The sequence below is a fragment of the Kitasatospora sp. NPDC094019 genome (assembly GCF_044764505.1).
Classification (GTDB): Bacteria; Actinomycetota; Actinomycetes; order Streptomycetales; family Streptomycetaceae; genus Kitasatospora.
Map to the genome: position 1 here is coordinate 1 of NZ_JBIWIF010000033.1, position 46,750 is coordinate 46,750.

General features: G+C 73.4%; 41 protein-coding genes. 28 read left to right on the top strand and 13 right to left on the bottom strand.

From position 1 onward, the window contains the following. Window positions 1-168: 168 nt before the first annotated feature. A complete protein-coding gene (locus ACIQ9P_RS37780; RefSeq protein ID WP_402366609.1) occupies window positions 169-1,326 on the bottom strand; it encodes a serine hydrolase domain-containing protein in 1,158 nt (385 codons plus the stop codon). 448 nt (window positions 1,327-1,774) lie between these two features. On the opposite strand from ACIQ9P_RS37780, the gene ACIQ9P_RS37785 reads away from it, so the two are divergent. The 4 genes from ACIQ9P_RS37785 (at window position 1,775) to ACIQ9P_RS37800 (ending at window position 5,322) form a co-directional block, all read left to right on the top strand. Next, entirely contained in the window at window positions 1,775-2,275 is a 501-nt protein-coding gene (locus ACIQ9P_RS37785; RefSeq protein ID WP_402366612.1) for a hemerythrin domain-containing protein, read from the top strand. Between the two features lie 112 nt (window positions 2,276-2,387). Then, window positions 2,388-3,617 (top strand): cytochrome P450, encoded by a 1,230-nt coding sequence (locus ACIQ9P_RS37790; RefSeq protein WP_402366615.1) that lies wholly within the window; start codon window positions 2,388-2,390, stop codon window positions 3,615-3,617. A 134-nt stretch (window positions 3,618-3,751) separates the two neighbouring features. Continuing rightward, entirely contained in the window at window positions 3,752-4,462 is a 711-nt protein-coding gene (locus tag ACIQ9P_RS37795; RefSeq protein ID WP_402366618.1) for a TetR/AcrR family transcriptional regulator, read from the top strand. 215 nt (window positions 4,463-4,677) lie between these two features. After that, window positions 4,678-5,322 carry a hypothetical protein gene (locus tag ACIQ9P_RS37800; protein ID WP_402366621.1) on the top strand — a complete coding sequence of 215 codons (645 nt, stop codon included), beginning with the start codon at window positions 4,678-4,680 and terminating at the stop codon, window positions 5,320-5,322. Between the two features lie 106 nt (window positions 5,323-5,428). Here the strand turns inward: ACIQ9P_RS37800 and ACIQ9P_RS37805 are convergent, their stop codons facing one another. Beyond that, window positions 5,429-5,794 (bottom strand): DUF1801 domain-containing protein, encoded by a 366-nt coding sequence (locus tag ACIQ9P_RS37805; protein WP_402366624.1) that lies wholly within the window; start codon window positions 5,792-5,794, stop codon window positions 5,429-5,431. A 170-nt stretch (window positions 5,795-5,964) separates the two neighbouring features. Between ACIQ9P_RS37805 and ACIQ9P_RS37810 the strand changes: the two genes are divergently transcribed. Further along, window positions 5,965-6,747, top strand: a complete 783-nt coding sequence (locus ACIQ9P_RS37810; protein WP_402366627.1) for a VOC family protein — start codon at window positions 5,965-5,967, stop codon at window positions 6,745-6,747. Window positions 6,748-6,783: 36 nt separating this feature from the next. Here the strand turns inward: ACIQ9P_RS37810 and ACIQ9P_RS37815 are convergent, their stop codons facing one another. Continuing rightward, a complete protein-coding gene (locus ACIQ9P_RS37815) occupies window positions 6,784-9,636 on the bottom strand; it encodes a hypothetical protein (RefSeq protein ID WP_402366630.1) in 2,853 nt (950 codons plus the stop codon). Window positions 9,637-9,890: 254 nt separating this feature from the next. Between ACIQ9P_RS37815 and ACIQ9P_RS37820 the strand changes: the two genes are divergently transcribed. From ACIQ9P_RS37820 to ACIQ9P_RS37835, 4 genes are all read left to right on the top strand, one after another. Then, window positions 9,891-10,304 carry a VOC family protein gene (locus ACIQ9P_RS37820; RefSeq protein WP_402366633.1) on the top strand — a complete coding sequence of 138 codons (414 nt, stop codon included), beginning with the start codon at window positions 9,891-9,893 and terminating at the stop codon, window positions 10,302-10,304. 70 nt (window positions 10,305-10,374) lie between these two features. Then, window positions 10,375-11,037, top strand: a complete 663-nt coding sequence (locus ACIQ9P_RS37825; RefSeq protein WP_402366636.1) for a hypothetical protein — start codon at window positions 10,375-10,377, stop codon at window positions 11,035-11,037. Between the two features lie 118 nt (window positions 11,038-11,155). Further along, a complete protein-coding gene (locus ACIQ9P_RS37830; protein WP_402366639.1) occupies window positions 11,156-11,623 on the top strand; it encodes a MarR family transcriptional regulator in 468 nt (155 codons plus the stop codon). 36 nt (window positions 11,624-11,659) lie between these two features. Next, window positions 11,660-12,037, top strand: a complete 378-nt coding sequence (locus ACIQ9P_RS37835) for a hypothetical protein (protein ID WP_402366642.1) — start codon at window positions 11,660-11,662, stop codon at window positions 12,035-12,037. 24 nt (window positions 12,038-12,061) lie between these two features. On the opposite strand, the gene ACIQ9P_RS37840 is transcribed toward ACIQ9P_RS37835, so the two are convergent. Further along, window positions 12,062-13,636, bottom strand: a complete 1,575-nt coding sequence (locus tag ACIQ9P_RS37840; RefSeq protein ID WP_402366645.1) for an FAD-dependent monooxygenase — start codon at window positions 13,634-13,636, stop codon at window positions 12,062-12,064. A gap of 97 nt (window positions 13,637-13,733) precedes the next feature. On the opposite strand from ACIQ9P_RS37840, the gene ACIQ9P_RS37845 reads away from it, so the two are divergent. From ACIQ9P_RS37845 to ACIQ9P_RS37865, 5 genes are all read left to right on the top strand, one after another. Then, entirely contained in the window at window positions 13,734-14,369 is a 636-nt protein-coding gene (locus tag ACIQ9P_RS37845) for a TetR family transcriptional regulator (protein ID WP_402366648.1), read from the top strand. Between the two features lie 205 nt (window positions 14,370-14,574). Next, on the top strand, window positions 14,575-16,146 hold the full coding sequence (locus ACIQ9P_RS37850) for a Re/Si-specific NAD(P)(+) transhydrogenase subunit alpha (protein ID WP_402366651.1): 1,572 nt from the start codon (window positions 14,575-14,577) through the stop codon (window positions 16,144-16,146). A gap of 5 nt (window positions 16,147-16,151) precedes the next feature. Further along, window positions 16,152-17,627 carry a Re/Si-specific NAD(P)(+) transhydrogenase subunit beta gene (gene pntB / locus ACIQ9P_RS37855; RefSeq protein ID WP_402366654.1) on the top strand — a complete coding sequence of 492 codons (1,476 nt, stop codon included), beginning with the start codon at window positions 16,152-16,154 and terminating at the stop codon, window positions 17,625-17,627. A gap of 141 nt (window positions 17,628-17,768) precedes the next feature. Then, on the top strand, window positions 17,769-18,188 hold the full coding sequence (locus ACIQ9P_RS37860; RefSeq protein WP_093858586.1) for a YciI family protein: 420 nt from the start codon (window positions 17,769-17,771) through the stop codon (window positions 18,186-18,188). Further along, the gene (locus tag ACIQ9P_RS37865; RefSeq protein ID WP_402366657.1) at window positions 18,161-19,519 is read left to right on the top strand and encodes an RNA polymerase sigma factor; all 1,359 of its coding nucleotides are present in this window, start codon (window positions 18,161-18,163) and stop codon (window positions 19,517-19,519) included. Before ACIQ9P_RS37860 ends, ACIQ9P_RS37865 begins: the two co-directional genes overlap by 28 nt. Before the next feature lie 57 nt (window positions 19,520-19,576). Here ACIQ9P_RS37865 and ACIQ9P_RS37870 read toward each other — a convergent pair whose 3' ends face one another. From ACIQ9P_RS37870 to ACIQ9P_RS37880, 3 genes are all read right to left on the bottom strand, one after another. Then, entirely contained in the window at window positions 19,577-20,284 is a 708-nt protein-coding gene (locus tag ACIQ9P_RS37870) for a DUF3152 domain-containing protein (protein WP_402366660.1), read from the bottom strand. A 195-nt stretch (window positions 20,285-20,479) separates the two neighbouring features. Beyond that, on the bottom strand, window positions 20,480-21,325 hold the full coding sequence (locus tag ACIQ9P_RS37875; protein ID WP_402366663.1) for a DUF4097 family beta strand repeat-containing protein: 846 nt from the start codon (window positions 21,323-21,325) through the stop codon (window positions 20,480-20,482). A gap of 284 nt (window positions 21,326-21,609) precedes the next feature. Further along, a complete protein-coding gene (locus ACIQ9P_RS37880) occupies window positions 21,610-22,377 on the bottom strand; it encodes a class I SAM-dependent methyltransferase (protein WP_402366666.1) in 768 nt (255 codons plus the stop codon). A gap of 237 nt (window positions 22,378-22,614) precedes the next feature. Between ACIQ9P_RS37880 and ACIQ9P_RS37885 the strand changes: the two genes are divergently transcribed. Then, complete coding sequence (locus ACIQ9P_RS37885; RefSeq protein WP_402366669.1) at window positions 22,615-23,973, top strand: (5-formylfuran-3-yl)methyl phosphate synthase; 1,359 nt, start codon at window positions 22,615-22,617, stop codon at window positions 23,971-23,973. Between the two features lie 108 nt (window positions 23,974-24,081). Here ACIQ9P_RS37885 and ACIQ9P_RS37890 read toward each other — a convergent pair whose 3' ends face one another. Together ACIQ9P_RS37890 and ACIQ9P_RS37895 are read right to left on the bottom strand one after the other, a co-directional pair. After that, window positions 24,082-25,107, bottom strand: coding sequence for a substrate-binding domain-containing protein (locus ACIQ9P_RS37890; RefSeq protein WP_402366672.1), 1,026 nt, complete (start codon window positions 25,105-25,107; stop codon window positions 24,082-24,084). A gap of 354 nt (window positions 25,108-25,461) precedes the next feature. Continuing rightward, entirely contained in the window at window positions 25,462-27,462 is a 2,001-nt protein-coding gene (locus ACIQ9P_RS37895; RefSeq protein WP_402366675.1) for a hypothetical protein, read from the bottom strand. Window positions 27,463-28,098: 636 nt separating this feature from the next. Here ACIQ9P_RS37895 and ACIQ9P_RS37900 point away from each other — a divergent pair. From ACIQ9P_RS37900 to ACIQ9P_RS37950, 11 genes are all read left to right on the top strand, one after another. Beyond that, window positions 28,099-29,268 carry a hydroxymethylcytosylglucuronate/cytosylglucuronate synthase gene (locus ACIQ9P_RS37900; RefSeq protein ID WP_402366678.1) on the top strand — a complete coding sequence of 390 codons (1,170 nt, stop codon included), beginning with the start codon at window positions 28,099-28,101 and terminating at the stop codon, window positions 29,266-29,268. A gap of 44 nt (window positions 29,269-29,312) precedes the next feature. Then, window positions 29,313-30,314 carry a cytosylglucuronate decarboxylase gene (gene blsE / locus ACIQ9P_RS37905; protein WP_402366681.1) on the top strand — a complete coding sequence of 334 codons (1,002 nt, stop codon included), beginning with the start codon at window positions 29,313-29,315 and terminating at the stop codon, window positions 30,312-30,314. Then, a complete protein-coding gene (gene blsF / locus ACIQ9P_RS37910; RefSeq protein WP_402366684.1) occupies window positions 30,302-31,213 on the top strand; it encodes a CGA synthase-related protein in 912 nt (303 codons plus the stop codon). The genes blsE and blsF overlap by 13 nt, the downstream gene beginning before the upstream one ends. A gap of 71 nt (window positions 31,214-31,284) precedes the next feature. Then, window positions 31,285-32,457: an arginine 2,3-aminomutase gene (gene blsG, locus ACIQ9P_RS37915; protein ID WP_402366687.1), complete on the top strand. Its 1,173-nt coding sequence runs from the start codon at window positions 31,285-31,287 to the stop codon at window positions 32,455-32,457. Further along, window positions 32,454-33,632: a DegT/DnrJ/EryC1/StrS family aminotransferase gene (locus tag ACIQ9P_RS37920; RefSeq protein WP_402366690.1), complete on the top strand. Its 1,179-nt coding sequence runs from the start codon at window positions 32,454-32,456 to the stop codon at window positions 33,630-33,632. Before blsG ends, ACIQ9P_RS37920 begins: the two co-directional genes overlap by 4 nt. Further along, window positions 33,629-34,927, top strand: a complete 1,299-nt coding sequence (locus ACIQ9P_RS37925) for an ATP-dependent carboxylate-amine ligase (protein WP_402366693.1) — start codon at window positions 33,629-33,631, stop codon at window positions 34,925-34,927. Before ACIQ9P_RS37920 ends, ACIQ9P_RS37925 begins: the two co-directional genes overlap by 4 nt. Before the next feature lie 5 nt (window positions 34,928-34,932). Next, on the top strand, window positions 34,933-36,186 hold the full coding sequence (locus tag ACIQ9P_RS37930) for an MFS transporter (protein ID WP_402366723.1): 1,254 nt from the start codon (window positions 34,933-34,935) through the stop codon (window positions 36,184-36,186). A 178-nt stretch (window positions 36,187-36,364) separates the two neighbouring features. Further along, complete coding sequence (locus tag ACIQ9P_RS37935; RefSeq protein WP_402366695.1) at window positions 36,365-38,254, top strand: hypothetical protein; 1,890 nt, start codon at window positions 36,365-36,367, stop codon at window positions 38,252-38,254. Between the two features lie 130 nt (window positions 38,255-38,384). Next, window positions 38,385-39,023, top strand: a complete 639-nt coding sequence (locus tag ACIQ9P_RS37940) for a class I SAM-dependent methyltransferase (RefSeq protein ID WP_402366698.1) — start codon at window positions 38,385-38,387, stop codon at window positions 39,021-39,023. A gap of 5 nt (window positions 39,024-39,028) precedes the next feature. Then, window positions 39,029-39,529, top strand: a complete 501-nt coding sequence (locus ACIQ9P_RS37945) for a nucleoside 2-deoxyribosyltransferase (RefSeq protein WP_402366701.1) — start codon at window positions 39,029-39,031, stop codon at window positions 39,527-39,529. A gap of 110 nt (window positions 39,530-39,639) precedes the next feature. Beyond that, window positions 39,640-41,025: a M1 family metallopeptidase gene (locus ACIQ9P_RS37950; RefSeq protein WP_402366704.1), complete on the top strand. Its 1,386-nt coding sequence runs from the start codon at window positions 39,640-39,642 to the stop codon at window positions 41,023-41,025. Between the two features lie 146 nt (window positions 41,026-41,171). Here the strand turns inward: ACIQ9P_RS37950 and ACIQ9P_RS37955 are convergent, their stop codons facing one another. Further along, a complete protein-coding gene (locus ACIQ9P_RS37955) occupies window positions 41,172-41,540 on the bottom strand; it encodes a PPC domain-containing protein (protein WP_402366707.1) in 369 nt (122 codons plus the stop codon). Window positions 41,541-41,864: 324 nt separating this feature from the next. Here ACIQ9P_RS37955 and ACIQ9P_RS37960 point away from each other — a divergent pair, with 324 nt between their 5' ends. Further along, window positions 41,865-42,383: a P-loop NTPase fold protein gene (locus tag ACIQ9P_RS37960; RefSeq protein WP_402366709.1), complete on the top strand. Its 519-nt coding sequence runs from the start codon at window positions 41,865-41,867 to the stop codon at window positions 42,381-42,383. Between the two features lie 68 nt (window positions 42,384-42,451). Here ACIQ9P_RS37960 and ACIQ9P_RS37965 read toward each other — a convergent pair whose 3' ends face one another. The 3 genes from ACIQ9P_RS37965 to ACIQ9P_RS37975 all read right to left on the bottom strand — a co-directional run bounded on the left by ACIQ9P_RS37965 (window position 42,452) and on the right by ACIQ9P_RS37975 (window position 45,797). Beyond that, the gene (locus ACIQ9P_RS37965) at window positions 42,452-43,150 is read right to left on the bottom strand and encodes a hypothetical protein (protein WP_402366712.1); all 699 of its coding nucleotides are present in this window, start codon (window positions 43,148-43,150) and stop codon (window positions 42,452-42,454) included. Between the two features lie 86 nt (window positions 43,151-43,236). After that, entirely contained in the window at window positions 43,237-45,381 is a 2,145-nt protein-coding gene (locus ACIQ9P_RS37970; RefSeq protein ID WP_402366715.1) for a hypothetical protein, read from the bottom strand. Next, window positions 45,378-45,797, bottom strand: a complete 420-nt coding sequence (locus tag ACIQ9P_RS37975) for a hypothetical protein (protein ID WP_402366718.1) — start codon at window positions 45,795-45,797, stop codon at window positions 45,378-45,380. The genes ACIQ9P_RS37970 and ACIQ9P_RS37975 overlap by 4 nt, the downstream gene beginning before the upstream one ends. Window positions 45,798-46,326: 529 nt before the next feature. Here ACIQ9P_RS37975 and ACIQ9P_RS37980 point away from each other — a divergent pair. After that, complete coding sequence (locus tag ACIQ9P_RS37980) at window positions 46,327-46,542, top strand: hypothetical protein (RefSeq protein WP_402366720.1); 216 nt, start codon at window positions 46,327-46,329, stop codon at window positions 46,540-46,542. Window positions 46,543-46,750: the final 208 nt, after the last annotated feature.

The window sequence follows — 46,750 nt, forward strand, 5'->3', positions numbered from 1 at the left end:
CGCGGCGGCGCGGGGGGGGGGGCCGCCGCCCCCCCCCCGCCCGCCCCCCCCCCCGGGGGGGGGGGGGGGGGGGGCCCCCCCCCCCCCCCCCCCCCCCCCCCCCCCCCCCCCACCGGGCACCGCCGGGCACCGCCGGGCACCGGCACCCCGACCGCACCCGGGCGGCGCTCAGACCTCGACCGACTCCCCGTCGGCCGCGCCCGCGCCGCCGCAGAAGACGGCCGCGATCAGCGCGCCCAGCGCCCCGGGGAACACCTGCGCCGGGTCCATCTCGGCATCGCCCATGGTCAGACCCGCCGTGAGGGTACGGCCACCGTCCGGAGTGGCGATCATCAGCGCGCCGAACCCGCCCGGGGCGCCACCGTTGTGGTGGACGATGGTGCCGTGCTCGGGGCCCAGGTCCTGCACGAACAGCCCCAGGCCGTAGCCGAGCATCCCGTGCGGCGTGCGCATCTCCTCCAGCAGCGGGGCCGGCAGCAGCCGTCCGCCCAGCAGCGCGGAGAAGAAGGTGTGCAGGTCCCGGGTGGTGGAGACCATGTCGCCGGCGCCGGTCAGCAGCGAGCTGTTCTGCCGGGTCACGTCGACGACCTTCCACTCCTCGCCGTCCTGGTAGCGGGCGTAGCCGTGCGCGTGCGGCTCGGGCAGCTCCGGCGAGCCGCCCGGCACCACGGTGTCCCGCAACCCGAGCGGCTCCAGCACGTGTCGGCGCATCGCCTCGGCGTACGGGAGGCCGCCGACCGCCTCGGCCAGCAGTACGGCCACGGTGTAGTTGGTGTTGGAGTAGTTCTGGCTCGTGCCCGGCTCGAAGCGGGCCGGCTCGGCGAGCGCGAACCGCACCAGCTCCTCCGGCCGGTAGTCGTGGAACCGGTTCTCCACCCAGGGCCCACCGACGGAGGGGAGGCCCGGCACGAAGGTCCCGTCGGCGTCGAGCTCGCCGGTGTAGTTGTAGAGCCCGCTGGTGTGCTGGAGCAGCATCCGCACGGTGATCCGCCCGTCCAGGCCGAGTTCCGGCAGGTGGTCGGCCACCGGGGTGTCCAGCCCGATCGCGCCGTCCGCGACCAGCCGCAGCACCAGCGCCGCGACGAAGGTCTTGGTACTGCTGCCGATCCAGAACCGCCCGTCCACCGGCGGCAGTTCGGTCCCGCCCAGTTCGCTCGTCCCTGCGGCGCCGACCCAGGCGCCCCGCTCGTCGTGCACCCGCATCTGAATGCCGGCGAACCCGGCGTCGACGAACGCCCGCACGGCCGCCGTCAGTTCGGGGCGCTCCGGCCCGGCGGCGGCCGGCGACGGGGTGGACGCGTTCTGGACGGCGGTGTTGACGGACATGGTGGTGCCTCTTCTCACGGGTCGATGCTGCCCGAACGACCGCTCCCGGGTCGTTCGCGTTTCTCTGAACAACTACGAAGCTACATTGCGTTCAGTCTTTGGTCAACGCATGGCATGCAATCAGATCCTGCCAACAAAGGGATCCTGGTCGCTTCATTGCAATGGATGGACGCTCAATGCAACGGTCCATCCATCGGTCGTTGCAATGGCCTGCGATGAACGCACCCGGGGCGGATCAGCGCCGGGCTCGCGGTGACATCCGGCTCCGGCCGCGAGCCCGGACCGGGGCCGGGCCGCCGAACGACCGGAGGACGAGGTTCCCGAGCCGATCGCCGGGCCCGGGACTTGCCACCCCGACGGGTCGCGTGATCGGATCACGGCGGCATCGCGTGCCGGTGACGGGCTGCGTCAGGCATGGAGGTGCGACAACCGAAGGGACGGCCCCAACGTGGCTTCCCAGGACGGCGGCCGCGCGGCCGCCCTCGGCCGGCAGCTCTCGCTGGCACACGACGAACTGCGTCGCCTGATCAACCGCCTCATCCATGACCTCAAGTCCGGTGCGGGACACCGGCCTCCGGACGGCGGGACGCTCGCCGCCCACTGCCTGGCCTTCTGCGGAGCCCTGGAGACCCACCACCGGGGCGAGGACGACGGACTCTTCGCACAGTTGGTGCGCGAGCGGCCGGAGCTCGCGGGGACGGTCGCGAAGCTGGTCGAGGACCACGGCCTGATCTCCTCGCTGCTGACCCGGGTGGCCGAACTCTCCCGGCAGGCCGTCGCCACCGGCGAACAGCTCCCGAGGGAGGCGATCCGGCGCGAACTCGACGGGCTGGCGGCCATCATGGAGTCCCACTTCCGGTACGAGGAGCGGGTGATCGGCGAGGCACTCGACCGGACGGTCCCGGACGGCGACTGGCCCGGTCCGGTCTTCCGCCTCACCCGGACGTGACGGTGGCACCGGGGCGGTGACGCCCGAGGCGGCGCCGCCCTGCCCCGGCCCGGGATCCACCCGGGCCGGGGGCCGTGTCGGGTCCACCGGGGCACCCGGCGAGAATGACCGGGTGACCACAGCTCTGAACCCCGCCGACGCCGCGTTCGCCCGCGACCCCTACCCGTTCTACGCCGGGCTGCGCGCGCAGGGCCCGGCGGCCCGGGTGGCGCTGTCCAACGGCACCTCGGCCTGGCTGGTGACCGGCTACCGCCAGGCGCGCTCGGTGCTGGCCGACCCCCGGTTCTCCAACGTCCCGGCACCGCGGGCCGACCGGGTGGGGCCGGCGGCCGGAGCCCGGTCCGTGCTGGAGCGCCACATGCTCAACACCGACGGCGCCGAGCACCGCCGCCTGCGCCGGCTGGCCTCGGTGGCCTTCACCCCCCGCCGGGTGGACGAGCTCGGCGGGCGGATCGCCCGGCTCACCGACGAGGTGCTCGGCGGACTCGCCGAGCGCCTCGACCGCGAGGGGACCGCCGACCTCGTCGACGACTTCGCCTTCCCGCTGCCGGTCCTGGTGATCGGCGAGATCCTCGGCGTGCCCGAGGAGGACCGGGCGGAGCTGCGCGCCTGGACCTACCGGGTCGGATCCCCGGCCGGCGCCCTCGCCCCCGGCGAGATCGACGCCGCCTGGCAGAGCCTGCACCGGTACTTCACCGGGCTCATCACGGCCAAGCGCGCGCAGCCGGGCCAGGACCTGTTCAGCCTGCTCGCCGCCGACGAGGACGCCGAGGCGCTGGACGACACCGAACTGCTGGCGATGGCGTTCCTGCTGCTCTTCGCCGGCTACGAGACGACGATGAACCTGCTCGCCTCCGCCTCGCTGCTGCTGCTCGGCCACCCCGGCGAGCTGACCGCGGCCCGGCGGGACGGCGAGCCCCGGTGGGGCGCGGTGGTCGAGGAGACGCTGCGCCACGCCAGCCCGCTGGAGGGCACGACCTGGCGGCGTACCCGGGAGGAGGTCGACCTCGGCTCCGGCACGGTCGTCCCGGCGGACTCCTCGGTCCTGGTCGTGCTGGCGGCCGCCAACCGCGATCCGGAGGTCTTCCCCGACCCGGACGCCTTCCGGCCGGGCCGGTTCGCCGCCGGTGACGGCCGCGCCCTGCCGCACGTCGCCTTCGGGCACGGCCCGCACGTCTGCCTCGGCGCCCGACTGGCCCGGCTGGAGGCGGTGATCGCGCTGCCCCGCCTCTTCGACGCCCTGCCGGCGCTGTCCCTCGCCGCCGACCCCGCCGCCCTGCCGTACCGACCGGGCCTCCTGGTGCGCGGGCCCCGCAGCCTCCCGGTCCGCCGGGCCGGGTAGGGCCGGCCGGGGCAGAACGGAACGGAACGGAACGGGCCAGGGTCCGGGCCGGGCCGGGGCCGGGACAAGGCCGACACGCCGGATCCGCGCACACCCCCTCCCTACGTCAATGCCGTTGACATACTCTGGCCGCCATGACCGAACGTGTGGTTCCCGAGCCCGAGCGGAAGCGCCGCCGGCCCACCAAACAGGGCGTGGTGCTGTCCGCCGAACTGATCGTCGACACCGCGCTGCGGCTGGTCGGCCTGCACGGCGCCGAGGCGCTCACCGTCCGGCGGCTCGGGGCCGCGCTCGGGGCCGACCCCAGCGCGGTGTACCGCTACTTCCACAGCACCGACGACCTGCTGATCGCCATCGCGGACGAACTCATCGGCCGCGCGCAGCACGGCTGGCGGCCCACCGGCGACTGGCGGGCCGACCTGCGCGCCATCGGCCTGCGCATCCACACCGCCTACCAGGCCCATCCCCAGGCCGCCCTGCTCGCCGCCCACCGCACCACCGGCCGGGCCAACGAGATCACCGCCGTCGAGAACATCCTGGGCATACTGCGCGACGCCGGCTTCCCCGACCCCGAGGCCGTCCGCATCTACCACGCCTTCGTCGACCAGAGCCTCGGCTTCGCCGTCCTGGACGCCGCCGCCCTCGCCCTGCCCTCGGCCGCCCTCAGCGCCGACTACCAGGTCTGGCAGGCGTCCTACGCCCGCCTCGACGCCACCACCCACCCCCACATCGCGGCCACCGCGCACCTGCTGACCGCCGACATGAACCGCAGCGCCTACCCCCAGGCGCTCGACCTCCTCCTCGACGCCGCCGAGGCGCGACTGAAGGCATCGCGCCAGGAGTGAGCGGAGGCGGCGCGCCGGGCGCCCGGACGGGGTGACCGCTGGAAGACCGGTGGAAGAACATTCGCCGCCACCGCGGACGAGCCCGCCCCGGCCGACCTGCGGCGCGGAACCGCAACGGCCCGCGCGCCTCCGCAGCGGAGACTTCCGGCGGGCGGGCCGGCGTCCGAGGATACGGCGGGATCCCGACGGACCACGCCTGAAGGGCAGTTCACGCCATGCTTCGCCACCTCGCCCGCCTCGGTGCCCGGCTCGCCGGTATCTACGCCTGCCGGATCACCAACTGGCGCCAGATCGGCCCCGGTCTGCCGGACGCCGTCATCCGCCCCTATGTGAGCGGCGACGTCACGGTGGACCGCTACGGCGTGCACGGGTCCGGGCTGGACTCCACCTCGTACTTCCTGGAGAAGATCGACTACGCCCGGGTGATCGGGCAGGACCAGGTGACCGACCACTCCTGCGTCGGCGTCGTCGCCCGGGAGAACCAGGGCACCGACACCGTCCTCCAGGACCCGAACGCCCTCGTGCCGTACTCGGTGGGCCGCTACGTCGGCCAGGCGTACGGCGGCCACACCTCCCCCGGCGACGAGCCCGGTCCGCTCACCCCGCGCGCGATCAACGGCGTCGCCTCCGTCAACACCACGGCGCGGTCCATCAACGCGGCGTTCGCGGCACTCCCGTTCGGCCGGATCGTCTCCAACGTCGTCCGGCAGAGCGAGTGGACCGCGCAGAACGCCCGGGGCGCCGCGCTGCGGAACGTCTTCGGCCCGGCCGGCTGGATCTGCGCGCACACCACGACCACGGTCCGCGACCAGGGATTCCAGCCGCTGCCGGGCTCCGTCTGCGGGACGGTCATCCACTGACCGACCACGGGCGGGCCTCCGCCGCGCTCCGCCTCCGCCCGGCCCGCCTTCCGGTCGTTCTGCGGTCGTTCTCCGGCGCGGGCGGCGGGCCGGGCGGAGCGCGGTGTCAGCAGGCCGCGCCCGGACGGGCCGCCGTGGCGCGCAGGAGGTCGCGCAACAGGGCGAGGTCCACCGCCTGCGGCTCGCGGAAGCGCAGGCACCCCTTGCCCATGTCCTGGGCCGCCAGCCGGTCGGCGAAGATCTCCCGCACGTCGGCGCGCATCAGGTAGAAGGAGATGTACTGCTTCTGGCTGGCGAAGGCGATCTCCGCGACGCCGTTCCGTTCGTACACGGGCATACCGTAGGCCATGACCTCGGTGAAGCCCGCCAGCTCCCGGCGGCACAGCCCGCGGAGCCCGGCCAGTACCTCGCGACGGTCCGCGGGCACCTCGGCCAGGTAGCTCTCGACGTCTTTCGCGGTACTTCGCACCATGATCGGAGGCTATGCCGGTTTCCCCGCCCCGGGCAAGGTCGGCGGTCCGCCCCCGCGGCCGCACGCGCCGCGGCGGACCGGGGTGACCGATCGAGGCGGCGTGTCGAACGCCCGATCGCCGTTCCCGGGGGGAGGGTGACCGGCGGGGGATCCCACGAGGAGGAGCGAGAATGCCCGAAGTCACCACTCCTTACGCGACCGGCACCCCGTGCTGGGTCGACCTGATGGCGAAGGACCAGCAGGCCGCGCTGGACTTCTACCGCGACCTGCTCGGCTGGCAGGGCTCGCCCGGGCCGGCCGAGTTCGGCGGGTACGCGGTCTGCGAGCTCAACGGAAAGGCCGTGGCCGGCATCGGCCCGACGATGAGTCCCGACGGCACGCCGGAACCGCCGACCGTCTGGACGAGTTACCTCGCCAGCACCGACGCCCAGGCCACCCAGGACGCGATCGTCGCGGCCGGCGGCACCCTGCTCGCCCCGGTGATGGACGTCGGCGACCTGGGCCGGATGCTGGTGGCGGCCGACCCGCAGGGCGCGGTGTTCGGCGTCTGGCAGCCGGGCGGGTTCTTCGGCGCCCAGGTGGTCAACGAGGCCGGCGCGCTGACCTGGAACGAGCTCCACACCAGCGACGTGCAGGCCGCCACCGCGTTCTACGGCGCGGCGTTCGGGATCGAGATCGAGCCCCTGGACGGCGCCGACGCGTACTGGGAGCTGCGGGTCGGGGGCCGGGCGGTCGGCGGGGTGACCCTGCTCGCCAACGACCCGCCCGGCACCCCGGCGCACTGGCTGACCTACTTCGCGGTGGACGACGTGGACTCCACGGTGGACGCCCTGGTCAGGAGCGGCGGCACAGTGCTGGCCCCGCCGTTCGACATGATGGCCGGGCGGATGACGGTGGTGGCCGACCCGCAGGGCGCCCCGTTCGCGATGATCAAGCCGCAGCCGCTGGCGTAGGCGGTGGAACCGGCGGTGGCCCCGGAGCGGCCGGGGTCACCGCCGGTCGCCCGCCCGGAGTTCGGTGGCGATCTGCCGCCGGCCGGAGACGACCGCCTCCAGCACCACGGCCGCGCAGACGAGCAGTGCCACGCCGGCCGTCGGCAGCAGCACCGGCAGGACACGGGGCCCCATCCGGTCCGCCACCGGCGCGCCGACCAGCAGCGACAGGTCGAAAGCCGGTCCGAGCAGGGCAATGGACCCGGCCGCGACCACGGCACCGCCGGCCACCGCGGCCAGCGTCCCCGGCACGGTCTCCGCCACGATCAGTGCCAGCCCCTCCCGGGGGCGGAGCCCCATGGTGCGCAGCCGGGCGAGGACCGCCGCGCGGTCGGGCGAGGCCCGCAGCACGGTCAGCAGGACGGCGAGCAGGGCGAACACGACGCCGGCGGCGGCCGCGAACCGGAAGAGCCGGACGGTGGAGCGCTGGAGCGGGTCGGCAGCCAGGGCGGCGGCCGTCTCGCGGGCGGTGCGCACGAGGTAGCCGTCGGGGATGCCGCCGGCCTCCTTGCTCACCTCCCGGGCCTCCTCGCGCAGGAGCCCGGCCAGGCCCGACGCGTCGGCCAGACCGCGGGCCGCGAAGAGCGGGCGCAGCCGGTCGGCGTCGATGTCGCCGACGGCGAACCAGTTGTCAGGCCTGGCGAGTTCGGGCAGCCGGGCGGAGGCCGCCCCGACCGGCAGGACCACGAACTCGCGGACGGCCTCGGGAAGGGCGGGAGTGGCGCTGATGGTGCCGGCGACGGTGGCGAGCAGTTCGCCACCGGGCGTGCGCAGCCGCTGCGGGCCGGGGGTGAGTTGTCCGGCGAGGCCGGGGCTGACCAGGGCGGGCACCGGCGCGTCCGACCGAGCGACGGTGGACGGCGCGGTGCCGGGCGGCGCGGCGTCGGACGGGACGGCGTCGGCCAGGACGGCGGGATCGAACGCGCCGGCGCCGACGGTGCGGGAGATCTCCGCGTACGCCCGGGGCTCGGCGACGACCAGGGTGACCTGTACGGCGAGGCGGCCGACACCGAGGAGGTAGGTCTGCCGCTCGATCCGGACACCGGTCGAGGCGCGGACACCCGGGAGCGCGTCCGCGGCCGTGACGAATTCCGCGGGCAGTGGCGCGTCCTGCGGGACCAGCACCGCGGCGTCGCCGCCGACCGCCGTGCGGGCCGCGCGCAGCCGGGCGCCGTCGACGGTGTCGAGGAGGGTGGCGCCGAAGCCGGCCGTGGTGACGGCGAGCAGCAGGGCGAGCGCCGGCAGAACGGCGGGGCGGTGGCGACCGTCGGAGTCGCGGGCGCCTTGGGCGAGGCCGAGGAAGGCGATCAGGCCGCGGTCGCGCCGGGCGAGGGCGGCGAGCCGGCCGAGGACGGGCGACCGGATCCGGGCGAGCAGCAGACCGCCGCTGAGCGCGACCAGCAGCGGGGCGGTGACCAGCAGTGGATCCGGCCCGCCGGTCGACGGGGCGGCGCCCCGGCGGCGGACCTCGGCGACGGCAGCGCCGGTGACGGCGAGTACGAGGAGTTCGCCGACCACCCGGCGCCGCCCGGATCCCCGGGCGCCATCGGGAGGGCCGCCGGTGCCCGGGGGGCGGGAGAGCAGGGCGGCGGCGCGGACCGGAAGGGCCAGCACGGCGAGCAGCGTCCCGGCCGCCGCGGCGAGGACGGCGGCGGTCCAGCGGGGGGTGGGCAGCAGGGCGAGGGCCAGGGCGGTGGCGGCCCCGGCCGCCGGCAGGACGGTCACCGCGCTCTCGCCCAGCAGGCGCAGCAGGATCGCGGCGCGTGAGCCGCCGCGGGCCCGGAGCAGCCGGAGTTCGGCGACCCGCCGGTCGGCGGCGAGCGCGGCGGCCAGGCAGAGCACCACGGCGGCGACGCCCGCGACGCCGGCGGGACCGATCGCGGCCAGCGGGGCGGTGGCCCGGTGGCGGGCGGCGGCCTCGGCGAGGACCTCGGGCAGCAGGGTGCTCGGGGTGAGGTCGGGCCGTCCGGCCACCTCGGCGGCCAGGACGGCGCCGGAACCGGCCAGGTAGGAGCCGACGCCGGAGCGGAGGGCTGCGAGCCGGTCGGCGCGCAGGGCGTGCGGGTCGACGGGCAGCCGCCAGAAGTCCTCGCCGCCCCCGCCCCAGGCGAGCAGGGCCGGGCGGCTGTCGCCGGCGGCGAATCCGGCGGTCTCCCAGCGGACACCGCCGCCGTCGAGGGTCTTCAGGCAGGCGCGTTCGGGGCAGGGCAGCTCCTGCCAGTAACGGTCGTGGGGATCGTCGGCGCGGTAGAGGCCGACGATCCTGGCCCGGGCCGCGGGGCCGCTGTCGACGGTGTCGCCGACCCGGAGGCCGATGGTGTCGGCGGCCCGCCGGCTGACGGCGATCGGCAGCGGCTCGCCGGGGGCGGCCGGTCCGGGCCAGGCACCGTCGGTCAGGCTCGCGTGTCCGGCGAGCCCCTGGAGGTAGAGCAGGTGGAGTTGCGGGGCCGTGCCGCCGGGGCGGTCGTAGCCGTCGTTGAGCATGGCCCGGTCGGTGAGGGCGCGGGTGCCGTGGTGCTCGCCGTCGCGGGTGAGCGGGACGTCCCCGGTGATCTGTCCGACCAACCGGTCGCGGGCCGAGTCGAGCTCGGCGGCGGGGGTGTCGGGGCGCGGGCGGGCGGTGAGGTGGAGGCTGGTCGCCTTGACGCCGCGGTCCTGGACGAAGGCGGCCAGCGCGCTGTTCGCGCCCCGGTCGGTGGCCCGGGGCAGCGCGGTCACGGTGAGGACGGTGACGAAGGTGAGGACGGCGGTGAGCACGGCGGTCGCGGGCGCCGCGCGCAGCCGGGTGCGCACCCAGGGCGCGGGCCGGTGCTCGTCCCCGCGGCGCCCGCGCCGTTGGTGCGTCAGCATGCTGCCCCTCACCGGCGGGCGCCCCGGAGCGTCCGGCCACCGGTCACCGGCCCTCGATCACCGAATAGCGGACGATGCTGCCAGACGCGTCCGCGGAAGGGAAGGTCCGTTCGGGCAGAACGACGGCCGGGGCGGTGGACCGGGGCGACGGCCGGGGCGACGGGGGCGCGTCGCGCCGGGCGGCGGCCCGGCCCGGCGTTCTCTAGGCTGAGCGAACGGTCTTTCCCCTCGAATTCATAACGAAAGGGACAATCATGCCGTCCATCCTCAACCCGTACATCACCTACAACGGCGACGCCCGGCAGGCCCTGGAGTTCTACCAGCAGGTCTTCGGCGGCGAGCTGAACCTCAACACCTACGGCGACTTCGGCGCCGGGGAGGGCCCGGGCGGCGACCGGATCATGCACGGCATGCTGACCACCGGCGGCGGCATCACCCTGATGGCCGCCGACAACCCGCCCGGCACCGACCAGGCGCCAGGCGGCAACATCTCGGTGAGCCTCAGCGGGGAGGACGAGGCCGAGCTGCGCGGCTACTGGGAGAAGCTCTCCGGCGGCGGCTCCGTGGCCGTCCCGATGGACAAGCAGATGTGGGGCGACATCTTCGGAATGTGCACGGACCGCTTCGGCGTCACCTGGCTGGTCAACATCAACCAGCCGCGTTCCTGAGCCGCCCGCAGGACGGCGGCCGCCCGCCCCGTGGCGGCCGCCGTCAGTGCCCCGTGACACAGTTCCGCCCATGAACATCACCACCACTGCGCACAGTTGGGACCAGGCCGTGGCGCTCTTCGAGCAGCGCCGCCTGCCCGCCGACTCCTACGGGAACCTCTACGAGGAGGAGTACGACGTCCACACCGGCCCGCTGACGATCGGCGGCCACCTCGACCTCGACGCCGCGGAGCCCGACGGCACCGGTTACATCGTCGACGGCGACCTGCTGGTGGACGGCGCGGTCATCAACATCGACGACGGCTGCCCCGCGCTGGTCGTGCTCGGCGACCTCCGGGCGGCCGCCGTCCACCTGGAGGGCGACGCCAAGCTGATCGTCGGCGGGGACGTACACGTCGGGGCCTTCGTCGGCCACATGACGGACAAGCTGGTGATGATCCACGGCGACCTCCGGACCCGGGTCACCGTGCTGTCCGCCGAGTTCGAGCCGGACCTCGTCGCCGGCGAGCTGTTCGGGCCGGTGCTCGCCCCGCCCTACCTCGCACCGGACCCGGACGCCGTGCCGGTCGCCCCGGAGACGGTACTGGTGCCCGAGGTGCTGCTGACCGCGGCCGACACCGACCCGGACGAGCGGCGCGGCTTCGACACCCCCGGCGTCCACGGCGGCCGCCTGCTGGAGCGCATCGAGGCCGGTCTCCCGGTGACCCTGGCCGAGCAGGCCGCCCGGGGCTGACGGAGAGCCGACCGCCGGGGTCCCCTCCTTGCCCTCAACCGCACTTCAAGTCCTACGGTGCTCGTACGACCCGCACCGCGTGCGGGCCGCACGTCCGAGACACCAGGAGGGGACCCCCGTGTCGACCCAGCAGATCTCCGACGCCGAACTCGCCGGCCAGCCCGCCGCCTACTGGACCGGCGTCGCCCACGAGGCGCTGATCGCGTTCACCCGCGCCCGGCAGGCGGAGAAGGGCTACACCCAGCCGCAGTTCTGGCTGCTGCGCAACCTGTCGAAGAACGACATCTCGCCGGACGGGGCGGGCCTGACCGTGCCCGAGCTCCGGGCGGCCATGGCCTCCTACCTCCGGCCCGAGGACGACCTGACGGCGGAGGCCGCCGTGCTGGTGGAGCGCGGCTGGCTGAGCCAGGACGCCGACCACCGCCTGTGGCTCACCGAGGAGGGGGAACGGGCCCGGGTCGACCTCGCCCGCAACGCCCCCGCGATCCGCGCCGCGCTGCACGCGGACATCGACGACGCGGACTACGTCACCGCGCTGAAGGTGCTCCGGCAACTGATCCGCAACGCGGGCGGGACCGTCGACTGACGGACCGGACGACCCCGTGGTGGGAGGATGTCCGGCATGACGGATTCGGAAGGGTCGGACCTGACCGGCGACGGCGTCGCGGTCGAGGCGCTGCTGCGGGAGACCGGTGGCGACGCCGCCGGGGCACTGTGGCGGCTGACCGGCGGCGAGCGCCAACTGGACGCCAACGTGGTGCGGTTGCGCCCCGGAGCGGCCGTCGCCGCCCATGTCGAACCGGACCTGGACGTGCTGGTGCTGGGCCTCGCCGGGCAGGGGACGCTGCGCTGCGCGGGCGTGGAGCACCCGCTGGAGCCGGGCGCGCTGCGGCTGCTGCCGCGCGGTGCCGAGCGCGCCGTGGCGGCGGGCGCGGAGGGCGTCGCCTACCTGACGGTGCACCGCCGGCGGCCCGGTCTCACCGTCCGCCCCCGCCGCTGACTCCGGCCCCGAATCCATCGCCGTTCACCCGGTGGCGCCGAGACGCGCCAGGTAGGCGTGCACCGGGCCGGGTTCGGTGGCCGGGGTGATCAGCGCGATGTGGTTGTCCGGCCGGACCAGGACGAGGGCCTCGCCGGTCACTCCGTAGGCCCGGCGGACCTCGCCGTCCCGGTCCTCGACCCGCACCGGCCGGACGTGGCCGGGCAGTCCGGCGAGTTCGGGGCGGGCTCCGGCGCCGAGGCCGAGCAGGGTGAAGTCGTCGCCGGCGAACCGTTCGAAGAGCCGGCCCGGAGCGCCGTCCGGGCCCGGGCAGGGTCCGTCGGGCGCCCGGTCCCCGGCCCGCGGGCGCGGCTCGTCGTCGGCCTCGCCCGCGCCGCCCTCGCCCGCGTCACGCCCGGCCGCGCCGGACCCGGCCGGGCCGCCCCCGGCGAGACTGCTCCACCGGTAGCCGAGGGACAGGCCGGTGAAGTCGCCGACCCCACCGGCCTCGACCCCGATCCCGGGCGTGTCGATGCCCTCCACCACGGCCGCCATTCCGGCACTGGTGACGTCGAGCGTCCAGGCGGCGATCGGCAGCCGCTCCTCCTGGTAGGTGTCCAGCAGGGCGGGCGCGGCGAGGCCGCGCAGCACGTGGCCGAGCTTCCAGCCGAGGTTCCAGGCGTCCTGGACGCCGGTGTTCATGCCGAGCCCGCCCGCCGTGGGGTGGACGTGGGCGCAGTCCCCGGCCAGGAGGACCCGGCCCTCCCGGTAGCGCTCGGCCATCCGGACGTTGACCCGCCAGGTGGACAGCCAGGTGGCGTTGCCGAGCCGGATGTCGTCGCGGCCCGTGTGCCGGGCCGCGAGCCGCTGGAAGCTCTCCAGCGACGGCGGGACCGTCCGGCCGTCGGCGTCGGTCTCCGGGGTCGCCTGGAGCTGCCAGCGGGGGCTGTCCTCGAACGGGCAGAGCATGAAGGCGCCCTCCGGGCCGAACCACTGGTGCCAGGCGCCCGGCTCCAGCCCCTCGACCTCGACGTCGCCGCAGACCATCATCGGCTCCGGGTCGCCCTCGCCGACGAAGGGGATGCCGAGCAGCTTGCGCACCGTCGAGCGGCCGCCGTCGCAGGCGACCACGTACTGGGCGGGGATCCGCCCGCCGTCCGCCAGGACCACCTCCGCGCCGTCGGCGTCCTGCCGGACGTCGACCACCTCGGCGCCGAGCTCCACCGTCACCCCGAGCTCGGCGAGCCGGTCGCGCAGCAGCCGCTCCAGCTGCGGCTGGTACAGCCAGCGGCTGGCCGGGTAGGGCTCGGTGGCGCTGGGCCGGGCGCCGGCGAAGGGCTCCGTCTCGTTGACGAAGGCGCCTTCGAAGTACTTGCGGAACGGCAGGTGGGTGCGGCCCACGGCGGCCAGGCCGTCGGCGAGGCCGAGGTCGGCGAGGATCTCCAGGCTGCGCGGGTTGAGCGTCTTGCCGCGGGAGCCGGTGGCGTGGGCGGCGGCCCGCTCCAGCACGCGCACCGCCACGCCCTGCCGGGCCAGCCCGCAGGCCAGCGTCAGTCCGGTCGGCCCCGCCCCCACGATCACCACGTTCGTCACGGTCACGGTGTTCGCCACGTTCGTCATTTGTGTTCGTCCCTTCCGGTCGTCGATGACTCCATAAAACAGCAACTCGGTAACGAAAGCAACTCAGTAACAAATTTATCCGAGTTATGATCTCTCCATGAGCCAGAGCGAACCAGAACCGGGTCTGCGGACCCTCAAGAAGCAGCGCACCCGGCAGGCCATCGCCGACGCCGCCATCGCCCTCTTCCTCGACCGGGGCTTCGAACAGGTCTCGGTGGCCGAGATCGCCGCCGCCGCCGAAGTCTCCAAGCCCACCCTGTTCCGGTACTTCGCCACCAAGGAGGAGCTCGTCCTGCACCGCTTCGCCGACCACCTCGGCGAGGCCGGCCGGGTGGTCCGCGACCGCGCCACCGGGGTCACCCCGCTCGACGCCCTGGAGCACCACCAGCTGGCCGCACTCGCCGCCCACGAGCCCCAGACCGGGCTGAACGACGAGCCCGAGGTGCTCGCCTTCCTCCGGCTGGTCTACGAGACGCCGGCCCTGTCCGGCCAGCTCCTGGACTACGTCGACGCCGACGCGGACGCGCTGGCCGAGGCCCTGGACCCGGACCGCGGCATCGCGGCCCAGCTGTTCGCCGCCCAGTACGTGGCCGTCCGCCAGGTGCTCGCCCGCACCGCCTGGGCCCGGCTGGCCGGCGGCCAGGACATCGCGGAGGCGGGCCCGCAGGCCGTCGCCGAGACCGCCACCGCGTTCGCCCTCCTGCGCGACGGCGCCCGCGCCCAGGGGTTCTGACCCCGGCCCACCGGCCCCCGCCACTCTCCCGCGCCCCTGGCGCCGCACCGGACCGGCCGCCCGGTGAATCGGTGAAGCACGTCACGGCCTCGCCCCGGTGCCCCGGCGGGCCGGGACGGGTAGGTTCCTGCCTCCAAGGGGAGCGACGCTCCCCCGGACGCGGATCCCGCCGTCATTGGCTCCTCCCAGGAGAGAGGCACGAGTGATGTCTGCACAGGACGCCACGCACCACCCCCCGCGGCGCATCGGTGTGGTGGCCGAGTCGGCCGCCGGGGAGACCCGCGTCGCCGCGACACCGGCCACGGTCCGGGGCATCCTCGCCCTCGGCTACGAGGTCGTGGTCGAGTCCGGGGCCGGCACGGCCTCCGGGTTCACCGACGGGGCCTACACCGACGCCGGAGCGGGCATCGGCGACGCCTGGGCGGCCGACGTCGTCCTGAAGGTCAACGCGCCGTCGACCGCCGAGGTCGCCCGGCTGCGCGACGGCGCGACCCTGATCGGCCTGCTCGCCCCGGCGCAGCGGCCCGACCTGCTGGAGACGCTGTCCGCGCGCCCGGTCACCGCGCTCGCCCTGGACGCGGTGCCGCGGATCTCCCGCGCGCAGTCGATGGACGTGCTCAGCTCGATGGCCAACATCGCCGGGTACCGGGCGGTGATCGAGGCGGCGCACGTGTTCGGCCGCTTCTTCACCGGCCAGGTGACGGCCGCGGGCAAGGTTCCCCCGGCGAAGGTCCTGGTGGCCGGCGCCGGTGTGGCCGGGCTCGCCGCGATCGGCGCCGCCTCCAGCCTGGGCGCGATCGTCCGCGCGACCGACCCCCGGCCGGAGGTCGCCGACCAGGTCAAGTCCCTCGGCGGGGAGTACCTGCCGGTGCGGGCCGAACAGGAGGCGAGCACCGACGGCTACGCGAAGGCCACCTCGGCCGACTACGACCGGGCCGCCGCCGCGCTCTACCACGAGCAGGCCCAGGACGTGGACATCGTCATCACCACGGCGCTGATCCCCGGCCGGCCGGCCCCCCGGCTGCTCACCGCCGAGGACGTGGCGGCGATGCGGCCGGGCAGCGTCGTCGTCGACATGGCCGCCGCCCAGGGCGGCAACGTCGAGGGAACGGTCGCGGGCCGGACCGTGGTCACCGCCAACGGCGTCACGCTGATCGGCTACACCGATCTCGCGGCCAGGCTGCCCGCCCAGGCTTCGCAGCTCTTCGGCACCAACCTGGTCAACCTGCTGAAGCTGCTGACCCCGGGCAAGGACGGGCAGCCGGTGCTGGACTTCGAGGACGTGGTCCAGCGGGCGGTGACCGTGGTCAGGGCGGGCGAGGTCACCTGGCCGCCGCCCCCGGTCGCCGTCTCGGCGGCGCCCGCCCCCGCCGCGGCTCCCGCGACGCCCACCGCCGCGGAACCGGCCCGGCCCCGGCTCGGCCCGGCGGCCCGGTTCGGCCTGATCGGCGCCGGGATGCTCGCCATGTTCCTGTTGATCGCTTTCGCTCCCGCCCAACTGGCCCAGAACTTCACGGTGTTCGCACTCGCCGTGGTCATCGGTTACTACGTGATCGGCAAGGTCCACCACGCCCTGCACACCCCGTTGATGTCGGTCACCAACGCCATCTCCGGGATCGTGGTGATCGGCGCCCTGCTCCAGATCGGGCACGGGAGCACGACCGTCACCGTGCTGTCCTTCGTGGCGATCCTGCTGACGAGTGTGAACATCTTCGGCGGCTTCGCCGTCACCCGCCGCATGCTGAGCATGTTCTCCTCGTCCCCGGAAAGGCGCTGAGTCCGATGACGTCCACGACGGCGGCCCACGCCGCGGATCTCGTCGCCGCCCTGTTGTTCATCCTCAGCCTGGCCGGGCTGTCGCAGCACCGCACCTCCCGCGCGGGCGTCGTCTACGGCATCGCCGGGATGGCGCTCGCCCTCGCCGCCACCGTCGTGGTGGCCTCGCGGAGCATCAGCGCCGGGGCGGTCGCCCTGATCGTCCTGGCGATGGCGCTGGGCGGAGCGGCAGGTCTGTGGCGGGCCCGGCAGGTCGAGATGACACAGATGCCGGAGCTCATCGCCGTGCTGCACAGCTTCGTCGGCCTCGCCGCGGTGCTGGTCGGCTGGAACAGCTACCTGGAGGTGGAGGCGCACGGCGCGGCGCAGACCGCCGTCTCCGGGGACCTCCTGGGCATCCACCACGCCGAGGTGTTCATCGGCATCTTCATCGGGGCGGTCACCTTCACCGGGTCGATCGTGGCCTTCCTCAAGCTGTCCGCCCGGGTCGCCTCCCGGCCGCTGGTGCTGCCCGGGAAGAACGCGCTCAACATCGGCGCGCTGGCCGGTTTCGTGGGGCTGACGGTCTGGTTCACGGTCAGCCCGGGCCTCGGGGCGATGATCGCGGTCACCGTCCTGGCGCTCGCGCTGGGCTGGCACCTGGTCGCCTCGATCGGCGGCGGCGACATGCCGGTCGTCGTCTCCATGCTCAACAGCTACTCCGGCTGGGCCGCGGCGGCGGCCGGCTTCCTGCTCGACAACAACCTGCTGATCGTCACCGGCGCCCTGGTCGGCTCCTCCGGCGCCTACCTGTCCTACATCATGTGCCGGGCGATGAACCGGTCCTTCCTCTCGGTGATCGCCGGCGGCTTCGGCATCGAGGCCGCCGCCGGCGGGGCCGAGGAGCAGGGCGAGCACCGGGAGATCCGGGCCGAGGAGGCCGCGCGGCAGCTCGCACAGGCCAAGTCGGTCGTCATCACGCCCGGGTACGGCATGGCGGTGGCACAGGCGCAGCACCCGGTCGCGGAACTCACCCGGCGGCTGCGCGAGCGCGGGGTCGAGGTCCGCTTCGGCGTCCATCCGGTCGCCGGACGGCTGCCCGGGCACATGAACGTGCTGCTGGCGGAGGCGAAGGTGCCGTACGACATCGTGCTGGAGATGGACGAGATCAACGACGACCTCGCCGCGACCAGCGTCGTCCTCGTCATCGGTGCCAACGACACCGTCAACCCGGCGGCCATGGACGATCCCGCCAGTCCGATCGCGGGCATGCCGGTGCTGCGGGTGTGGGAGGCGGAGCAGGTGATCGTGTTCAAGCGGTCGATGGCGTCCGGCTACGCCGGGGTGCAGAACCCGCTGTTCTTCCGCGAGAACAGCGCGATGCTGTTCGGCGACGCCAAGCAGAGCGTGGAGGACATCCTCCGGGCCCTGGACGCCGAGCGGCCCGACGGCGCGGCCGCGGCGGTCCGGCCGGTGCCGCCGACGGACCGGGCGGGCGTGTAGCGGGCGCGTTCGGCGAGGGCCCAGGGGGCGTCCGGAAAAACTTTTCTCCGGACGCCCCCGTCGTGTCGATCCCGCGCCCTCCCGTTCGACCTGGGGTAGAGAGGGTCGGACAGCGACTCCCCCGTACCGAGGAGAAGAGCAATGGCGAAGTACATGTTGATCATGCGTGGCAGCGACGAGACGCGCGAGAAGATGATGGACACGCCCTTCGAGGAGATCCTCGACATCATGGGCCGCTACAACGACGAGCTGATCCGGGCCGGGGTGCTGGTCGCTGCCGAGGGGCTCGACGACGCGTCGACGGGCGTGGTGGTCGACTTCACCGGGGAGGCGCCGATTGTCACCGACGGGCCCTACGGTGAGACCAAGGAACTGTTCGGCGGCTTCTACATCCTCGACGTGGCTTCGCAGGACGAGGCGGTCGCCTGGGCGAAGCGACTGCCGTCCCTCCCGGGGATGAAGATCGAGATCCGGCGGGTGCCGGGCATCGACGAGTTCCCGCAGGACAACAAGTGGATCATCCAGGAGCGGGAATGGCGCGAGCGGACCGGCCAGCTCTGAGCACCGGACCGACCGACGGCGGCGGGTCCGCCGGGCACCTCGACGGCGCGCCGGGCGCCGAGGCCGCCCGGCGGGCCGTCGAGGCCGTGTGGCGGATCGAGTCGGCGCGGATCGTCGGCGCGCTCACCCGCTTCACGGGCGACTTCGACCTCGCCGAGGACGTCGCCCAGGAGGCCGTGGCCGAGGCCCTCGTCTCCTGGGCGCGCGACGGCGAGCCGGCCAACCCGGTCGGCTGGCTGCTCGCCACCGGACGGCGCCGCGCCATCGACCGGTTCCGCCGCCGCTCCGCCCTGGACGAGCGCTACGCCGCCCTGGCCGGCCGCCTCACCGAGGGCGGGGCGAGTTCCGGCGCCGATCCCGTCCCCGGCCGACCGGACGACCCGCCGTGGGACCCGGACGTGATCGAGGACGACGTCCTCGCGCTGATGTTCGTCGCCTGCCACCCCGTACTGTCGCCCGAGGCCCGCGCGGCGCTGACCCTGCGGGTGGTCGCCGGACTCTCCAGCGAGGAGATCGCCCGCGCCCTCCTGGTCCCGGTTCCCACCCTCCAGGCCCGGATCACCCGGGCCAAGAGGACCGTCGCCGCCGCCGGCGTCCCCTTCGCGGTCCCGCCGCCGGAGGAGCGGCGCGAGCGCCTCGGCGGGGTGCTGAGCGTGCTCTACGTGATCTTCACCGAGGGCTCGACGGCGACCAGCGGTGACCGTCTGCTGCGCGCCGACCTCGCCTACGAGGCGATCCGACTGGCCCGCACCCTGTCCGCGCTGCTGCCCGGGGAGGCGGAGGTGTCCGGCCTGCTGGCGCTCTTCGAGCTGACGGCCGCGCGCTTCCCCGCGCGCACCGGGCCCGACGGCGAGCCGGTCCTGCTGGAGGACCAGGACCGCCGCCGGTGGGACCGTTCGGCCGTCCGGCGCGGACTGGCCGCACTCACCCGGGCCACCGCCACCGGCCACGGACTGGGCCCCTACGGCCTCCAGGCGGCGATCGCCGCCTGCCACGCCGGAGCCCCGTCGGTCGCGGAGACGGACTGGCCGCGCATCGTGCTGCTCTACGAGGCACTCGGCCGGGTCGCGCCCTCCCCCGTGGTCGACCTCAACCGGGCGGTCGCCGTCGCCATGGCCGCCGGACCGGAGGAGGCCCTGCGGATCGTCGACGACCTGGCCGCGTCCGGCCGGCTCTCCGGCTCCCACCTGCTGCCGGGCGTGCGCGGCGAACTGCTCACCCGCCTCGGCCGTACCGCCGAGGCCCGGTCGGAGCTGGAGCTCGCCGCCCGGATGTGCCGCAACACCCGCGAGCGCTCGGTCCTGCTGCGCAAGGCCGCCGCCCTGGCCTGACGGCCCTGGTGCGCCCCGGTGTCGCGGCTCTCCTCGGCGGCGCGGCCGTCCCGGCCTTCAGGGCACGGGTGTCGCGGAGGGGGCGAGCACCGGCGGGCCGGTGATCAGGGTGCCGTCCTCGGCGTACGGGGTCCCGTTCGGCACACAGCCGTGCAGACCCTTGATCTGCTGCATCATCACCGGCGCCGGCGCGCCCTGGCCCGGGCAGTCGACATGACCCTGGCCGAGGATGTGCCCGACCTCGTGGTTGACGGCGAGGGCGTGGTAGAGCTCGGGCTTGCCGGTGTAGAACTCCGAAAGCTCCTGCCAGCGCTTGAGGTTGATGACGACCTGCTTGCCGGCGGCGCAGTTCACCCAGCCGCCCGTGTCCAGCCCGTACTGTCCGCAGATCCGGTCGGTGGACTTCGGGGTCGCCAGGTACACGGTGAAGTCGACCGGGTCGGCGTCCACGCGCTGGAAGGACTGCTCACCGCTGGCGGCCCAGCCGCGCCGGGCGTCCCCGAGCACGGCGTCCACCTCGGCGGCGAACTGCGCCGGCGTGATCTTCAGGCCGTTCTCGGCCCGCACCTTGTACCGGTACAGGTGCTCCCCGGTGCCGACCCGCTCGGTGCCGCCGGGCGCGGTGGTGAAGGCCAGGGACTTCGGCGCGTCGTCCGCCCACGGCTGCCACCACCAGGTGCCCGCCGCCACGGCGGCGACGACCACCAGGGCGACCGCCCCGTACTTCGCCCGCCCCGCGGGCAGCCGGGCCGTCACCCGGCCCACCGGGCAACGGCCTCGCGTATGGAGCGGCGGAAGGTCGGGGCCGCGGTGGGCACGGAGCCCCGGGCACGGGCCCGTCCGGAGTGGATCAGTACATCGTTCATACCGAATAGTACGATTCGAGACCCTTCCGCGGTTCACCCGGGTCCGGTCCCGATCCGGCGGACCGTCACCGCCGGGCCCGGGCAGCGGCCCGGATCAGGGCTTGGCGCGGAGGACGTCGATGTTGCCGAACCGGGTGCGGGCGCGGACCTCGACGGTGTCCTCGGACTTCCCCGGGGCGTCGGAGGTGGAGAGCATGTTGCGGACCTGGCCGGAGGTCGAGCCGAGGTCCAGCCAGGCGGCCGTGCCCTCCCGGATGCCGACCTCGATGGCACCGTAGGAGGTCTCCAGCTGGACGTTGCCCCGGGCGACCTCGCCGATGCGCAGGGTGCCGTGGGCGGTGGTGGCGGCGACCGATCCCCCGGCCCGGCGGACCTCGATGTCGCCGTTGGCCCCGCTCACCCGCAGATCGCCGTTGGCGAGGTCGACGGTCGTACTGCCGTGCGTGTTCTTCAGCACGGCGGGACCGTCGATCCGGCCGATCCGCAGACTGCCGGAACTGGTGGTGACCTCCGCCTCGCCCTCGATCCGGTCCACGCTGATCGAGCCGTGCGAGGCGGCCAGCCGCAGCGGACCGGTGGTGTCCAGACGGACGTCCCCCGAGGAGGTCTTCACCTCCGTCCCGCCCAGCCGCCCCTCGCCCAGCACCTGGGTCCAGGCGCCGCCCAGCTCGATCCGCGAGCCCGCGGGCAGTTCGACCGTGACGTCCACGGTGCCGGTGCGACCCACGAGGTAACGCGGCCTGGGCGTCCGGACGGTGAGGACCCCGGCGGCGAAGCCGACCTCGGTCTGCTCGGCGGACCGCACGTCCAGGTCCTTCTTCGGGTCGCGCGGCCGCACCTCGACGACGGTGTCCGGCCGGGCGGCGGCGATGAAGTGGATGGAACCGGCCTCGACGTGCGCGGTGACGGCGATCGGGTCGGGGGTGTCGTACGAAGGCATGGCGGCGCGTCCTCGGGTCTCGGGTGGGGTCCGTCGTGTCGACGGGCGGTCCGGCGAACGGTGCTACCGGCGGACCGGCCCGAGCCGGCGGCGCGGGCTCTCTACAGACGGGGAGGGGTTCATGACGCCATAGTGGCACCACCATGGCGTCATAGGCAAGCTCTTTTCACGCCCGAGCGATACGGAGTAGACGCCACTTCGCCCCGACCCGGCGAGCGCGGCGACGCCGGACCGGCGTCATGATGGCGCCGAATGACGCCAAGTGGCACCAGGCGCGACGCTGCTCAGACGCCGCCGTCCGCCGCCTCGCCCGCTCCCCCGTTCACTCCCCCGACCGCACCCACCAGCAGCCACCGCGCCGGCAGCTCGATCCGGTCACCGTCCGCCGTGAACTCCGTGGTGGCCAGCGGCAGGTCACCGGAGTCCAGGACCGTGAGCCCGGCGGCGCCGAACAGCTCCGGGACGGCCGCGTCGGCCACCCCGGCGGGGGCCAGCCCGTGGGCGAAGACCGGGCGCAGCTTCGGCGGCGGCCCCGCCGGACTGCCGGCCAGGTCCGCCAGGACCTGCTTGGACGCCTCGGCCAGCTCGACCACGAACGCCCGGCCGCGCCGCCCGACCAGCACCGCGACGGCCTCCGCGACCGGCCCCCGGTCGGCCGGATCGCTCTGGTGGATCACCCCGCGCAGGTAGAGGTTGGCGTCGCCGAGGCGGTCGTGGAGCGCGCGCACGGCACCGGCGTCGGTGGCGTCCAGGCGGCCGTACTCGGCCCGGCCGGCCGGGTCGTTCCGCCGGGCCAGCTCCACGGCGGCCTCCGACAGGTCGAGCCCGAGCACCCGGCCGAACCGTGCGGCCAGGAAGCGCGTCTGGGTCCCGCTGCCGCAGCCGAGGTCGACCACCGGCAGCTCCGGGTCGACCAGCCCCGGCCGGAACAGCGCGAGGTGGAGTTCCGCCACCAGGGCCGCCTCCGCGTCCCAGATCACCGCCCCGGGCTCGTCCGGCGCGTCCCGCCAGAACCCCTCCCAGGCGCCCAGGTACCGATGCGTCACGGTCACGACGGAGACCTCCAAGTCTCACTCGCAGTGACCGCACTGTATCCACCGGTCGACGTCTCCGACGGCCGCGGCGGCACCAAGAGCCGCGGGACCGGGCATCACTCACCTCTTCGAGTGACGGCGGATCATACGGGGTTGACCGGAGCGACGGACGGACTTCGCCACAGGATCGTGGCGTGGGCATGACAGCCGGTAGCGTCGCCGCCGACCGTGATCGACTCGGAGGGGTGGACTGGCGTGCGCAGCACAGCGAAGGCGGACCGGCGGCTACTGGTCAGCGTGTTCGGACCGCAGGAGGCCCGGGAGGCCGTGCTCGGGGGAGCCAGGATCATCGACAGCGAGGACCCGCGCAGCGCCCTCGGCACCATCAAGCCGCGCCGGATCATGGACATCGCGGACGCCGTGCTCGCCGCCCGCCGCGACCTGCCGGTGCAGCTGAGCACCAACATCGGCGAGGACCAACTGCTGCACCGGCGCGCGGCCAACGGCCTCGCCGTCGCCAAGTCCGCCTACGAGACGGTCGGCAAGGCCGCCCAGTCCGCCCTCGGCGTCGCCGTCGCGATGGGCACCCTGGTCCACCCCTGCCCGATCGTGAAGGTCGGCCTCGACGGCATGGACGTCGACCGGATCGGCGAGGTGCTGGGCGAGATCACCACGACCCTGCGCCGGACCGACGGGCTGCGCCGGACCAGGGTGATGTCGGTGCTCTTCGCCCAGGACCTCGACCTGTGGGACGCGCGCAGGACGCTTCCGCAGGTCCGCCGAGCCCTGGTCGGCCTGCGCGAGTACGACCCGGCCGCGCCGGACACCCCCGACGCCTTCGACCTGGCCGATCTCGCCGACGCCCTGCTCGGCGACGACGGGCGCCCGCTCTTCTCCCGCCGCCCGTCCGAGGCGGAACTCAAGGCCGCCGGAGCCCTGCCGACCGCCGCGCGCGGCACCCACGTCACCGTCAACGAGCCGTTCGCGCACGCCGATCACGGCCTGACCCGGCAGCGCCGCACCGACCGCGAGGCGATCCGCGCCATGGTCGGGGCGAGCACGGCGGCCGGCGCCGACGCCATCATGATCGACACCAGCATCCTGCTCAAGGTCGCCAGGATCGGCCTGATCTCCACCGCCGGGAACGAGGAGGTCGTCGACCTCGACGCCCACGACACCGACGCCCACGGACTGCCCCGGACCGGCATCCTCACCCTCGACGAGATCCGCTTCTTCGTCGACCTGTGCCACGCCGCCGGCCTGGAGGCCAACCTGGCCGGCTCGGTGCAGAGCCACCAGGCGCAGCAGATCTGGCGGCTGGTCCCCGAGCTCGACCAGCTCTCGGCGCGCGGCGGCGTGGTGGCCCCGGCCCGCGACCCGCTGGGCAGCACCGGCACCGGCACCGATCTCGGTACTCGGCACGACCGGGTCGTGCGGAGCGAACTGGTCACCGGTCTGGTGCCACCGGAGCAGGGCGGGTACCTGGTCGTACCGGAGCACATGGCGCGCTCGCCGAAGTTCCGGCCGGACCTGGACGCCCTGCTCGCCCGGCACCCCGACCTGGTGGTCCGGTTCGCCGGCCCCGACGGCATGCCGAGCGGCGCCGGGTCCTGATCCGGCGTCGGGCGCGCGGGTCGGCCGGGGCGCGCGGGTCGGCCGGTGCGCGCGGGCGTACGGGGGCCGGAGGGGCGGCGGCGCCTCCCCTCCGGCCACGCCGCGGTGTCAGGTGTTGATCACGCTGCCGCAGTTGCCGACCGGGACGAAGCCGTACGCGACGATCACGGCGGGGTGGGCGCAGATCCAGCCCTGTGGACCGAAGACGCTCCTCAGCGCCGCGCCATGGGCGTTGGCACCGGCGTACTCGGCGCCGCGGAAGATGTGCCAGAGCAGCCGGCCGTAGGGCGAGGCCAGGAACGGCGCGTTGATGTTCTTCGCGGAGTCGATCGGCACGATCCCGTTGATGCCGCGCGGGGTCAGCGGGCCGGGCGACTCCACCGCCGTGCCGTGGCCCCGGTACACCTGGTCGACGTAGACGCCCACCGAGTACGGGAACACCACGTCCACGTCGTCGAGGACCGGGGCGGTGCCCTGGTCGTTGCGCGGTCCGGAGGTGACGCAGGTGCCGGGAAGGATCGCGGTGCCGCCGCCGAGGGCCTTCAGGAAGGCGACCCGGGTGTCCGAGGTGGCCGGCGGGAGGTAGGGCTTGATGGTGGCGTTGACGAGCGACGGATCGATCTGCAGCCAGTTGGTGGCGGTGCATTCGTAGATGGCCCTGAGCTGGGCGGTGCTGAGGTCGGCCGGCGCGTGGCCGCCCGCCTTGGCGGACCAGGAGACGGCGTCCTTGGCGAACGGCACGAAGGAGTACGGCCGGGGGTCGCCGGGCGACACGCCGCGGGAGGACCGGACGAAGTCCAGCGTGCCGAGCGTGGTGGTGATCAGGGCGGCGAAGCCCGGCCCGGAGCCGTCCGGCCGGTTCATCGTCACCGCGCCGGCCTTGGGGGTGATCGGGTTGACGCCGGTCACGTCCCAGCTGTAGAGCCGCGGCAGACCCGGCGCGGCGGCCGCGTTGTAGTCGGCGGAGGTCCGGTTCATGAACCGCTGGGTGGTGTCGACCCCGACGCCCACCAGATCGGTGGCGGCGGGCACCACACCGGGCGGCGGATCGGCCACCGCCACCGGTGCCAGTACGGCGGTCGCGCACACGGCGGCCGCGAACCCGGTCGCCGCACGGGCAAGAATCGAACGCATCGAGGATCCCCTCCTGGTGTGGCCCCGTCGGCCCGACCGGCCGCGGGTGCGGTCATCCTCGATCGCGGGACCGCTCGCGGACAATGCCAGCCCCTCGGCAACTGTCCTGCAGTGCCCATGAGTTGACGTGGCCGACCTGCGCCGGTCGGCGGAACGGGCAGGGTCGGACGGGGTCGGCCGGGGCAAGAATTCTTCCCTCGGCCATCCGGCGATCCGGCGAGCCCGGCTTGCGCGGCGTCGACGGACCGCCCCCCGCCCGGTGGTACCGACGCGCCGGGGGCGGCCACGGGGCCGGCGGCGTCGGCGGCAACCGGCCCCGGGCCGTTCCGGCGTCCTACCGGAAGCCGTACGGGCTCAGGCGAGCTTCCTGCAGAGCAGCGCGTACGGCCGCGCCGCCCAGAGCTGCCACCACGGCTGGCCGTAAGCCACGCCGGCGACGAACTCGTCGTCCGCGCACTGGCCCTTGCCGAAGCCGTACGCGAAGTCACCGCCGCCGGCCACCGTCGGGCGGTTGTCGCCGTTGTCGAACCACAGGGTGCGGCTCGCCGTGCCGAGCGGGGTGGCGGACTCGGCGCAGAGCACGCCGAGCGTCCGGCCGTTGCGGCTGTAGCCGGAGACGAAGGAGTCGGCGGGGCACTGGGCCTTGGTGTAGCCCGGCGCCCAGTCGCCGGTCACGTACGTCCCGCCGTGGTCGACGACGTAGCCGTGGTTCGCGTCCCAGAGGTTCGCGCGGGTGACGTCGCTGCAGAGGCCGTTGTCGCTGCCGTGGGCGAGGCCCAGCAGCCGGGTGCCGTCGGGGCAGGACGCCTTGAGGGCGTAGGGGTCCCAGTCCGGCCGGGTCCGCAAGTAGGTGGACTGGTTGTCGTCGATCACGCCGGCGCTGAGCGTGGTCCAGTTCACCAGCGGCACCGGGGACTGACCGGCGCTCCAGGAGGTGATCGGCCACTCGCGGTGGAAGGCCAGGAACGGCAGGTCCTGTTCGAGGACCGGGGTGCCGAGGATCACCAGCCGGGCCATCAGCGCCCCGTTGATGTCGAGTCCGCCGTACAGGGCGAGCGTTCCGTTGACCTCGGGCTCGGGGTGGGTGGCGTCCAGCACCACCGAACCGTTCACCGCCACCCGCAGGTAGGGCTCGATCGACGCCTTCACGCCGACCGTGTCGTAGAGGGCGACGGAGGCTTCGGCCAGCAGCCCGGCCTTCGCCGTGGCGGAGCCCCGGAGGTCGAGACGCAGCGGGGAGACGGTGGAGCTGCCGGGGTCGGTGGTGGTGGTCCACCCCGGGCCCTTGACGTAGTCGGAGTGGACGCCCCAGGTGCCGTCGTACGCCTGCTCCGCGTCGAGGGTGACGGTGCCGTCGGCGCTGACGTCGGCGTAGAGGGTGAAGGCCAGGTTGATCACCACGGGCAGGACGCCGACCATGACCACCGGGCTGGCGCTGTACGAGGCCAGGGCGATCCGGACCGGGCCGGTGCCGCCGGTGAGGGCGGCGGCGACGTGCCAGTCCGCGTGGGCGCCGAGGGTGAAGCCGATCCGGGCCTGTTCGGGGTCGACGAGGCCGAGTCCGCCGCGGTAGGAGAAGTCGACGGCCGGGTGGAGCTCGACCGATCCGGAGAGCCTCACCGAGGAGCCGCCCGGCAGCGGGACGGTGGCGTCGGCGCTCAGGCCGAGGCCGCCGGAGACCGAGCCGCCGCCGGAGGTCGGGCCGAGGTCGGTGGTGACCTGGAGGCCGCTGATCCACGGCTTGACCTCGAAGGCGGCGGGGCTTATCGCGCTGTGCAGGTCGGCGCTGCTCGCGCCGAGCAGCTCGGGGAGGGTCGCCGGGCGGGTGGTGACGGCCACCGTGCCGTCCGCGGCGGGCCGGACACCGGTGACGGCGACCAGGGCGCCGTGCGGGGCGGCCCGGGTGGGCGGACTGTCGATCAGCTGGCCCGGCTGGACGGCGGCGGGCACGGCGCCGGCGACGGACTCGGCGGCGGGCGCGGACTCGGCGCTTCCCGTCCCGGCCGGGGCCAGTACGGCGGTGCCGGCCTGCGGGTCGTAGGAGGAGAGCGCGAGCGCCGGGGCCGCGGTGGTGGTGGCGGGCGCGCTGCCCTGCGCCGGCCGCACCACGGTGGCCTCGGAGGTACTGCCGGCGGCCGGGGGTGCCAGCGTCGTCGGGATGCCGGGAGCGTCGGGCGCACCGGCGGCTGCCCGCGCGGGGGCGGAGGGGCCCGCCGCGGTGATCGCGGTCGTCGCGGTGGGTGTGGTGGGCGTCGCGCCGGCCGCGGTGGCCGAGGTCGCGCCGAGGATGCTGCCGCAGAGGAGGAGCACGGTGGTGGTGGCGGCGGCTGACAGCGTCAGCTTGCGCACGGTCACGTGGAGGGTCCCTTCGTGTCAACGGTGCTTTGGTGGTGCCGACTTGTGGCCGACCGGGGTCACCGGCGGCTCCGGCAGCGGGAAGCTAGCAGTCGGCGGAGGGCGTCTCCTGGTGCTATGTGACGTTTCACAGGTCGCGATCATCAAGATGTCATGTCCCCGCCGCTGAAGCTTTGCCCCGCACTCGCCGCCCCGGGAGGCCGGGGCGGCGCGGAATCGACACCGCACGCTCCTTCACTGAACTCGCGCGCCCCGGGGGCGACAAGCCGCCCGCCGGGGGCGCGCGGGGGCGCGACGGAGCACTCCCGCGACCCGCGCGACACCGCCCGCGGACGCGGACGCGCCCACCCGGGGCGGCGACCCCCGACCCGCGGCGGCGGTCGACACCGCCGCGGGACGCGCGCCCGAAGCGCGACCGGAGGGGGCGTCAACGGCCTTGCGTCAACACGGTGATGACGAAGTTCACCTGACGGGGTGGAGTAGCGGACCAATCCGTCAGCAGACCAACCATCCCGTCCTGCCGGGGTGCTAAGACTACGAAGCATGCGCAACAGGGCGCAGCGGTTGACCGGGACGGGCCGGCGCGGGAGGGAGGCGGGGCGGATGCGGGTGGGTGGAACGGGTCGGACGGTTGCCGTGGCCGGGGTGGATTTCGGCTGGGGCAGCTCCGGGAAGCTGAGTGCGGTGCTGGCCGCCCTGCAGGCCCGCGGCGGCGAGCGGACGAGATTCGTCGGACTCGCCTCGGGGCTGGGGCGGCCGGTGCTGGCGGGCTCGCCCGTGGAGCGCTGGTTCGACCTTCCGGACCCGGAGCCGGAGCGCGAGCTGGCCCGGATCGTCCGGGAGCAGCGGGTCGCGGCGGCGCTGGTGGTGCTCGACGGCCGGCTCGCGCGGGCGCTCGGCGACTGCGGGGTCCCGGTGGTGTTCGTGGACAGCCTGCCGTTCCTGTGGACGGAGGGGGACCGCGCCGAACTCCCCCTGGACGCCGAGGTCTACTGCGCGCAGCGGTGCGTCGACCTGCCGCCGGAGTGCACCGGGGTACTGGCCGACGTGCGGCGGCTGCGCTGGGTGGACGCGGTGATCGCCGGGGGCGGGGCCGACCGCCGCGCGGCTCCCGGACCGCGGCCGCGCCGGGCGCTGATCAGCCTGGGCGGGCTGCGCGCGCCCCAGCTCGACGACTGGGCGAGCTATCCGCAGCTGGTGCTGCCCGCCGCGCTGGAGGCACTGGCCGCGTCCGGGGCCGAGGAGGTGCACGTCGCCGGGAACCTCCCGGCCTGGCTGGCCGGGCAGTTGGTGGACTCCTGTCCGGTGCCGGCGTCCACCACGGTCGGCGCGCTCTCCCACGAGGACTTCCTCCGCCGCCTCGCCGAGTGCGACGTCCTGCTCGCCTCCCCCGGTCTGACCACGCTGCTGGAGGCCGGTCGGCTGGCCGTGCCGACGGTCTGCCTGCCGCCGCAGAACCTCAGCCAGATCTTCAACGGCCGCTTCCACGAGCGGGCCGTGGGCGGCGGATCGCGCGTCGTCTGGCCCAAGGACGTGTTCGCCGAGGACGAGGCGCTGGCCCTGCGGACGGGCGGCGAGGGGCGGGCGCTCGACCTCATCTACGGCGGCATCGCCCGGGCCGCCCAACAGTACCGGCGCGCCACCACCGCCACCGTGCGCGGCCGGGTCGCGGAGGCGCTGCGCCGGGTGGAGCTGGAGCCCGGCACCGACTGGGGCGCGCTGACGGCCGAGGTCGGGACCGGCGGCGCGGCCCAGGTCGCCGACGTGCTGGTCGAAGTCCTGGGGGCCGCCGGCCCCGCCCGCTGACGTGTCCGACCGGTCCGAGCATCACCGACGACGAAAGGGTCCGGGTGTCCGCCACCACGCCGACGCGCGCTCGCTACCTGTTCATCCGCATCCTCGAAGCCTGCAACGCCGACTGCTTCATGTGCGACTTCGCCCTCTCCCGCGACACCTTCCGCTTCTCCCGCGCCGACTTCGCCGAGCTGCTGCCGCAGGCCCGGGCCGCCGGGGTGGGGTACGTCCGCTTCACCGGCGGCGAGCCGCTGATGCACCCGGACGTCGTGGAGCTGGTGCGCGCCGGCGCCGAGGCGGGCATGCGGATGTCGTTGATCACCAACGGCTCGCTGCTGCCGAAACTCGTGAAGGACCTCGCCGCGGCCGGGCTGGCCCAGGTGATCGTCAGCCTGGACGGCGCCTCGGCGGCCACCCACGACACCTACCGCCGCTCCCCCGGGATGTTCGAGGCCGGACTGCGGGGCCTGCGACTGGCCGACGGGCTGGGGGTGCTGCCGCGCGTCAACACCGTGGTCGGGCCGCACAACTACACCGAGATGCCGGAGCTCCGGCGGGTGCTGACGGAGGCCGGGGTGCGGCAGTGGGAGCTGTCCGCGCTCAAGCTGGACCGCTCGATCCGCTACCCGGACCCCGACCACGTGCGGGCGGTCTGCGACCCGCTCTACGAGGCCGGTCCGCAGAGCGCGCTCGTCCCGATGGGCAAGCGCTTCTACGGCGACACCCCGGAGGAGCAGTGGCGCTACTTCGAGGAGTCCACCCCGCCCCGGGCCTCGCTGCCACTCTGCCACGTCACGGACGACGTCATCTACATCGACGGGCGGCGCGGCCGGATGCACGCCTGCAGCTGCATCCCGCACCGGGAGGACGCCGACGGCCCCGGGGGCGCGCCGATCCGCGAGAACGGCGTCCTGCTGCTGGACACCCCGGCCTTCCGGGAGCACGTCGACCACTTCCGTGAGCAGGGTCCGCTGGTGTGCAGCGGGTGCTCGACCACGGCGGCCGGCTACAGCGACGACGTGGCCCGGCTCGGAGAGGTGGCACCGTGGCGGTACTGACCACCGGCACGGTGGGGCCGGCCACCGGCCCCACCGTGCTGCTCGCCTGCCGCGAGCAGCAGTTGGACTCCGTGCTCGCGCTGCGCCGGGTGGCCGCCCACCTCGGCGACCTGCCCCGGTCGACGGACAACGGGCACGTGCTGCGGGGTCACGCCCTGCCCGGCGCCGCCCTGGTCTGCGACGAGGAGGCGACGACCGCGCGTCTCGCCCGGCTCGGAGTGCCGGTGCTGCACCTGCGCTCGGCCCCCGGCGCCGCCCTCGCCCCGCTCTCCGCCGACCGGCTGCTCGCCCGCGCCCAGTGGCCGGGCTGGCTGGAGCACCCGGGCGGCGACCGGCCCACCGGGCTGCTGGCGCCGGTCCGGCTGAGCCGTCGACGGGAGCGGCGCGGCACCCTGCTGCTGCTCTCGTTCTGGGACGTCCCGCCACCGGAGGCCGAAGCCTTCGCCGCCGGGCCGCTGCCCGCGCTCGTCCGGGAGGCCGTCCGCCGCACCGGTTCCTGCGCCGTGGTCGGGGACACCGGGCTGGACCGGGTCCGCGACGCCACCGCCCGACTGCCCGGGGTGACGGTCGACGAGGCGGCCGCGGCCGACGCCGACGACCTGCACGCCCGCGCCGAACTCCTGCTCGCCTCGCCGACCCTGGCCGCCGTCGCGCTGGCCCAGGCCCGGCGCGCGCCGCTCGCCTTCCTCCCCGCGCTCGGCGCCGCCCAGCGGGACCTCGCCGAGCGGGTCACCCGGCTCGTCCCGGTGCCCGTCGCCACCGACCCCACCGATCCCGACCTCTGGCAGCCGCCCCCGGCCGAGGAGCAGTGGGGCGCCGTCGGCCCCGGCCTCGACGATCTGCGCGGCGCGCAGGGCGTCGCCCGTACCGTCCGCCAACTCCTGCTCGCGCCGCCGTAGTCGCCACTCCCGCCGCGGTCGCCGCGCCCACCGCCGCCGGCCGACGTCCCCCCTTCGTAGGGAGCCACACCATGTCCCACGCCGCCCCCACCGACCGCGAAGACACCACCGGACCGCCCCCGGCCAGGCCCGCCCCGGACGGGGCCGAGTGGGACGACTGGCGCTGGCACATGCGCAAGCGCGTCAACACCGCCGCGAAGGCCCGGGAGTGGATCAACCTCACCGAGGACGAGGAGCGGGCCATCGCCGGGGTGGCCGGCCGCTACCGCTGGAGCATCACGCCCTACTACGCCTCGCTGATGGACCCCGACGACCCGCTCTGCCCGGTCCGCCAGCAGGCCGTGCCCGCCGCCGAGGAGTTGCTGGAGTTCCCCGGCGCCGAGGTCGACCCGGTCGGCGACACCCTCTACCGGCGCACCAACCGGGTGGTGCACAAGTACCCGGACCGGGTGATCCTGCTCGTCACCGAGAGCTGCCCGGTGTACTGCCGGCACTGCACCCGCAAGTTCCACACCACCGACCTCCAGGGCAGCTACTTCCGGGACGACGAGGGCGGCGCCTACGACGAGGACCTCCGCTACATCGCCGAGCACCCGGAGGTCCGGGACGTGCTGCTCACCGGCGGCGACCCGCTCTCCTACCAGGACGGGCGGCTGGAGGAGATCGTCGCCGGGCTGCGCGCCATCCCCAGCGTGGAGATCATCCGGATCGGCTCGCGCTTCCCGGTGCTGCTGCCGCAGCGGATCACCGAGGACCTCTGCACGATGCTCTCCCGCTACCACCCGGTGTGGCTGAACACCCACTTCAACCACCCCAAGGAGATCACCCCCGAGTCGGCCGCCGCCGTCGACCGGCTGCTGCGCCACGGCATCCCCGTCGGCAACCAGACCGTGCTGCTGCGCGGGATCAACGACGACGTCCCGACCATGCGCCGGCTGATGACCGAGCTGCTGCGCATCCGGGTCCGCCCGTACTACCTGTACCACTGCGACAACGTCACCGGCGTCGCGCACTTCATGACCTCGGTCGAGAAGGGCTGGGAGATCATGGAGGGTCTCCAGGGCCACATCACCGGGTTCGGCGTCCCGCAGTACGTCCTCACCACGAAGATCGGCAAGATCCCGGTCTCCCGCCCCTCCTTCACCGAGACGCCCGACGGCGGGCTGCTGCTGCACAACTTCCGCGGCCAGCAGCTGCACGTCGACGCCACGACGCACCCGATCACGGAGACGGACGCCCGATGACCCTCCACCAGCGGCAAGGCCAGCGCTTCCTCCCCTACGGCGCCAACTACCTCGACTGGTCCGACATGGCGGAGCTCAAGGAGGTGATCGACCACCAGGTGCTGTTCCGCTACCAGACCGAGCAGGAGAGCATGGCCTCCCGGCTGGAGCGCCGGGTGAGCGAGCGGCTCGGCGTCGCCCACACGCTGGCCGTGCACAACTGCACGGAGGCGCTGCGGCTGGCGCTGATCTCCACCCGCCCCTCGATCGGCGATCCGGTGTACATCCCGGCGGTCACCTTCGTCGCCGTGGCCGGAGCGGTGCTGTCCTGCGGGCTGATCCCGGTGCTGGTCGACGCCGACGAGTCGCTCGCCCTGGACCGGACCCTGCTGCCGCCGGACGCCCGGCGGGTGATCGTGGCCCACATGGAGGGCTCGGTGGCCGCGCTCCCGGAGGGTGTGCCCCACCTGATCGAGGACTGCGCGCAGACCCTCGGCGGCCGGTTCCCGGACGGCCGCGAGGTCGGCACGGTCGGCTACGCCGGGGTGTTCAGCTTCCACCACAACAAGGTGCTCACCTCCGGGGAGGGCGGCCTGGTGGTCACCGGTGACGACCGGGCCGCGGCCACCATGCGCTGCTACCACGACCACGGTTCGGCGCGGGTGCCCGGCCACTACCCGACCTGGGACCAGGACGCCCACTTCGGCGAGAACTTCGTCACCAGCGAGGAGGTCGCGGCCGTCCAGTGCCAGCAGTTCCGGCACCTGGACGAGGTGCTGGCCGGGCTGGAGCGGATGTACGGCATCGCGCTGGCCGAGCTGCCCGGCCGCGCGGACATCCGGCCGCTGCCGCGCGCCCGCGGCGACGTCAAGGTGAGCATGCGCCTGCGCTGCGAGTCCCGGGAGCTGCGGGACGCCGCCGTGGCGGCGCTCACCGCCGAGGGCATCGCGCACTGGACGCTCGGCAAGTACCTGCTGCCCGAGCACCCGGTGCTCACCGGCCGCCGCTCGCTGTACGCCGACGGCTTCCCCTGGAACCACGCCCCCGAGGGGCCGCTCCAGCTCAGCCGGGACGGCTTCGCCCGCACCCGCGACCTGCTGGACCGCACCCTGTGCCTGCCGCTCTCCCCCGAGCTGACGGAGGCCGAGCAGGCGGCCTCGGTCAAGGCGATCCGCCGCGTCCTGGAGACGGTGTGAGCGGCACGGGCCCGGTGCTGCTCATGGTGGACGACCGGCCGTCCACCTTCACCCGGTACGCGGCCCGCACGCTCCCCGAGCACCTCGTGCTGCTGCGCTTCGAGGAGCTGCGCGCCGACCTCTCCGAGGAGCACCTGCGCCGCACCGCCCACCTGCCCGCCTTCTGGGTACGGGCCGGGGAGCCGCTGGAGCGGGAGGCGGAGCGCTACCGCGCCTGGGCCGCCGCCGAACTCCCCGTCGCGCCCGCGCGGTTCTGCAACCCGTCCGAGCCGCGGCAGGCGCTCGCCCAGCGCTTCGCCGCCCTCACCGGGCTGCCGCACCTGACCGCGCGGCAGGTGGCCTGGGTCCGTGACAAGGCCGCGATGAAACAGCGTTTCCGCGAACTCGGCCTGCGCACCGCCGCGTTCACCCGGATCCGGGACGCCGCCGGGATCACGGCCTTCGCCGCCGAGCAGGGCTGGCCGCTGGTACTCAAGCCGGTGGACTCCTTCGCCTGCGTGGACACCCACCGGCTGGACGGGCCCGAGGCGCTGCCCGGTCTCGACCTCACCACCCGGGACTGGATGGTGGAGCAGTTCCTCGGCGGCACCGAGTGGGAGGTCTGCGCGGTCGTCCACCGGGGCGAGGTCCTGGACGCCTGGCCGAGCGCGATGCCCTGCCGTCCGCTGGACATCGTCGACGGCGCGATGAACGCCAACATCAGCGTGGGCACCGACGAGGCGCCACCGGTGGACCTGCGGGCGCTGCTGCAGACCGTCGTCACCGGTATGGACATCGACCACGGCTACGCGCACATGGAGTTCTTCCTCGTCGACGGCGAGCTGTACGCCGGTGAGATCGGGCTGCGGCTGGCCGGCTGCGAGATCCCGGCCAACCACGGGCACGCGTACGGCTTCGACGTCTTCGGGGCCACCCTGGACGTCTACCGCGGCCTCGCGCCGGACCTGAGCTATCGTCAGCGACGGTGCGCGGGCGACCTGTTGCTCCCACTGCCGGGTTCCGGGACGGTCCGCCGGATCACCCCGGCGGAGGAACTGCTGCGTGTCCCCGGGGTGGTCGACGCCGTTCTCAAGGTCGGGGTCGGCGACACGGTCTCCGCCCGACGCGCCTCGCACAACGCCTCGGGCTACGTGCACGTGGTCGGGGCCTCGATCGAGGAGGTGGAGCGGCGGATGCGCGAGGTGCTCGGCGCCTTCGTGATCGACCTGGCCCCCGCCGTCGCCCCCACCCCTTCGCCCGACCCCGCCGTCGCCCACACCCCCGTTGCCGCCTCCGTCCGGGAAGGAGCCCGTTGAACCAGGTGAACCAGGTGAACACCACCGCCCCCGAACGGGACACCCTGGCCGACCGCGTCGGCGCACTGCTGCGCCGCCCGCACGTGCCCGCGGTGGCGGGGTGGAGCCTGGTCTGCCGGCTGCCGGTCTACCTGATGTCGCTGGCCACCGTGCTGGTGGTCCGCGAGCAGGGCGGCAGCTTCGCCCAGGCGGGCCTGACCAGCGCGCTCTACACCGCCGGGATGGCGGTCGGGGGGCCGCTGGTCGCCCGGCGACTGGACCGCGCCGGCCGGCGGCCGGTGCTGCTCGTCACCGGCCTCTGCTACCCGGCGGCGCTCGCCGTGACGGCCTGGGCCACCCGGCCCGGCTCCTGGGGGCAGCTCGCCGCCGCCACCGCCGCCGGGATCGCCCTGCCGCCGGCCAACGCCTGCATGCGCTCGCTCTGGGCACGGCTGCCACTGGCCGACACCGAGCGGGACACCGCCTACCTCTGGGAGGCGATCCTCACCGAGGTCCTGGTGATCGGGGCGCCACTGATGCTGGCCGCCCTGATGCTGACCGGTTCGGCCGCGCTGGCCGTCACCGTCGTGGCCGCGCTCGGCGGCGCGGGCGCGCTGGGGCTGGCCCTGGTCCGGCTCCCGCCGGGGACGGACCCCGAGCCCGGCACCGGGCGGCGCGACCTGCTCGGACCGCTGCGCAACCCGGCGATGCTGGCACTCACCGCCGTGATGGCGGCCAGCGCCGTGCCGATCGGGCTGCTCACCCTGGGCATCCCGGCCTTCGTGGCCGCGCACGGCTCACCCGGCGGCACCGGTGTCGTCTACGCCTGCTGGGGCGTCGGCAGCGCACTGGGCGCGATCTGGCTCGGGCGCTCGCAGTCCGACGTCCCGGCGGCGGTGCGGTTCCCGCGCCTGGTCCTGGCCTACGCGCTGGGCACGGGTCTGACCCTGGCGGCCGGCTCGCAGCCGCTGCTGGCCCTCGCCCTGGCCGTCGGCGGCGCGCCGATCGCGCTGGTGTCGGCCGTGGAGATGACCCTGGTCGGCGTGGTGGCCCCGAACGGCTCGCTGGCGGAAGCCTTCACCTGGGCGTCGCTGGCCACCGTGCTCGGTGACGCGGTGGGCCAGCAGGCGGGCGGACTGCTGGTGGAACCGCTCGGCGCGCGCGGGGTGTTCGCCGTCGCCTTCGCCGTCGCGCTGGGCGCCGCCGTGCTGGCCTTCGCCGTCCGCCCGCTGCTCGACCGGGTCACCACCGCCCCGGCCGCCGCGGAGTGCGCCGCGTGACCGGCCGCCCCGCCCCCGCGTCGGGACCCCGGCAGGCCCGGCCGCCGCCTCCGCCCCGCCCACCGCGGGCCACGGGCCCGGCGCCGCCCGTCGACCGGTGCCCCGCACCGGTCCGGTGCCGTCGCCGGTCCGCCGCCGTCCGTCCACCACTCCCCTCCCGCCCACGAGGTCACCGACGATGAAGCCCGAAGGCCGGCTGTTCCGGCCCGTCAAGCTCGCCCAGTTCCCCTCGGCCGTCAAGGAGTTCCTGGCCTCCCCGGACGCCTCCCCGGCCGACTCCCGCCAGGCTCCGGACGCCTCCCCCGGACCGGCCCCGGGCAGCGTCGGCGTCCCGGTCCCGGTCGACGGCCGCGCGGACCTGGTCCAGAGCCTCGACCTCGCCGAGCCGTTGTACGACGCCCTCCACCGCCCCCGGCCACTCGATCTCGGCATCGTCCTCGGCGCCGACCGGCTCCCGGACGGGCTCGCCGAGCTGGCCGGACCACTGGCCGCCGAGTGGCTGCCCGAGGAGCGGCTCGCCGACACCGCCGCCTTCCTCCGCGACCATCCCGGCAGCCTGCTGCTGGTCGGCGGCTACGACCACCTCACCCTCGACCCGGTGCGCTCGCTGCTGTTCGCCACCTACCGCAGCCGCACCCACACCCTCACCCTGCTCAGCGGGCGCGACGCCGCCTCGCTCGCCTGGAGCGTCGCCAAGCAGTACGCCCGGCCGGCGGCCGCGATCGGCGCCGTCGGGCTGTTCACCGACACCGACCGGCCGCCGCACCTGCCCGGCGTCCAGGTCCACGACGACCGGGACTTCGAGCGGGTCGACATCCAGGCCGCGATCCTCGGCACCCGCTGGCGCAAGGTCGCCTTCCAGGGCCACGGCAAGGACGACAGCGTCAACCTCGGCGAGTTCACCATCTGCGGCCTCAGCCCGGCCGCCGAGGCCCGGCCCGGACTGCTCGGTCCGCGCTGCTCCTACGGACTGCCCTGCTACAAGCCCGAGGACAAGCTCGTCCCGCTGCACCGGGTACCGGCCGTCGAGGTGGTACTCAGCGCCTGCAACAGCGGCCCGCTGGCCGACCTGGCGCTGTACGACCCGAAGTACCAACTGCTGCTCAACGCGCTGGACGGCCCGGCCCGCACCGTGGTCGCCGCCGTCTCGGTGCACGACTCGGACCGACCGGAGAACGTCGCCTGGATGCGCGCCGCCCTCACCGGCGGCGACACCGTCGACACCCTCAACGCCAGCCTGGCCGGATCGCACCCGTACCCGGCCTTCCTGCGGTTCGGCCTGCCGGACTCCACCGCGCCCGCGCCCGAGCCGGTCGACCACCGGCCCGACCCGCTGCTGCTCACCGTCGGCCGCCGGCTGAACGCCCTGCTCGGTTCCGAACTCCTGCCGCACAACCACGCCCTGCGGCCCCGGCTGACCAAGCTGGCCCGGAAGGTGGACCTCTGGGTGGCCCGGCCCACCCATCTCGCGGACCAGTCCGCCGACGAGATCCGGGCCTCGCTCACCGCCGACCTGCAGTCGCTCGACCACGTGCTCGCCGGGCAGGTCGCGGCGGACCCCGAGGACGAGCTGATGAACTATCCGGCGCACTTCGGCGACCGCAGTTCGCTGGACCCCGAGGTGCGCGAGGTGACCTGTCACTGCGGGCGCCCGGCCCAGGAGTTCACCCGGCGCGGCCTGCTCCCGCAGATCCTCGACACCGTCTGCGCCGTCTGCATGCGCTGCGGGGACGTCACCTTCCGGCTCCCGGAGGCGCCCTCGCTGCTCGCCCACAGCGCCGACGAGGTCCGGCAGGGCGGCGTCCTGGAGGTGCGTGCCGAACTCACCGCCGCCCGCAGCGGCCCCGTCCGGCTCGGCCTGTTCGTCCCCGGCTACCTGCGCGCGGACGCCACGGTCGAACCCGAGCACGCCAAGGTCCGCGCCGTCGGCGGACAGCCGACGGACGTCGGGTTCCGCGTCCGGTTCGACCCGGCCACCGCCCCGCAGGCGTACTACTTCACCGTGTTCGCCGTCCAGGACCTGGCCGTCTCCACCGCCCGGCGCCACTTCGGCGTCCTGCCCGGCTGACCCCACCGGCCCCGACCCCACCGGCCCGACCCCACCGGCCCCGACCCGACCGGCTTGCCCTCACCGGCCCGGTCACCCGCCGCCCCGACCCCGCACTCCGAAGGCACCCGACTCCGAGGAGACCACTGCCATGACCAGTACCGACACGAGCACCGCGCCCGGCGCCAAGCCCGACATCCAGCTCATCGAGCAGAACGGCGAGGTGACCCTCAGCATCGGCGGAGAGCAGGCCATGCAGGCATGGGAGCGCGACCTCATGTGGGCGAGCGCCGACATGCTCTGCGAGTACGGCCGCGACTTCTACGAGGTCGGACTCGGCCTCGGCCTGTCCGCGCTGCGGATCGCCCAGAACCCGGCCACCCGCAGCCACACCGTGCTGGAACTCTTCGACGAGGTCGAGGACCTGTTCCGCGCCGCGCACCCGGAGGTGCCCGACAACCTCACCGTCGAGCGCGGGGACTTCTTCCAGCGGATCTTCGAGCTGCCCTCGGAGAGCGTCGACGGGATCTTCTTCGACCCGGCCCTCGACATGGAGGTGTGGACCGACACCGCGCTGTGGGCCCGCACCATGCCCGAGGTGGTCCGGGTGCTGCGCCCGGGCGGGGTGTTCATCCCCTTCTTCAGCACCAAGCCCGAACTGCGCTGGCAGTACACCCCGCACTTCCGCTCGATCCGCGTCGAGCGCCACCCCTACACCGCGTACGACACCACCGAGTACACCCACGGCACCAGCGGTGACGCCTACATCCAGTGCTTCCTCAAGGACTGAGCGCCATGACCACCGACCTCGCCGCCCCGCCCCGGACCCTGTTCCTGGCCGGGCCGTTCATCCAGTTGCTCGACCCGGAGACCGGCGAGATGCCGCCGGGTGCCCGGGAGCCGTTCGATCTGCTGATCAAGCACTTCGAGTCGCAGGGCATCGCCGTGCACAACGCCCACCGCCGGGAAGCCTGGGGCGCCGAACTGATGCGCCCCGAGCAGTGCACCGCCCTCGACCAGGAGGAGATCCGCAAGGCGGAGCTCTTCGTCGCCCTGCCGGGCTCCCCGGCCTCCCCGGGCACCCACATCGAGATCGGCTGGGCCAGCGCCTTCGGCAAGCCCATCGTGCTCCTGCTGGAGCGCGGCCGGGAGTACACCTTCCTGGTCCAGGGGCTGCACACGGTGGCGGAGGTGGAAGAGGTGGTCTACACCGACCTCGCCGCCGCCCTGCCCGCCGTCGACCGGGCCGTCCAGCGGGTCCTGGCCCGCCACCGCGGCACCGCCCGGCCCGCCTGACTCGCCCCGCCCTGCCTCACCCTGCCTCACCGTCCCGACCGGCCACCGGCCACCACCGCCTGCACCACCCACACCACCCGCACCACCACCGACAGGAGCCACGACGACCGATGGGACGCCGTCACGGGCCGCGAGCCCCGTTCGCCGTCCTCGCCGTCCTCGCCGCGCTCCTGTCGGTGGTGGCCGCCGCCCCGCCCGGCCACCACCCCGGCGGGTCCCGCACGCCCACCGGGTCCCGCACGCCCGGCGAGGGCCCGCGCACCCCGGCGGCTGTCAGCCACACCGTGACGCTGCGCGCCGACGCGACCGGTGCCGCCTGGCGGGGCCATCAGCGGGTGGCCTTCACCCAGGTCGCGCCGGAGCCGCTCTCCGCGGTGTACCTGCGGCTCTGGGGAAACGCCCGCGGCGGGTGCGCGGCGCCCGCCGTCCGACTGACCGGCCTCGCCGGTACCGCTTCGGCGGACTGCACCACGCTCCGGGTGCCGCTGCCCCGGCCGCTGCGGCAGGGCGAGTCCGGCACCCTCGACTTCGAGCTGTCCATCGACGTCCCCGAGGGCCTCGACCGCTTCGGCCACGACGGCGACCACAGCTTCCTCGGCAACGCCCTGCCCACGCTCGCCGTCCTGGACGACGACGGCTGGCACCTCGATCCGTACACCCGCAACGGCGAGTCCTTCTACTCCCTCGCGGCCGACTGGTCCGTCGCCCTGGACCACCCCTCCGGCCTGCTGGTCCCCGCGACCGGCAGCGCCGTGGACGCGCCCGGCGGGCCGGGCCGGACCCTCACCACCGCCACCGCCCGCCGCACCCGCGACTTCGCCTGGGCCGCCGGCCCGTTCTCCCGGCTCACCGGCCGGTCGGCGGGCGGCGTGCGGATCGGTGTGTTCGCGACCCCCGACGTCACCGCCGAGGAGGCGCACCGGATGCTGGAGCTCGCCGGCGGAGCGGTCGACGCGCTCTCCGGCCGCTTCGGCGCCTACCCGTACGGCGAGCTGGCCGTCGTCCTCGACAACGCCTTCTGGTTCAGCGGCATGGAGTACCCGGGCTTCGTCCTCGACCGGGTCAAGCCCTTCGCGCTGGTCCACGAGCTGGCGCACCAGTGGTGGTACGGCATCGTCGGCGACGACCAGTACCGCGCGCCCTGGCTGGACGAGTCCTTCAGCGAGTACGCCGCCGACCTCGTCCTCGGCCAGGCCCACGACGACTGCGCGGCGGCCCCGCGCTGGGAGTCCGAGGACGAGCGGCTGGCCTCGCCCATGAGCCACTGGGACGCGCACCCCGACCGGTACGAGGCCGTCGTCTACGACCACGGCTCCTGCGCCCTGCACGAGCTGGGCCGACTACTGGGCGAGGACACCATGGCCGCCCTGCTGCGCGACTACGCCCGGGCCCACTGGTACGGCGTCTCGACCACGGCCGCTTTCAAGGCCGCCGCCCAAGCCGTCTCCCCGGTCGACCTCGCCCCGTTCTGGCGCGAACACCGGATCGACGGCTGAGCCTCCCGATCGGCGGTCGGGCACGACCCGGCCCGACCACGACCCGGCCCGACCACGACGAACCGGACGGGACCGTCCCGACCGATTGCCGGGACGGTCCGCGCGGGAGCCCGGCCGGGCGCGCGCGGCGCCCGGCCGGGAGGGGATCAGAACTCGCTGGTGACGCTCACCCCACTGAAGCCCTGCTGGGCGTACAGGCTGAAGAAGACGTATCCCGCCGGCGGGTCGGTGACGGTGAGGGACTCGGAGTTGTCCGGGCCCGCGGACCGGGTGACGTACGCGTTGGTGTAAGCCCAGCCGTAGGGGTTGTAGTACAGCTCGCCGTTGCCGGTGCCCCCGCTGCTGGTGACCCGGATCTGGCGGGTGCCCGGCGGCACCCAGAGGTAGAAGTGCGCGTAGTTGCCGGTGGTCGCCGACAGGTCGCTCCGGCCGCAGTTTCCGTCGAGCTTGCGGAGGTCACCACCCGCGCACTCGGTGAGCTTGGGGAATCTTTGGGCGTTCGGGCCGAAAAGCACTTCTGACCTGCGCCGATACCACCCCAGACACTCCATCGGACACCCGCCATAGACCGCCACTGTCCGCCCTTCACCACCCGTTCTGGCACGGATCTGGCACGCAGCAGCCCTACGACCTGACCGGGTCACCCTCACAGCAGACGCCCTGCACCCTCATCGCGGCCGCATCTGCTTCCTCGTGGAGGAGAGGAGGACCACTCCCTGCTGGTGGTCAAGGCCAACCAGCCCGAACCGGGTATCAATGTCAGTGGCGAGTCGTACCCTGGTCGGTCAACCGAACAAACGGGGTGCAAGGGCACACCTCGGTGCGACAGGCGGATGCACGTGAGCGATGAGCAGCTACGCGGTGGAGATCTTGTCCAGGACCGCGAGGTCGCGGTCCTGGACGATGACGAACTGGCCCATGAGCACATAGCCGACCAGCTGGAACAGCTCGTTACTACCGTTTCGGCCCCCACCAACATCGCCCTGTACGGCCCGTGGGGGTCCGGGAAGAGCGGCATCGCGAATCTCCTGACCAACCGGCTGCGCGGCAAGTCGGGATACAGCTTCGTGCGGTTCGACGCGTTCAAGTACGCGGAGAACCCGCTGCGCAGGAACTTCATCAGTGCGGTCGCCACCGAGCTCGGTATCAAGGACAGCGCGTTCCACTCCGACCTCTACGCCGGTAGGTCCAGCGCCGCCTTCAGCCTCAGCGGCAGGGACGTTCGGCGGCTGATCGCCTCTTCGTGTTCCTGTTCCTTGCCGTCTGCGCCACCGCCTTGGTCCTTACCCTGGCGGCGGCCCTGTTCTCGAGCGGTCCGGTGCTCACCGAGTTCCTCCGCCGCGTCCCGGACGCGCTGACAAGCGCTCCGCATTAACCCCCGGTGCGGCGGCCGCTGTAGGTCCCAAGCCTGCGCCAGTGGCTGACTTCACCGTGGGTCCGGCTCTCGGTGTACCCGAGGCTGTCGGACCGATGGTTGATGAGCGTCGCTGTGGAGGATGTGAACCAGTTGCTCGAGAAGTCCAGCAGCCCGAGCACCTGTGCCCGGATCTTCCAAAGCCGTCAGGAGCTCGTCCACCCTGGCTAAGACCAAATCTCTTTCGTTCGACATGAGCTCGATCTGTTCACGCCGAAGCGCGGCTCGTATCGCGGTGAATGCTTGGATCACCCCTTCTGCCTTCGCCTCCGGATCTCCAGTAGCGAACTGAAGGTCAGCGTATTTGTCGATCCACCAGGTCAGACCTAGAGCATCGTTCGCGAGGCGTTCGCGCAGCGCGATGAGCCGCGCTGTCTCGCGTTGCTCGTCCAGCCAGATTCGGCGTTCGGCGAGCTCCTCCTGGCGAGCGAACTCCGTCGTCTCCGCATCCAAACTGAGCCGGACCACGCCGCTGATAGTGAGACGTGGATCTGTCACGACAGGAGCCGCCAGCTTGGCGTTGATCGCATCCTCCGCCTCGGCGGTCTCCAGGGGCGGGAACCTGCGGCTTACGCGCTCGGCCTCGACGCGTAGCAACGACCGAGCGAGTGCGTGCGGGTGGACGGGAGCGAACTCCACGTTGACCGGCACAGAGAAGCCGTACGACATGACCGCCTCGAAGCGAAGTTCGCCACGTGCGCTGCTCAACATGGTCGTGAACGAATGCGGGAGGTGGTCGGCGTGGGAGGTCACCCCAGACGGCAGCCTTGAGCGACCTCCCCAGAGTCGAAAGCGCTTCACTCGGTCGGCGCCTCGGCGCGGGCACGTGCAGCCATGGCATCGCGAATGGCCTGCGCGTATTGGTGCCGAAGACCACGTCGCAGTTCGCTGTCCCCACCGAGGATGTGGTTGAGGTCATCGCCGAGACTGTCAGCCTCTTCCTCGAAGACGACCGAGATCACGTCTCGTAGGGTCGCCGCTGGGATCTTGCCTGCCTCGGCTGCCCGACACCAGCTGTCCAGCGCGAGAGCTGCTGAGGGTCGGCTTCCCCGGTTCCGCCAGGCGGCTCGCCAACCGTCAGTGAGGAGCTTCCGGATGGCTTCCCCCTCAGCTCCCCCACGATTGAGCAGATCAAGTAGCAGGGCCGCGCCAGCTTCTGCATCGTCATCGTCGGCAGTGCCGCCGAGGTTCAAGAGCCCGACGAAAGTCATCGCGCTCGCACCCGAAGCCACTGCGTCAGACTCAGGCTCTGGCATCCAGTCGACGAGCGCATTCAGCACCTGGGCAGCGTGGACAGGATCGCGAAGCATGCTGGCGAGGGCGTTGAGGGCTGCGAGCGTCGTGGTTTCATCCGCGGGTTGGTCGAGGACGTAACGCAGGCGAGTGAGCGCGATGTGCGGGAAGTCGCTGCCAAGTTTCCGACGACAGACCTCGACCACAGCATGCTGCCGCTCGGCTTGGGTCTTGCCCTTTGCCCAGTTCCGCAACTTGTCACGTACGGCGGCCCCGACGACCGGGTGCACGGCGAGATCATCGAGGACGTTGACCGCGAGGCTCTTGCGTCCGTCCTGGGCGAGCCACTGCTCGACGAGGTCGAGGATGGTGCTCGGCCCTTCGGATTCGGCAAGTGTCGTCAGCGAGGCGGCCAGGCGCTCGCGATGGGGCTCGGCGATCCCCTTGGCGGCACTGATCTGGCCCAGCCACTCCTTCAGAACGGGAACGAGCTGAGGACGGGTGTGCCAGACGTGTCGCAGCAAGGCATGGTCGATCCCGGGGCGGTCCTGGCTGATGGACGCCGTGCCATCTGGCCGGAAGGCGAGGTCCGCGTCCCCGCAGCGGCTCCTCGCGTCGGGACCGGCCAGTGGGCCACCCACCAGCGTCGGCCAGTTCACTTGCGGCATCGCGAGGAGCTGGTCGGCAGCGTCCAGCACTACCCGCGCCGAGCAGCAATCAAGGAATGCACCAGCGATCCGCAGAGCTCGTGGCCGAGCGGCCCCGTCCTCGTCGCCGCTGAACCATTGCTCGACGACGCCTTCCCAGTTCTGGTACTCAGCACGGGCGTTGTCGTCGTCGGGGCCAGTTGCACGCGCAATGATTCCAGCGAGCCGCTCCGCTTCCCCTGGGGCCGTCTCCGGGGTGAGCAGCTTGAAGAAGACACTCTCGCTCGTGCTCAGCCACTTGACCCGGTCTGCCGTAGCGGGTGTGGCGAGCAATCTGCGTTCCACAACTCCCGCGGCGCTTGGCCGGTTCACGGGTGCGATGGCAACGGACGCTCGCCCATCGGCTTCGGCTACCGTCCCCCAAGCCTCACGGCTTACGAGTACTACCAGCCAAGTGCCGGCGTTCCTTGCACGGGAGGCGTACTGCGTGAGTTGCTCTCGGAACTTAACTGACAGGAACTCACTGCCGGATGCGAGGTTGAGCAGGTAGCCGGTGCTCGGCTCCTCCGGGATCAGCGCGACGTCGGCTCTCTCCCAGTCGGGAAGCAACTCGAAGAGCCGGGCATCGTCCGGCAGGGAGTCGTCCAGCAGCCGCAACGCTGTCGTACGCCCGCCCGTCCCCCGCTCGGCGACAAGCACCAGGACGTGGTGGGCGTTCCCCTGCCCGAGCTCCGGCTTAAGCAAGAGCGACGCTTGCCTGAAGCCGCCAGGCGGCTCGAACAGGTCGCGGCGAAGGATGTCCCCACGCGAGAGCGGGCGGGGACGAAGGTGGGCCAGTCCTTGAACGTACTTCGTGACGTAGAGATCCCGGCGCGCGATGTTGACATCACCGCCGATCTCATTCTCCGTCACCGTCACAGCCAGCTCTTCTTCGACCTCCGACCGCAATTCCTTGGAGACAGCAGGTTGTTTCACGGCCGGTGGACTGGTTTCAGACGGGGAGGAGCGGTGAGCCTGAGCCGCGCCTGCCGCGTCCTGACCAGGCACTCCGTAGGGATTCATGCCTTCCTCTCCTTGATCTGATCCCGCCCGACAACGGTGAAGTCGCCACCACCCGTCTTGATGTTCTTGAACGTCTGACCGCTGTTGATCACCACGCCGGCCCCCGTCGCTCGCGGGTCGTTCTGAAGCTCTTCGACCAGCTGTCGCAAGTCGGCCTCCGCTTCGGAGCTCCGCTCCGCCAGCGGCCGCAACGCCCTTGCCACACGCCCCGTGTAGAACTGGATGGCGCTCTCTCGATCTTCGTCGGGCAGGTCAGCCAATTCTTGCTGAAACTCGTCAAGCCGAACCAGGATGGCCTGCTCATCCGGCGTTCCGTGCCGCTGGAACAGCTGTGCACACTGCTGCCTCACGTATGCCCAGACATCGGTACCCATCGCCCCCGCGAAGGCGCCAGCGGCCGCCGCGGCCAGTTCCACCGGTGTTGACACCAAACCCCCTATTTTGACTCGAACATTCGTTCATGGACGATCCGGTACTGCACCCCACGGAACGCGAGGGTCGGCCATGGGGCGACCCTCAGGAAAACCCCATCTGCGAAATTAGCGAGCCCCAGACACAACACGCCCGCCAATCGCCAGATGTGGCACACGCCTCCCGGCACAATCGAGCCATTTGACGGCCCCTTGATTCCGGAACTGGCAGTTCCGGGCGGCGAAAATCCAGTGGAGCAAGATTCGCCTGGCCCGAGCTGGTCAATCAATCGGACCGGCGATAGATATAACAAACTTGTTCGAATTCTATCGAGCCCCAGGAGTTCATCGCTGCAACTTCACGCCCCATGTTCGCATCAGGCAATCCAGTTCTACGCCTCACTACTGCAGGAGCATGACCAGCGCATTCGCCGCACCCGCAGGCTCCCGCAAAGCCTCATCGGACGACGCCAGGCGTTTACACAAATGACCGCTTCGCACTGGTCAAGGCCATGCCAGATGCCACACTGCCGGAGTGAAGGTCACCACCGTGCGCTGGCTCCTAGCTCCGATCAGCAGCTGGCGCGCGCGCCGCCTCCAGCGGACCTTCACGGGCGGATTGCCGCTTGAAACAGCATGGCAGCTGGTCAGACTTCGGTATCACATGGATGAGGTGCCTTATATCCACGATGCCATGAAGCGGCATATGGAGAATGGGGGCGGAGCGCGGGACTCCGATCACGAACCGTAGAACCGCCGTCCAAACGTGGCGGCCAGGCCACCTCAGACTTTCCGAGTGGAACTCTCACCACGAGGCAGCCTCGTCCGGCGATTGGGCGCGTAGGGAGCCTGGACGCCGGTCGGCTAGGGGCTGTTCAGGGTTCGGATCTTGTGGTGGCTCGGTTGTGGGCTGGTGTGTCTGGTAGAACTCGGGATCGTGGCGCGTTTTGACGTGACGG

What these genes read in the sequence shown, in the direction of transcription:
- ACIQ9P_RS37935 (WP_402366695.1), top strand. Translation starts at nt 36,365, where the DNA reads ATGAAGCCCGAAGGCCGGCTGTTCCGGCCCGTCAAGCTCGCCCAGTTC.
- ACIQ9P_RS37970 (WP_402366715.1), bottom strand. Translation starts at nt 45,381, where the DNA reads ATGAATCCCTACGGAGTGCCTGGTCAGGACGCGGCAGGCGCGGCTCAG.
- pntB (WP_402366654.1), top strand. Translation starts at nt 16,152, where the DNA reads ATGACGTCCACGACGGCGGCCCACGCCGCGGATCTCGTCGCCGCCCTG.
- ACIQ9P_RS37875 (WP_402366663.1), bottom strand. Translation starts at nt 21,325, where the DNA reads ATGCCTTCGTACGACACCCCCGACCCGATCGCCGTCACCGCGCACGTC.
- ACIQ9P_RS37800 (WP_402366621.1), top strand. Translation starts at nt 4,678, where the DNA reads ATGCTTCGCCACCTCGCCCGCCTCGGTGCCCGGCTCGCCGGTATCTAC.
- ACIQ9P_RS37965 (WP_402366712.1), bottom strand. Translation starts at nt 43,150, where the DNA reads ATGTTGAGCAGCGCACGTGGCGAACTTCGCTTCGAGGCGGTCATGTCG.
- ACIQ9P_RS37950 (WP_402366704.1), top strand. Translation starts at nt 39,640, where the DNA reads ATGGGACGCCGTCACGGGCCGCGAGCCCCGTTCGCCGTCCTCGCCGTC.
- ACIQ9P_RS37945 (WP_402366701.1), top strand. Translation starts at nt 39,029, where the DNA reads ATGACCACCGACCTCGCCGCCCCGCCCCGGACCCTGTTCCTGGCCGGG.
- ACIQ9P_RS37940 (WP_402366698.1), top strand. Translation starts at nt 38,385, where the DNA reads ATGACCAGTACCGACACGAGCACCGCGCCCGGCGCCAAGCCCGACATC.
- ACIQ9P_RS37835 (WP_402366642.1), top strand. Translation starts at nt 11,660, where the DNA reads ATGACGGATTCGGAAGGGTCGGACCTGACCGGCGACGGCGTCGCGGTC.
- ACIQ9P_RS37890 (WP_402366672.1), bottom strand. Translation starts at nt 25,107, where the DNA reads ATGCGTTCGATTCTTGCCCGTGCGGCGACCGGGTTCGCGGCCGCCGTG.
- ACIQ9P_RS37850 (WP_402366651.1), top strand. Translation starts at nt 14,575, where the DNA reads ATGTCTGCACAGGACGCCACGCACCACCCCCCGCGGCGCATCGGTGTG.
- ACIQ9P_RS37810 (WP_402366627.1), top strand. Translation starts at nt 5,965, where the DNA reads ATGCCCGAAGTCACCACTCCTTACGCGACCGGCACCCCGTGCTGGGTC.
- ACIQ9P_RS37820 (WP_402366633.1), top strand. Translation starts at nt 9,891, where the DNA reads ATGCCGTCCATCCTCAACCCGTACATCACCTACAACGGCGACGCCCGG.
- ACIQ9P_RS37840 (WP_402366645.1), bottom strand. Translation starts at nt 13,636, where the DNA reads ATGACGAACGTGGCGAACACCGTGACCGTGACGAACGTGGTGATCGTG.
- ACIQ9P_RS37795 (WP_402366618.1), top strand. Translation starts at nt 3,752, where the DNA reads ATGACCGAACGTGTGGTTCCCGAGCCCGAGCGGAAGCGCCGCCGGCCC.
- ACIQ9P_RS37780 (WP_402366609.1), bottom strand. Translation starts at nt 1,326, where the DNA reads ATGTCCGTCAACACCGCCGTCCAGAACGCGTCCACCCCGTCGCCGGCC.
- ACIQ9P_RS37920 (WP_402366690.1), top strand. Translation starts at nt 32,454, where the DNA reads ATGACCCTCCACCAGCGGCAAGGCCAGCGCTTCCTCCCCTACGGCGCC.
- ACIQ9P_RS37865 (WP_402366657.1), top strand. Translation starts at nt 18,161, where the DNA reads ATGGCGCGAGCGGACCGGCCAGCTCTGAGCACCGGACCGACCGACGGC.
- ACIQ9P_RS37860 (WP_093858586.1), top strand. Translation starts at nt 17,769, where the DNA reads ATGGCGAAGTACATGTTGATCATGCGTGGCAGCGACGAGACGCGCGAG.
- ACIQ9P_RS37845 (WP_402366648.1), top strand. Translation starts at nt 13,734, where the DNA reads ATGAGCCAGAGCGAACCAGAACCGGGTCTGCGGACCCTCAAGAAGCAG.
- ACIQ9P_RS37825 (WP_402366636.1), top strand. Translation starts at nt 10,375, where the DNA reads ATGAACATCACCACCACTGCGCACAGTTGGGACCAGGCCGTGGCGCTC.
- ACIQ9P_RS37805 (WP_402366624.1), bottom strand. Translation starts at nt 5,794, where the DNA reads ATGGTGCGAAGTACCGCGAAAGACGTCGAGAGCTACCTGGCCGAGGTG.
- ACIQ9P_RS37815 (WP_402366630.1), bottom strand. Translation starts at nt 9,636, where the DNA reads ATGCTGACGCACCAACGGCGCGGGCGCCGCGGGGACGAGCACCGGCCC.
- blsG (WP_402366687.1), top strand. Translation starts at nt 31,285, where the DNA reads ATGTCCCACGCCGCCCCCACCGACCGCGAAGACACCACCGGACCGCCC.